Below are 54,771 nucleotides of genomic sequence, written 5' to 3'. Positions count from 1 at the left end.
GGGGTAGAACGGGGCGCGGAACCGGGTCAGCGTGCCAGAGGCGTCGAAACGCTGACGAAACTTCAGGTGCGACAGGGCGATGCTGCCCCAGGTGATCAGCTCCGCGCCGGAGATGATGCCCAGCAGGACGGCGAAGATCCGGCCCTCGAAGAAGTAGTTGAGCACGGAGGCGACGACGACCATGATGATCACGTTGAGTGCGGTCGCGGCACCCTCGACGCCCACGGTGGCGAGCACGCGGACGAAGGGGCTGGCGCTCTGGTCCAGCTGGTCCCACGGGGAGAGCAGCACGATCACCCCGATGCCGCCGGTGTAGAACACCAGGATTCGCCACACCACCGAGTTGATCGCCTTCGGGATAGCCTTTTCCGGCTCCGACGTCTCACCGGCCGCGGTGCCGAGCGACATGATGCCGCCGAAGGTGAAGGTCACCGCCACGAGGGAGAAGAGGATCCCGCTCACCCCGTTCGGGGCGAAACCGCCGTGGGACCACAGGTTGCCGAACCCCACCGCGGGCTCGGGTGTCAGGCCGAGCACCAGGGCGAGGCCGCCGACGATCATCACCACCAGCGCGGACACCTTGACCAGGGAAAGCCAGTACTCGGCCTCGGCGGCGACCCCGACGTGCAGCAGATTCAACCCGAGCACCGCCACGAGCGTGACCTGGGCCGTCACCCAGTGGGGCACGGAGGGGTGCCAGAAGTCGAGGAACGTGCCCATCGCGGTCAGCTCCAGCATGCCGACGACCAGGGTGGTGAACCACCAGTTCCAGCCCTTGATGAAGCCCGCTCGGTGCCCGAGGTACTTTCGGGCGTAGGAGGCGAAGGTCCCCGACACGGGGTGCTCGACCGCCATCTCGCCCAGCATGCGCATGAGGAAATAGATCACGAAGCCGACGCCCGCGTACGCGAGCAGGACGGCGGGCCCGGCGTAGGAGATCGAGGAGGCGGAGCGGAGGAAGAGCCCGGTTCCGATGGCGGAGCCGAAGGCGATCATCTGCGGCTGGCGGTCCTTGACGCGGCGCTGTAGGCCCCCGTCGGAGGCGGGGGAGGGGGTGGGGTCGGGCATGGGGAACTTTCCATCGTCAACGCCCCCTCGCCGCGCCGTGGTGGCGGGCCGAGGGGGCGTCGAGAAGCGGTTTTCTAGGCCTGGCCCTCGAAGAGGGTGGTCACGGAGCCGTTCTCGAAGATCTCGTGGATCGTCTTGGCCAGCAGCGGGGCGATGGACAGGACGGTCAGGTTGTCCCAGCCCTCGGTGTCCTGCGGCAGGGTGTCGGTGGTGATGACCTCCTCGGCGCCGCACTGGCTCAGGCGCTGGCGGGCCGGGCCGGAGAAGACGCCGTGGGTGGTGGCGATGAGCACGGACTTCGCGCCGGCGTCCTTGAGCACGCCGACGGCGCCGGCGATGGTGCCGCCGGTGTCGATCATGTCGTCCATGAGGATGCAGTCCTTGCCCAGCACGTCGCCGACGACGCGGTTGGAGACGACCTTGTTGGCGGCGTCGATGTCGCGGGTCTTGTGGACGAAGGCCATGGGGGCGTCGCCAAGCGTGTTGGCCCACTTCTCGGCGGACTTGACGCGGCCGGCGTCGGGGGAGACCACGCACAGGTTGTCCAGGGAGTACTTCGTCTTGATGTAGTCCGTCAGGATCGGCATGGCGTGCATGTGGTCGACGGGGCCGTCGAAGAAGCCCTGGATCTGGTCCGTGTGCAGGTCGACGGAGACGATGCGGTCCGCGCCCGCGGCGGAGAGCAGGTCGGCGACCAGGCGGGCGGAGATCGGCTCGCGGCCGCGGTGCTTCTTGTCCTGGCGGGCGTAGGGGTAGAAGGGCAGGATCGCCGTGATGCGCTTGGCGGAGCCGCGCTTCAGGGCGTCGATCATGATGAGCTGCTCCATCAGCCACTTGTTCAGCGGCTGGGCGTGCGACTGCATGACGAAGCAGTCGGAGCCGCGGACGGATTCCTCGAAGCGGATGAAGATCTCGCCGTTGGCGAAGTCTCGCGCCGTGGTCGGCACAAGCTCGATACCGAGCTCCTTGGCAACCTCCTCCGCCAGCGCGGGGTGGGCGCGCCCGGTGAAGAGCTTGAGGTTCTTGTGGCTCTCGGTGGAATATCCGGTCATGGTTATCCTTACTTCTCGCGTGCTTTCTTCGCGGCCTCGGCCGCGTCAGTGCCAGGACGGTTCTTCTCCACCCAGCCCTCGATGTTGCGCTGGCGACCCTCCTTGATGGCGAGCGCTCCCGCGGGCACATCTTCGGTCACTACTGTACCCGCGCCCGTGTACGCGCCATCACCGATGTGCACCGGGGCGACGAACATGGTGTCCGAGCCGGTGCGGCAGTAGTCGCCGATGGTGGTGTGGTGCTTGGAAACGCCGTCGTAGTTGGCGAAGACGCTTGAGGCGCCGATGTTGGACTCCCGGCCCACGGTGGCGTCGCCGATGTAGGTCAGGTGGGGGACCTTCGAGCCGGGGCCGATTTTCGCGTTCTTCGACTCCACGAAGCCGCCCAGCTTGCCGTCCTCGCCCAGCTCGGTGCCCGGGCGGATGTAGGTGAACGGGCCGACCGAGGCGCGCGCGCCGATCACGCCGAGCTCGCCCTGCGTGCGCACGACCTTCGCCTCCTCGCCGACCTCCATGTCGGTCAGTGTGGTGTCGGGGCCGATCTCGGCGCGGTCGCCGACGGCGGTCGAGCCCCACAGCTGCGTGTTCGGGTGGATGACCACGTCGCGGCCGATCTCGACCTCCACGCCGATCCAGGTGGTGGCGGGGTCGATGACCGTGGCGCCGGCGCGCATGGCGGCCTCCACGGTGCGGCGGTTGAGCTCGCGGCCGGCGGCGGCGAGCTGGACGCGGTCGTTGACCCCGGCGAGCTCGCGGGCGTCCGGGGCGGTGAAGGCGGCGACGGTGCGGCCGTCGGCGCGCGCGATGCCGAGCACGTCGGTGATGTAGAGCTCGCCCTGGGCGTTGTTGGTGTCGATGCGCGTGAGCGCCTCGCGCAGCACGGCGCCGTCGAAGGCAAAGACGCCCGAGTTGACCTCGGTGACGCGCTTCTGGTCGGCGTCGGCGTCCTTTTCCTCCACGATCTCCTGGACGGCCCCGGCGTCGTCGCGGATGATGCGCCCGTAGCCGGTCGGGTCGTCGAACTCGAGAGAGAGCACGGTCACTGCCGCCGAGGCGGCCTCGTGGGCGTCGATGAGCGCCTGGATCGTCTCGCCGCGCAGCAGCGGCACGTCGCCGTTGGTCACCACGACGGTGCCGGTGAACTCCGGCAGGACCTCGAGGCCGACCTGGACGGCGTGGCCGGTGCCGTTCTGCTCCTCCTGCACCGCCTGGAGGATCTCGGTGCCCATCTGCTCGGCGATCGCCTCAACCGCGGGGGCGACCTGCTCGCGCTGGTGGCCGACCACGGCCACGAGGTGGGCGGGGGAGACGGAGGCGGCGGCGTGCAGCGAGTGCGAGAGCAGACTGCGCCCCCCGATCTCGTGCAGCGTCTTCTGCTTGTCCGATTTCATTCGGGTTCCCGCCCCGGCGGCGAGGACGACGACGGCGCATTCGGAGTGGTTGGGCACTCGGGGTTTCTCCTTCTCGTGAGGGCGGCACAGCGTGATCCTGAGACAGCTTAACGCCTACCCGGCGCGTTGGGAGACGTCCTCGAGGTCTGACGCGCCGAACACCCCGACAAAGCCCATCGCGGCGAGGAAGAGGAGGGTCACTTCGGGCCCGAAGGCCGACAGTGCAGAGGTGACGCTGCCCATGACCAGCAGGACGATCCCCATGACGGTGTTCGACGCACCCGTGATCATGGTGCGCCGCGCCCCGTCGGCCATGTCGACGAGGTAGGTCTTGCGCGCCACGCGCACCGTCGTGTGCGCGAGGTTGACCAGGAAGAAGCCCGCAGGCATCACCCACGCATTCACGCTTGACGACGCCCACTGGGCGCTCGCCACCAAGGCCACCAGCACCACGGACGCGGCGGCGGCGCTGACGGCCATGGCGTTCTTGGAGGACTTGTCCGACCAGATCCCGGAGACGCGCCCGCCCAGCAGCGCGGCGCCGCCCGAGGCGATGACAAACGCGCCCAGACCCGTGAGGTCCTGGCCCTCTTTCTGGGCCAGGACGACGATGAAGGGGGTGGACAGGGCCGTGACCAGCATGAGGGAGCGCACGAGGAGGAAGCGGCGCAGGGGCTTGTCGTCGCGAAGCAGGTCCACCGTGGCTCGGACCCAGCCCTTTTCCTTCTCCTCCACGGTGTGCCCGCCCGGGGGCTCCTGGATGCGCGCGAAGACGAGGGTGGCCAGCACCCAGGTCGCGGCACCGCCGCCGAGCAGGGCCACGATCATCCACCTGGGGAGCTCGTTGGGCAGCAACGTCAGCCCCAGGCCGATGGCCAGGGTGAACGCGCCGGACAGGGCCGTCGCCCGGCCGGTGATGAGGCCGCGGCGGCCCTTCTCGATGGTGCGCCCCTGCACGTCCTTGCCGGTGATCGAGCAGATCGCGCGGAACACCGAGAGCACGGCGAGTAACGCGATGACCGTGAGGCCCAGCGCGACGCCGTGGAGGAACATGGCGGCCACCGCGATGCCCGCCGCGGCTGCGGCCTGGCCGAGGGAGCCGAAGAGCCAGATCCGCTTGCGCTGCTCCTTCGAGCTGATCCAGGGGCTCAGCGCGGCCTGGGGCAGCATGGAGCCCGATTCGCGGATCGGCACGAGCATGGCCGTGAAGGCGGCGGGCACGCCCGCGACGGTGAACAGCCAGGGCAGAACCGTCTTGGCGGCGACGATCTGGTCGCCGATGCCCTGCAGCCCGTTCGCCCAGATGAAGCGGCGCGCGTTGGCCTCCTGGTGCTGTGGCTCGTGCTGCGGCGTGTTTTCGCTCATACGGGATAATCGTAGGGTCGCGCCCGGACACCCGCCGGGTAAGTCTCGGCTAAAAAGCGGGGAAGGTGGCCCGACCATACCCGCGCAGCAAAAAGCTTCCCCACCAGGACTCGAACCTAGAATGACGGTACCAAAAACCGTAGTGTTGCCAATTACACCATGGGGAAAGGCAGTTGCTCATTCTAGCCGACGGGGCGGAAAACCCTAATCATGGGGGATGTCCGGCTCGTCCGTAGAGTGGTGGGCATGGCACGTCAGCGAATGACACGCGCGCAGCGCCGCGCGCAACTGATCTCCATCGGCCGCTCCGCCTTCGCGGAACGCGGCCTCGACGGCGTGTCGGTGGAGGAGATCGCGGCGCGGGCCGGGGTGTCCAAGCCGGTGATCTACGAGCACTTCGGGGGCAAGGACGGGCTGTACAAGGCCATCATCGAGGAGGACACGGCGGAGCTGGAGGTGATGATCCTCGAGGCGATCTCCCACGGCCGGTGGCGCGAGCGCATCGAGGGAAGCATTCTCGCGCTGCTGACGTTTGTGGAGGAGAACACCGACGGCTTCATCATCCTCGTCCACGGCCAGGTGCCGGGGGAGGAGCGGACCTTCTCCACGCTGCTGAACCGCTCGATCGCGCAGGTGTCCTCCTTCCTCGGGGTGGCCTTCAAGCACCGCGGGCTGGACCCCTCGATCGCCCCGCTCTACGCGCAGGCGCTGGTGGGCACCGCCTCGAACACGGCGCTGTGGTGGCTGGACCAGCGCTCGCCGGACAAGTACGCGGTGGCCGCGCACATCGCCAACCTGGCGTGGAACGGGTTGAGCGGGATGGAGGCGACGCCGAAGATAGAGCCCGCCCGAGGGAACACGACGGACAACCAGACAACGGAGGACGAATGACCGACACCACCCCCGCCCTCGGCGGGCTGCTCACCACCGCGCTGACGGACCCGAAGCTCAAGGGGCTGGTGAGCAACGTCGGCGAGGAGCACCTGCACGTCACCGGGATCGACCAGGTGCGCAGCTGGGCGACGGCGGCGCTGGCCCGCGAGGTGCCGGTGCTGCTGGTCACGGCCACGGGGCACGAGGCCGAGGACCTCACCGCGGAGCTCAAGGCGCTGCTCGGGGAGGGCGAGGTCGCGCAGTTTCCGGCGCTGGAGACCCTGCCCCACGAGCGTTTGTCGCCGGCGGCGGATGTCGTCGGCAAGCGTGCGAAGGTGCTGTGGGAGATGCCGCGCGTGATCGTGGCGGCCGCGCGCGCGGCGTGCCAGCCGGCGCTCCCCGCGGTGGAGCCGATCGCCGTGGGGCGCGACGAGGAGCACGACTTCTCCGCGCTGACGGAGCGGATCGCGGGCTTCGCCTACGAGCACGTGGACATGGTGGCCAAGCGCGGGGAGTTCGCCACCCGCGGCGGCATCATCGACGTCTTCCCCACGACCGCCGACAACCCCGTGCGCATCGAGTTCTGGGGCGACGAGGTCACCGACATCCGCAGCTTCGCCGTCGCGGATCAGCGCACCATCGACGACATCGCCCGCGTCGAGCTGTTCCCCGCCCGCCAGTTGCTTATCGACGACACCGTCGCCGCCCGGGCCGACCAGCTCGCGCGCGACTTCCCCTCGAACCCGACCCTGGTGCAGCTTCTCACCCGGGTGTCCGAGCGCATCCACGCCGACGGGATGGAGGCGCTCATCCCGGCGCTGACAGACCAGCCTTACCGGGCGCTGCCGGAGCTGCTGCCGGAGGGGTCGATCGTGCTAGTGACGTCGCCGGAGAAGGTGAAGTCGCGCATCGCCGACCTGGAGGCCACTGACCGGGAGTTCCTGGAGGCCGGCTGGGAGGCCGCCGCGATGGGGGCGGAGGGCCCGGTGGCAGTCGAGGGGCTGGACGTCTCCGCGAGCTCCTACCGCTCCTTCGAGTCCCTGGAGGTCTCGGCCCGCAAGGCGGGTGCCGCGTGGTGGACGTTCGCCCCGCCCGGCATGTTCACCGCCGACGACGAGAAGACGCTGCCGCTCGAGTTCGAGGCCGCGCCCGCGCCGAAGGGGGAGCCGACAGCGATCGAGCAGCTCTACGCCACGCTAAAGCTGCACGTGGCGAAAAACGGCGGTTCCGCGGCCTTCATCGCGCCGGCGAAGGGCACGGTGGAGCGCATGGCGGAGCGGCTGCGCGAGCACGGCATCTCCGCGCGCCTGGCATCGCCGGGGATGCAGCCGGTCGAGGGCGCCGTGACCCTCTACCAGGCGCTGTCCCACGCCGGCCTGGTGTTCCCGGGGCCCGAGCTGGTCGTGTTCACGGAAACGGATGTGACGGGCAACCGCGTCGGCGACATCGCCGGGGCGAAGCGCCGCGCCCCGCGGCGGCGCAACCGGGTCGACCCGCTGGCGCTCAAACCCGGGGACTTCGTGGTGCACGACACCCACGGCATCGGCAGGTTCGTCAAGATGGCGGAGCGCACCGTGAAGGCGGGCGACGAGGACTCGCGCCGCGAGTACATCGTGCTGGAGTACCAGCCGGCCAAGCGCGGCCAGCCGAACGACCAGCTCTGGGTGCCCATGGAATCGCTGGACCTGCTGAGCAAGTACTCTGGCGGTGAGCAGCCCTCGCTGTCGAAGATGGGCGGGTCCGACTGGAAGAAGACGAAGAGCAAGGCGCGCGCGGCGGTGCGGGAGATCGCCGGCGAGCTCATCGAGCTCTACGCCAAGCGCCAGGCCGCCCCCGGCCATGCCTTCGCCCCAGACACGCCGTGGCAGAGCGAGATGGAGGACAACTTCCCCTTCGTCGAGACGGAGGACCAGCTGGCCGCCATCGAGGCCGTCAAGGACGACATGGAAAAGCCCGTGCCCATGGACCGCGTGATCGTGGGCGACGTTGGCTTCGGCAAGACGGAGGTGGCGGTGCGCGCCGCGTTCAAGGCGGTGCAGGACGGCAAGCAGGTGGCGGTGCTCGTGCCCACCACGCTGCTGGCCCAGCAGCACTTCTCCACCTTCAGCCAGCGCATGGACGGCTTCGGTGTGACGGTGCGCGAGCTGTCGCGCTTCACCACGGCCAAGAAATCGAAGGAGATCTACGCCGGGCTTGCCGACGGCTCCATCGACGTCATCATCGGCACCCACCGCCTGCTGCAGACGGGCGTGCACTGGAAAAACCTCGGCCTCATCGTCGTGGATGAGGAGCAGCGCTTCGGCGTGGAGCACAAGGAGCACATCAAGGCGCTCAAATCCCACGTCGACGTGCTGACCATGACCGCCACCCCGATCCCGCGCACCCTCGAGATGTCTCTGACCGGCATCCGCGAAATGACCTCGATCACCACCCCGCCCGAGGACCGCCACCCCGTCCTGACATACGTGGGCCCGCAGGAGGACAAGCAGATCACCGCGGCGGTGCGCCGCGAGCTGCTGCGCGACGGCCAGGTGTTCTACATCCACAACCGGGTCTCCGACATCGAGAAGACGGCGCGCCGGCTGCGCGAGCTCGTCCCCGAGGCCCGCGTGGTCGTCGCCCACGGGCAGATGTCCGAGCAGGTCCTGGAGCAGACGGTGCAGGGGTTCTGGAACCGCGAGTACGACATCCTCGTGTGCACCACCATCGTGGAGACGGGCCTGGACATCGCCAACGCGAACACCCTCATTGTGGAGAACGCGCAGAACATGGGCCTTTCCCAGCTCCACCAGCTGCGCGGGCGCGTCGGCCGCTCCCGCGACCGCGCCTACGCCTACTTCCTCTACCCGAAGGACAAGACGCTCACCGAGACTTCCTACGACCGGCTGGCCACGATCGCCCAGAACAACGAGCTGGGCTCGGGCATCGCCGTGGCGCAGAAGGACCTGGAGATGCGCGGCGCCGGCAACGTGCTCGGTGCGGAGCAGTCGGGCCACATCGCCGGGGTCGGCTTCGACATGTACGTCCGACTCGTCGGTGAGGCCGTAGAGACCTTCAAGGCCCTCATGACGGGCGAGACTGTCGACGCCACCGACAAGGGGCCGAAGGAAATCAGGATCGACCTGCCCGTCGACGCCCACATCCCCGACACCTACATCAACTCGGAACGCCTGCGCCTCGAGGTCTACCGCAAGCTCGCTGAGGCGCGCGACGACGCCGACCTGGCGAAGGTCGCCGACGAGATGACCGACCGCTTCGGGCCCATGCCCACCGAGGTCGGCCGCCTCATGGCCGTCGCCCGCCTGCGCCACCAGGCGCGCCGGGCGGGCGTGGCCGACATCCTGGTCCAGGGCACCCGCATCAAGTTCCAGCCCGTCGAGCTCCCCGACTCGAAGCAGGTCCGCCTCAAGCGCCTCTACCCGGGGGCGAACTACCGAGCCGCCGCGAAGGCCCTCCAGGTTCCCTTCCCGCGCGCGGCCAAGGGGATCAACCAGCCCACGCTTCGCGACGTCCAACTCCTGCAATGGGTCGCTGACTTCATCTCCGACATGTTCGACGTGGAGAAGATCTCGGTGGCGGGCGAGGGGACCACAGCCGAAAAGAAGAAGGTCTTCTCCGTCAGCGAGTAGCCGATTGATACGTGCGTTGCCCGCGCACGTAAAATGTTCGGGCACGCCCCCATAGCCCAATCGGCAGAGGCAGTCGACTTAAAATCGATTCAGTGTGGGTTCGAGTCCCACTGGGGGTACCACCTGCCCGGCGGCGCGGCTAGCTGTTGCGCACGGGCCCCGCAGCACCGACAATCGCTGAGAGGCCGAATTTGTGGGGGTGCGGACATGAAAAACTGGCGGGCGATAATCCTGCTCATCCCTGTCGGGGCGGCGGGCCTGGCGGGGTGCGGCTCCGTTGAGGGGGAGGCGGCCGGTGGGGCGTCGACAAGCGTGGCCGCGGAGCCTGCGGCCTTCCACTTTGAAAGCGGCGATCTCGCGCTCGGGGAGTTCGACCCCCACGCGATCGGCGACGGCCTGTTCGATCCGTGCGCGGAGATCAGCGACGAGGAGTTCGCGGCAGCGGGGTTCTCCGGCAAGCACAGTCTGGGGTATGACGCGGTCACCCAAAGGTCTGGGTGCTACTTCGAAAGCGCGGATGACAGGGTGATGGTCGGATTCGTTTCCACTGCGGCAAACAAAGACGTTGCGATGCAGCAAGCTGAGGTCGTTACCGATGCGAACCTAGGCACTGTACCTGGCATCTACGTTGTCATTCCCCGGCAGGGAGGGGGAGACTGCTATGCAATCGTGGACACTGTGCGAGGCGCTCTTGCAGCCGCGGCCTCCTCGGTGGACGTGAACGAGGATTCTGCGCATTTATGTGCTGAGGCTCGCCACGGGTTAGAAGCTCTGTACTCATTGGGCAAATAGGCAATCGCGGCACTGCGCACACCAAAATGTGATTCGGCCGCGAGAATCCGAGAAGAGGCGCTGGTATCGTGCTCGTGTGTACCCGTAAACGGGCATAGGGGGAGTACTTGATCTTGGGGGGAGCCGAATGAGCATCGGTCTTTTTGTCGACGTTGCATCGATTCAACGTGCGGTCGCGCAAATGAAGCACGCGGGAGACGGGCTAAGAGGCCTGAAGCTGGTCGGAGGAGCCCCGACCCTCGCCACCTTCTCCCCGGTCTCGGGCCTGGACATGGCAGGGCGCACCCACGCCACGATCGCGGGGAATTACGAGCCTATATCCACCAAGGCGCTGGCATCGCACATGCTGGATGCCGCGGCTCTGCTGAAATCGAACCTGGACAACACAGTGCGGGCTGACTTCGACTTCTCCAAGGTCGTCTCGCACATCGGTCTGGCCAAGGCGGTGGGCCTCGCCGCTCCGGCCCGGGCTCTGCAGGCCCCGCTGGCGGCCCCGGCACTGGTCAACGCGAAGACGGGCCGGTTCGCCAACGCTGCTCCCGTCGCGGGCCCGCAGTTTTCCCTTCCCGCACTGAACAGCATGTTCAGCGCCACGAACCCGGCTCAAGCGGGGGCAGCCGCCGCGCAGTGGTCCACCACCGCCTCGACGATCACCGAGGCCGTCACCGCCCTGGAAGCCGCCAAGGTCTCGCTCGGGACCTCCGCGACGACGAGTTGGGTGCGGGCGGCGCTCGACAGGATCAACCGCATCCAGTGGGCCGGCGGAACCTACGCCGCGCACGCCGGTGCGATGGCGGCGCACACCACGAACCTCGCCACCGTGGCCGCCGCGAACCAGGTCGCGACCGCCGTGGCTCACGGCACGTGGCTGGCGCTGCCGTCCCCGGACCAGAAAGTTCTTTTCGAGCAGGCCTACCTCGCGCCGTTTGCGGCTTCGCTCACCACGGGCCTTGTCCCCACCAACCCGCTGTTCAACCAGCTCCTGCCACCGTTGTCAGACATGCCGGGGGACCGCTACGACCCGGGCGGGGTCTCGGCGCCAACGGTCGCGGAGTTCGACAAGACACCGCTGCCGAGGGTGGTCGCGGACGCGCTGGCGCAGCGCGGCTTCCACGACCTTGCCAACGCCTCCACGCCCGCCGAGATGCTCGACCAATTCGATGCGGTTAACCCCGATACCCTCGAGGCCCTGTCTGCTGGTGCGACCCCCACGCAGGCGGCTGCTGTCACGGCGCCGCACATGCCGCCCAGTCTCGCCCCTGGCGCGGGGATGGCGCCGGGCGGCGCAGCGCTTTTGGGAACTTCGGGCGCCGCCTCACCTGTCATGGGAGCGGTGCCCGCAGGAGGGGGAGCGCCCCTTAGTAGCCACGCGGCGGGAGGGACGCGCTCCGCCCCGGTCGCGGAAAACGCCTTCGTCGGAGGGGTTCCGGGTGGCGCCGCAGCGGGTGCGCGACCGGGCGTCGGCCGCGCCCCGGGCGTTCTCGGCGCGACGCCCCTCGGTGTAGGCGGGACCAGCGGAGGCGCCGGGCGCGGCGCCCTCGCTCCCTCTGGCCCGGGGATGGGCTCCGCGAGCTCCTCGACCTCCCAGCGGGTCGTGCCCCTCGGCGGTCCCGCAGCGGGACACGGCTCGCGGCGGCCGTCGCGCGACCGCACCGCCGCGAGGGTCAAGGCCGTTACCAGCGCCGTGGAGCGGGAGGGTAACCTGCGGGCTCTTCTGGGCCAGTCGCCCGCCGTGCTGCCGCAGGTCATCGGTTACAACGTGACGCAGCCCCGCCCGGCGAGCTAGGAGGCCGGGCCCGCGCCGAAGAGCCCCCGGAGGAACGGAGCCGAGTCGGCGGTGGACAGGTTCACGGTCCCGCTGTGGTCGGTGGGATACCAGCGCACGACCACGTTGGCGTTGCGCCCTCCGCCCTCGGGAGCGAACTGGCGCAGCCACATCTCGCTGCCCAGGGCGAGGCCGATGGGGGAGGGGACGTCGATGTCGCGGATGCCGTGGCCGAGGAAGACGGGCTTGTCGTAACCGGTGGTCGGGGTGGACATGAACGCGCGGGTTGCCTGGGCGAACCCCGGGACGTCGGCAAGCGGCGCGGCGAAGGCGCGGGAAAGGCTCGTCCCGGTCGAGGCGTCGGCGACCTCTCGGAAACACGACTTGGTGGCCTCGGAAACCATGAAGCGGCCCTCCTCGGTGAGCGCGGAGTCGATGTTGAGCTCGGGGTGCGCCTCTCTGACTGCGGCGAGGATGTACAGGCCGTAGGTGGTCAGGCCCGCGGGGAGCGGCACCGGCGGAAACGACGGCCCGGCGTTGATGACGATCTCCTCGATGTAGGCGGGCGCCCCCGTCGCCACCGCGCCGCGGTAGTCCAGGCCGGCCTGCTCGCTCAGCTCCGTCGCGCGGTGGGCGACGTGCAGCGCGACGCCCCCGCCCTGGGACTGGCCGATCACAGCCCACTGCGGCGACAAGGCCGCGCCCGCGCTCGTCTCCCGGGCCGAGCGCACCGCGTCGACCACGTTGACCGCGGCGACCGCGCCGTTGAGGTAACTGTGGAAACCCGGGGTGCCAAGCCCGGCGTAGTCGGGCGCGACAATCGCGTAGCCCTGGGATAGCCACCGGTTGAGGTACTCCGCGTCGCGGGCAGAGGGGGCGTTGACGGAGGGAGCGCACTCGTCCGCCAGGCCGACGGTGCCGTGCGCCCACGCCAGCACCGGCCAGCCCCCGGCGGGTGCCTCGCCAGGCGGGAGGAAGACGGTGCCCGTGCTCACCGCCGGCTGCCCGTGCTGGTCAACGGTAGTGAAGGCGACCCGCAGCTGCCGCGCGGCCCCCGCCAGTCCCACGCGGGGGTCCAACGGAACCTCGGCGAGCAGGGTGCCGGCCGGGCCGGAGGGTGCGACCTCGGGCAGCCCGCTGTCGAAGGTCGGCACCTCGCGCGCGGCGACCGGACGCATCGGCTGGCCGGGCTGGGCCGACGACAAAGCCTGGGCGGTGGCAGCGGTGGCGGGGGTTAACAACAGAGCCGCGACGAGGGCGGCGGTGCGAAGGAGCGGGCGCATGGATCCTCCTGGTGGGCGCGATTAGTTTCGTTGTGGAAAGTTAATCACGGCCGCTCCAGGCCCCGCGCCGGAATCGCGGGGAAAGAGGCCGGCCTCAGGAAAGCGGGCCCGGGCTGCGGTCGCCGCGCAGGCGCTTGACCACGTTCTCAGCGGAGATGAGGCACATCGGCACCCCCACGCCCGGCACGGTCGTCGCCCCGGCGTAGTACAGGTTGCGCAGCTTGGCCGAGCGGTTCGAGCCGCGCAGGAACGCCGACTGCCTCAGCGTGTGGGCGGGGCCGATCGACCCGCCCGACCAGGCGTTGTAGCGCTCGGCGAAGTCTGCCGGGCCGAGTGTGCGCCGCACCACGACGCGCTCGCGCAGGTCCGCGATGGCGCACCAGCGCCCGATCTGCTCCAGCGCCGCGTCCGCGATCGCGTCGACGCGCGGGGAGGCGACCCCGCGGTAGAGGTCGACGTGCCCGATCTCCTCGGCGGCGGGTGTCGGCACGAGCACGAACAGGTTCTCCGCCCCCTCCGGGGCCGTCGACGGGTCGGTCGCGGAGGGCTTGGACACGTAGATCGAGCGGGAGGCCTGCAGCGGGCGCCGGGCGACGGGCACGTCGAAGCAGGCGTCGAAGTCCGGCGTCCAATCGCTGCTGAACAGCAGGTTGTGGTGGCTCAACTGCGGCAGCGCGCCCTCGACGCCCAGCATGAGCAGCACCGTGCCCAGGCCGGGGTCGCGCGAGGCGAACCACTTCTCGTCGTAAGTGCGCGCCCGCTTCGGCAGCAGCCGGGTCTCGGTGAAGCGCAGGTCTGCGGCGGAGACGACGATCTCCGCTGGCAGCTCGGTGCCGTCGACAAGCCGAACGCCCGTCGCGAGCCTCCCCGCGAGAGTGATGGAGGCGACCTCGCGGCCGAGCAGCAGCCGGGCACCGTTGTCCTCCGCGAGCCCGCGCAGCGCCCCGATCACCGCCGCGAACCCGCCCTGCGGGTAGCGCACTCCCTGGGTCAGGTCGGTGTGGCTCATCAGGTGGTAGAGCGAGGGCGTGCGCGAGGGGCGCGTGGAGAGGAAGGCCGCCGGGTAGAGGAGCATCTGCCGCAGGCGCGTGTCGGTGAAGCGCCGCTCCACGCACCTGTCCAGCGGCACGGCGAGGCAGCGCAGGAGCTCCAGGTAGTCCGAGCGCAGGTCGCGGCCCACGTAGGGGCGCGGCGAGCTGAAGGTGGTGTAGAGGAACTTCTCGACGGCCAACGAGTACGCCTCAGCCCCCGAATCGAGGTAGCGCTCCAGCTGCGCCCCGCCGCGCCGGCCCCGATGACGACGGCCCTCTACTCAGCCACGACGGTCCCCCTTCCCGGCGCGCCGGGCGGCGCGGGCGGTGACCAGCACCTTTGTGCCCGTCGGCACGCTGATCCGGGTCACCGCCAGGTCGGCGGCGGGGCGGGCTCGGGAGAGCTCAGGGTAGCACCCGCTCAGGCGTGATCGGCCACCCAGTCTCGGGCAATCTGGGCGGGCTCGGCGCGCTCTGGGCCCACGTTGCGCAGGTTCATCGCCACCAGGTCCTCGGTGGTCAGCTTGGCGTCCACCGCGTTGATGACGTCGAGCGCGCCGGCGGGCAGCGCGCCCGCCTTCACCACGGGCAGGACGTTCTGCGGCGGGATCAGGTTCTCCGTGTCCTCGAGGGTGACCAGGTCGGCCTCGGAGCCGTCGCTGAGCAGGGCGGGCGAGGTGGTGAAGATGTTGGCGGCGTCCGCCGCGCCCTCCACCAGTGCCTGCACGGTCAGCGGGCCGCCGCCGTCCGAGATCGGGTTGACCGAGACCTTGGCCGCGTCGATGCCGTAGGTCGAGGTCAGGCCCTTCGGCCCGTAGGGCCGCTCCGCGAACTCCGGCGGCGCGGCGATGGTGATCTTATCCAGCTTGCCCAGGTCGGCGATGGTCGCCAGCCCGTGCTGCTCGGCCACCTCGCGGGTCACGCGGTAGGCGTCCTTCGACTCGGCCGGGCTGAAGGCGCCCACCTCCAGGCCGTCGGGGAGGGCTTCGGCAAGCGCCTTTTCGACGCCCTTCTCGTCCGCCCCTGCGGGCAGCTCTCCGTAGAACTGGGTGAGGTTGCCGGAGTACTCCGGCACGACGTTGATGTTGCCCTCCTCGAGCGCCCCGAGGTAGACCTCGCGGGAGCCGATGCCGGAGGTGACGGTGACGTCGAAGCCCTCCTTGCGCAGCGCCTCCGCCCAAATCTGGCCGATGATCTCGGACTCCGGGAAGTTGGCGGTGCCGATGACCACGGTGCCCGCCGCGGCCTGGGAGGAGGGGGCGGAGCTCTCCTTGGCGAAGGGGTCGGAGGACCCGCAGGCGGTCAGGGTGAGGGTGGCCAGGGCGAGTGCGCCGGTGGTTGTGACGTGTTTCATGCCCGCCCAGCCTAACCGCTTTTGGCCACACCGGGCGGGCGCACCATCCGCTGCACCCCCGCGAGAGCCAGATCCACGGCGAGCGCCAGCGCGGTCACCAGCACCGCCCCGGCCACCATGCGCGGGTAGTCCTGCACCGCGAGGCCGTCGATGAGGTAGCGCCCGAGCCCACCCAGTCCGATGTAGGAGACCACCGTGGCGGTGGCGATGACCTGCACGACGCAGGAGCGCAGCCCGCCGACGATCACCGGCGCGGCCAGCGGCAGCTCCACCCGCGTCAAAATCTGGGCCTCGCTGTAGCCGGCCGCGCGGGCGGAGTAGATCACGTCGCGCTCCACGGAGTCGAAGCCGGCGACGATGCCCGCCAGAAGCGGTGCGACACCCAGCAGGACCAGCACGAGCGTCGCCGGGATGAGCGGCACCGTCACGCCCTTGGGCAGGGCGATGGCCAGCCAGGTCAGCAGCCCCAGCACCGGCAGCGCGCGCAGCGCGCCCGCGGCGGCCATGATGGCGGTGGCGCCGCGGCGCGTGTGGCCCACCGCCACCCCCAGCGGCACCGCGATCACGGCGGCGAAAGTGACGGCCAGCGCGGTGTAGCCGAGGTGCTGGGCCAGCCGGGCGGCGAAGCCCGCCGGCCCGGCCCAGTTCGCGGACGAGGTGAGGTAGGCGAGGGCCTGGGAGAGCTGGTTCATCGCAGGCCCGCCTTCCGCGTCCAGGGCATGGTGAGGCGCCCGAGGGCGACGAGGAGGGCGTCGATAAGCACGGCGAGGGCGACCGTGCCCACGAGCCCCGCGATGATCTGGGTGGGGAAGGAACGCTGGAACCCCTCAGTGAACAGGGTGCCCAGCGACTGCACCCCGATGAGCGCGCCGACCGAGACGAGGCTGACCGTCGACGCGGCCACCACGCGCACCCCCGCGAGCAGACCGGGGCCCGCCAGCGGCAGCTCGACGCGCAGCACCCGGCCGAGCCGCGTGTACCCGGCGGCCGTGGCGGACTGCAGCACGGCGGCGGGCACGGCGTCGAAGGAATCGGCCGCGGAGCGCACCATCAGCGCGACGCCGTAGATGGTCATGGCCACCACGACGTTGACCGGCGAGAGCACCGAGGTGCCCAGCACCAGCGGCAGCAGCACGAACATCGCCAGGGAGGGGACGACGTAGATGAGGCCGGTGGCCGCCACGATGGCCTCGCGGGCCCGCCCGGAGGCGTGGGCGAGCCAGCCGAGCGGCACGGCGAGGGCGAACGCGAGGGCGACCGCGGGCAGGGAGAGCAGCAGGTGGTCGAGGGCGAGGGAGCCGATGCGGCCGGCGTTGGCCGCGAGCCAGGTCCAGTTCACTTCAGCACCCCCTTGATGTTGCCGGCGCCGTCCACGACGACGTCCTCGCCGCCGCGGCGCACCACGCTCAGCTCGCGCTCGTCGGCGCCGATGAACTCGCGCACCGCCGCGTTGGCGGGGCGGGCCACGATGTCGGCCGGGGCACCCTCCTGCTCGATGCGCGCCGCCCGACCGAGGATGACCACGTCGTCGCCCAGCAGGAAGGCCTCGTCGACGTCGTGGGTGACCATCAGCACGGTCGTCTCCATCCGCTCCTTGAGCGCCAGGACCTCGCGCTGCAGCCCGCGGCGCACGACGGGGTCGACGGCCCCGAAGGGCTCGTCCATGATGAGGATGTCGGGCCGCGTCACCAGCCCCCGCGCCACGCCCACGCGTTGCGCCTGCCCGCCCGACAGCTCCGCCGGGTAGCGCCGGTGCAGGTTCGCCTCGAGGTTGACCAGCTCGAGCATCTCCGCCGCGCGCGTGCGCGCCTCGCTTTTCGACGCCCCACCCAACGCCGCGATATCCGCCACGTTGTCCAGCACCGTGCGGTGCGGCATGAGCCCGGAGTGCTGCATGACGTAGCCGATGCTGCGCCGCAGCTCGACCGGGTCGACCCCGGCCACGTCCCTGCCGCGGACGAGGACCTGGCCCCCGTCCGGCGCGACCATGCGGTTGACCATGCGAAGCAGCGTGGTCTTGCCGCAGCCGGAGGGCCCGACGAAGACCGTCGTCGCCCCCCGCCCGACGGCGTGGGTGAAATTCTCCACGGCAGGCGCGGTGGATCCGGGGTAGGTCTTGCTCACGCCGCGAAATTCAATCATGGGCTACCAATCTATTGGGTGTGTCGTGTGGTCAGTGCGGTTGACGGGGCCGGAGGGTTAGAAGAACAAGGGAAGCACGAGGAGCATGGAGGTGCTCCACGCCAGGTGCGCGCCGACGGGGGCCCAGAGACGCCCGGTGCGGCAGGCGAGCCACTGGCACAGGGCGCCCAGCGCCGCCGCGCCGACCAGGAGCAGCGGCACGCCCATCGCGACGGTCATCAGGACGTAGATGCCCACGGACGCCGCTGCAGCGGGCAGCCCCGCCCGGACGAAGCCGCCCCGAGCGAGCTGGCGCGGGACGACGTCGCGGTACTCCAGCTCCTCACCGATGCCGTTGAGCACGAGAACGGCGAGCGTCGGCGCGAGGCCTCCGCGCTGCGTGGTGGACAGCAGCACCGAGACGGGCTCTGCAAACGCGGGGATGCGGCTGGCCACGAGCGCCCCGGCGAAGAAGACCACGGCGAGCGCCAGCCCCGCGCCGACCCCGCCAGCGAGCTGCGCCGCGGCGCCCCTGCCGGAGAGGGCCGAGCGGTCGCCCCACGCTGCCCACGCGGCGGCGTATACCGCGGCCACGGCAAGGGTGAGCGCGTAGTACTCGGGGGTGCCGTCGCCGGCGCGCCGGGCCGCGTAGAGTCCGGCCGCGCCGGCTGCGCAGGGCAGCAGGAACGCAAGGCTGCGGGTCATGGGTGCCCTCCCTCACTGCGCCGGGTGTCTCGTCCACCGTGAAGTATAGGGACTCGCGCATGCGAGGGGGTCAGCTTTCGGTGTCGATGACCCGGATCTCCAGCGGCGCCGTGCGCAGGGGGTACGTGCCCGGGGCGGTGTCGAGCACAGCAAGGATCTCGTCGGCGAGCGGCCCCGCCGCCCCGACATCCAGGAACCCCTCGCCCGCCTGCGTCGGCCTGTCAGGGGAGAAGCGCAGCCACGTCGCGCCACCCCCGGATTTCACCAGGGCGAAGGCGCGCCCGAACGTGAGCCGCCCGCGCATCGCCCGCAGCAGGGCGCGCGCTCCGGCGGGGTCCATGTCCACCCTCCCCGGCGCCACATCCAGGTACTTCACTTCGACAGCGCTTATCGACGACCCCTCAGCTGCCACCCCGGCCTCCACCCGCGCCCGCGCCGCGGCGTTGTCGCGCACGGACGGACGGCCCGGGTCGGTGAGCCCGAGCGGGAAGACCTCCCCGAGCTCGCCGGTGAACTTGAGCGGGTCCCATGCCAGCGCGTCCTGCAGGTCCCGGGCGGTGAGGCCGACGGCGTAGGTGTAGCGCACGGTGCCGGTGGCGGTGTCCACGTCGCCGAGGACGGGGTCGGCGACGAAGCTGAACCCCGCCACTGCCCCGTCTCTCGTCCGGGGCAGCTCCATGTAGTGCCCCGGCTCGATGGCCCGGCCGGTGCGGCGGACGTGGGCGCTCATGTGGGCGAGGGCGTCGGCGGGCCACTGGAGCGGCAGGGGAGACGTCGCGGGGGTGCGCAGGCTGAGCTCGTACTGCAGTCCGGCCACCGGCACGGTCGAGGCGACGCGGGACAGGCCGAAGGTGGTGTAGAGGACGTGGGGGAGGGGCTCGTAGCAGAAGTGGGCAAGCACCTCCACCTCGGCGCGGCCCGGATAGGAGAAGGTGAAGGGGTCGGTGTGCGTCGCTTGCTCGGCGAGGCGGGCGAGGAGCGCGTCGCCCCCGACGCGAGGGCCGCGGCGGCGTTGCGGCCCGGCGGCAAAGATACCCATAGGTGCATGGTAGATCCCCGCCGCCGCGCGGCAGGGACGTTTCGCCGCCGACTTATGTGTGCCACTGGAAACTAAGCGGGAACTATTCTCGGATCCGCGGCGTTGTACCCAGTGTCTGAGTTTGATGGGGAGTGACGTCCCCGGCGCGAGCCGGCGTCACCCCCGGAAGATGTGAACCCATGATGAAAGGAAACGGGCACAGTGAAAACCAATAACCCCGTGCTGAACTCTCTCCCCGGGGCGCAGGATCGCGGCGGCTACGGCTACGCGCCCGCCCCCTCGGCTGGCCTCGACGCGGAGCGTCCGATGACCATCGACGACGTGGTCACCAAGTCCGGCATCACCCTCGGCGTCATCGTCCTGTTTGCGGTGCTCAACTTCGGCCTCGCCGCCGCGGGCAACGAGGGCCTGGCGATGATTCTCACCTTCGTCGGCGCGATCGGCGGCTTTATTACGGTGCTGGTCCACTCCTTCGGCCGGAAGTTCGGCAGCAAGGCCGTCACGCTCACCTACGCGGTTTTCGAGGGCCTCTTCGTCGGCGGCTTCTCCCTGATCCTGAGCGGCTACATGATCGGTGGGGCGAACGCCGGCGCGATGATCTTCCAGGCGATCCTGGGCACCCTGGGTGTGTTCTTCGGCATGCTCTTCGTCTACAAGACGGGCGCGATCCGCGTCACCCCGCGTTTCAACCGCATCCTCACCGGCGCGATCATCGGCGTTGCCGTGATGGCCCTGGGCAACTTCCTGCTCGCCATCTTCACGCCGCTCAACCCGCTTCGCGACGGCGGAACGCTGTCCATCATCTTCGGCCTGGTCTGCATTGTTCTTGCGGCGCTTAGCTTCCTCCAGGACTTCGATGTGGCCGACCGCCTGGTGCGCACGGGCGCGCCGGCGAACATGGCCTGGGGCGTCGCCCTCGGCCTCGCGGTGACCGTGGTGTGGCTCTACACCGAGATCCTGCGCCTGCTGTCCTACTTCAACCGCGACTAGGGCGTGTCTCATATTGGGGGTGGCGAGTGTGTGGGACGCCGTGTCGTATGTCGCGTTTCCAGATGCTCACGGATTCCTAGTTCGACTTGTTTGCTGACCTGTTGCCCAAACCCACCGGAAGGCCAGGTTGTCCTTTCTCGGACCCTCGCCGCACCGTTGAAGGCATTCTCCTCCCGGCTGCGCGCCGGTATTCCCTGGCGGGACCTGCCGGAATGATTCGGCTCCTGGCAAACCGTCCACCGGTGGCACCACCGCCTGGCCTGCGACGGGACGTGGGATGTGATTGTGACCCGGCTCCTGGCGCAGGCCGACGCCGAAGGCAAAATCGACTGGTCGGTCAGCGTGGACTCCACGATCAACCGCGCCCACCAGCACGCGACGAACATCACCCGCCACACAGCAGGCTGGGTCGAATTACAGCAATGCGCCTAACGAGCCCGCCGACCATGCCTTTGGGCGATCACGCGGCGGGCTGTCGACAAAAATTCACGCCCTCGTCGACGGCAACGGCATGCCGCTGGTGGTGCTCATCGGGCCCGGCCAGGGTGGGGGAAACCCGATGTGCGTCCCCCTGCTGGAAAACCTGCGCGTGCCGCGTACCTGCGGGCGACGGCGAACGCGCCTGGATGAACTTCGCGCCGACAAAGCCTAGTCATCCCGTCAGGTACGCGACTATCTGTGCAAATGCCGTATCACCGCGACGATCCCCGAGCCTGCAGACCGCATCGCCAACCGCAAACGCAAAGGATCCCGCGGCGGCAGACCACCGGCATTCGACACCGTCTCGTGCAAAGGCCGCAATGTCGTCGAGCGCCGGTTCTGTAACTTCAAGCAGTGGCGCGGCCTGGCAACCCGATACGACAAACACGCACTCGTCTACCGGGCAGGCGTCGTCATCGCTGCCGCCGTCGCATGGCTCAAAATTTTATGAAACACGCCCTAGGCGACCTACCGGGGCTACGCGAGATTCAACACACCACACGCCTGCTGGATATCACACGCCTTGCCGGTATTGATACCGCCATTGCGGAGCTGGGCCCCGACGTTGACGCTGAGGTGTATGCCCGTCTTGACGCGTACTTGGTGGAGGTGTTTGCCGCCGCGAAACCCAACCAACCGTTGTTGACACCAAAAGCCATCACGCACCGGCTGAGACGGTTGATTGCCGAGCTGGACACGACCGTGAGGTACGACGCGGCTAAACGCACCCGCCGCACCCGCCCACAGGATGCGTTCGTGGCCCACGACTATGAACTCGGTGCGCGCTCGGGCACCACGATTGAGTGCGACAACACCACCCACGCGTTGATCCGGCACTACCGCGCACAGGTTGCACAAGAGAACAACATCTCCGAAGACGGGGCAGCACGCCTGATCCTGACCGGTGAACTCACTACACCACCGGACTTGACCTACCGCGGGGCACGAAGATCATCCCAGTGGACACGGCGGGCGCATCGTGCTGGTTGGTGGTGGTGTAGGCGAAGCGATACTGCGCCGCCGCGCTGCCCAGCCCCACGTTCGGGTCAAGCGGGGTGGTCGCGAGCAGCGTCCCGGCAGCGCCCTGGGGTGCGGGGACAATAAGCTCCGAATCGTAGATCGGCGAGGCCTGGGCGAGGGGCGCGCACGCGAGGGCGGCGCACAGGTTAAGGGCTATCGTGTGGGCACGCATACTATGTTTGCGCCCCAAGCTATCCTAAAACGAGGGCGGAAACAGGAAAAAGAGCACGGCAATGGTGATCACACCGCCAGTGGCGAAGTTCAGCCACAGAAACACTCGCCATGCCCGGTTCACATCGGCCGACGTCTCATCGGTGACGTTGGCAAAGCGCAGCGCATTCGCGGCGTAGCCGAGCCCGAGCACACCCACGACCCAGCCCGGGACGGGCAGGGCGAAGCACAGTAGGGCAGCGATGGCGTACCCGCCGCAGGCCAGCCGAGTGGTCAGCCGGGCACCGAGCCCTGTCGCAATCGAGCTCAGGCCCCCCTCGCGATCGGCGACGACGTCTTGGACGGCGCCAAGCGCGTGGCTCGCCATCCCCCACAAGAGAAACGCGGCCGTGGCCAGCCAGAACCCACGGGAAACCGCGGGGTCGGCTATCGTGGCGCCAACCAGCGCTGGCACTGTGAAGTGGGCCGAGGACGTCACCGAGTCGAGGACGGGAGTTTCCTTGAACCGAAACGGCGGGGCCGAGTAGGCGTAGACCGCGAACAGCGCGAGCGTGAGCCAGAGCGCTGAGGCCCAGGTGCCTGCGGCGTAGAGGACGAGCGCGAAGGGGAGCGTCGTCACGCCCGCTGCGATGAGTAACGGGCAGTGCAGGCTTTTCGGCAGCACGGCGCCCTCGATCCCGCCCTTGCGCGGGTTGCGAATGTCGGACTCGTAATCGAACACGTCGTTGATGCCGTACATCGCGATGTTGTACGGGATGAGGAAGAACACGAAGCCGACGAGCAGGAGCCAGTCGAAACGGCTGGTGTCCAGCAGGTAGGCCAGGGCGAAAGGCACCGCGGTATTGACCCAGCTAATCGGCCGCGATGCGGCAAGGATGGCGCGGATCATGAGGCCTTCCCCGGCCACAGGGCGGTGACCACGAGGCAGACGAACACGGTGTAGAACAGGTCCTCGACGGGGATAAGGCCCAGGTAAATGCCGAGGTTGTTCGCGCCGTCGTACTCCACCAGGCCTGCGGCGACCATCAGGTTGTCGAACACGATCGTCAGCGTCAGCAACACCGCAGCCACGATCGCGGTCACCTTGAACTGGGAGGCATACGCGTGACGACGCCCCACCCACAGCACCGCTGCCCCCAGCAGAAACGGGAGGCTGATCAACAGGTACGTCACGGGCCAACCACCTTTCGCGCGCCGGAGGTCACGTTCAGCGTGAGGTAGGTCAGGAAGAACAAAAAGATCGGCTCCTCAAGAGGCATTTCGGGCGCGAGCTCGACGCCGATCATGAACGGGGAGTCGCCGCGGAAGAAGGTGCCCGTGGCGATGCCGAGCGCGTCCCACAGCAGAAGCAGCGCGACCACCGCAGCCGACAGCAGCGCGGCGCGGCGTGCGTCGGCGAAGAACGCGAGCGTGAACCGCCAGTCGCACAGCACCATGCAGACGATGCTGAGCAGCAGAAACGTCAGGTACGCGAAGGCCATTAGAACTCCTCCGGCAGGGGGCCAGGGGAGCGGTCGCCGCGCAGACGCTTGATCACGTTCTCGGCCGAGATCAGGCACATCGGCACGCCGACGCCCGGCACGGTTGTTGCCCCCGCGTAGTAGAGGTTGTCCAGCTTGGCGGAGACGTTCTTGCCGCGCAGGAACGCGGACTGGCGCAGGGTATGCGCCGGGCCGATGGAGCCGCCCGACCAGGCGTGGTAGCGCTGCGCGAAGTCGCTCGGGCCGAGGCTCCGGCGGACACGAATGTGCTTGCGCAAGTCGGGGGTGTCGCACCACTCGGCGATCTGCTCGATCGCGGCGTCAGCAATCGCGTCGACGGCAGCGGAGGCGCGGTCGTTGTACATGTCGCCGTGGCCGAACTCCGAAGCGGCGGGCACCGGCACGAGGACGAACAGGTTCTCGCCACCCGGCGGGGCGGTGGACGGGTCCGTCGCGGAAGGCATGGAGACATAAATCGAGCGCGAGGAGTTCAGAGGCCGCGTGGCGACGGGCCCGTCAAACACCGCGTCGAAGTCGTCGTCCCAGTGCTCGCTGAACAAAAGGTTGTGGTGGGCCAGCTGAGGCAGTTTCACGTCGGTGCCCAGCATGAGGAGCACCGTACCCAGGCCCGGATCGCGGGAGCCGAACCATTTTTCCGGGTAGGTGCGCTTCGCCGGCGGCAGCAGGCGCGTCTCGGTGAAGTGCAGGTCCGCGGCGGAGACGACTATATCCGCCTCGATGGTCTCGCCGCTGGCCAGGCGCACCCCGGTCGCGCGCGAGCCAGCGTAGGAGATAGCGGTGACATCCGAGTTCAGGCGGATTGAGGCGCCGTTGTCGCGCGCCAGGGCTTCAAGCGCATCGACGACGGCCGCGAACCCGCCCTGCGGGTACTTCACCCCCTGGACCAAATCCGTGTGGCTCATCAGGTGGTACATCGACGGGGTGCGCGCCGGGTGCGAGGACAAAAACACCGCCGGATACGTCAGGATCTGGCGCAGGCGCGTGTTGTGAAAGCGCGCGGCGACGTACTTGTCTAGCGGCACCGTCAGCAAGCGAGCGAGGTCGGTGAGCCGGCGCGAGAAAAACGGGCGCAGAGAGCTAAACGTGGTGTACAGGAAGCGCTCGACCGCCATCTCGTAGGTGTCGCGGGCAGAATCCAGGTAGTCGCCTAAGGCGGGGCCGGCGCCGGGCGACAGGGCGTCGAAAAGCGCGATGGCCTCCTCGCGGCCAGAGATGACGTCGACGGGCTCGGCGTTTTCCGGGAACAGGCGGTAGGCCGGGGTCAGCTCGACCAGGTCGAGAAGGTCAGCGGTGCGCTTGCCAAACAGCGCGAAGAAGTGGTCGAAGGCGTCGGGCATCAGGTACCAGGACGGGCCGGTGTCGAAGCGGTAGCCCTCGACGGTCTCTTCGCCCGAGCGGCCCCCGCAGGAGCCGAGGCGCTCGACGACGGTGACGTCGTAGCCTTCGCGGCCGAGCAGGGCGGCGGTGGCAAGGCCGGCGACGCCGGCCCCGATCACGATAGCGGTGCGGTTAGCCACGGTTTCTCCTTACGGCGCGGGCGGTCAGGTACAACTTGCGGTGGCGCGGGACGGACACGCGCGTGGTGGCCAGGGCGGCGGCAGGGGTGGCGTCGATACGCTCGGTGAGCTCGCTAAACAGTGCTTCCGCGGCGGCGACGGCCCCGCGCGCTGAGGAGGGGATGAGCGGGATGGCGCGGCGGGCACGTGCGAGGTCGGCGCGGATGTCGTCGACAAGCTCGGCCTTGACCGCGTCGTCGATTCCGCGGCCGCGCAGCTGGGGGAAGTAGGTGCGGCCCAGGTCGTCGCGGTCCTCGGCGAGGTCGCGCAGGAAGTTGACCTTCTGAAACGCTGAGCCCAGCGCGCGAGCGCCGTTATCCAGCTCGGCGCGCTGCGTGGCGGTGACGGGCTCGTCCGCCACGAACGCGGCCACACACATCAGCCCGATGACCTCGGCAGAGCCGTAGACGTAGGCGTCGAAGTCGGCTGGGTCGTAGGTGGATTGGTTCAGGTCGCGGCGCATCGACGCGAAGAACGCGCGCACGTGGTCCTCGGAGAAGCGGCAGCGCCGGGCACTCAACGCCCAGGCGTGGATCACCGGGTCGGTGTGGAAGCGCGCGTGCGGGGCGGCGACGACCTGGGCCTCGTAGGCGTCGAGGAGCTCGGCGGCGTGGTCATCGGCCGCGCCGTCGACGATCTCGTCGGCGATGCGCACCATCGCGTACAGGTTCCGCACGTCCGCGCGGACCTGGGGGCCCAAGAACCGCGTCGCCAGCGAAAAGCTCGTGGAGTAGTGCGCGATGACGTCTCCGGCGACGCGTTCGCACATGGCGTCGTAACGCCTCAGCATTGAGGGGGAATGCATAATAGTGACCCTATACGCGCTCGAGGAGACGACGCTGCGGGGGTGAGGTGGAAAAGCCCTTGCGCATTGAGTACATCCCGCGCGCGAAGCGGCGCGCGAGCTGGCGGGCACCGCGCAGCGCCCGCGCGTCCATCGCCACGGAAATGTCCGGGCGGTACAGTACGGTTTCGTTCGCGCGCACCGCAAAGGAAAGCAGCATATCGTCGTGCGCGAACGTGTCGCTCGAATCGATCGAGTCGCGGATTTGATCCCACCAGCTTGCTGAGAACGCGCAGTTAGTGCCGAAAAACGGCGCGTGGCCGAGCGCCGAGCCGACACTGTATCTGTATGCGCGCAGGTACGCGGCGCTGAGCAGCCGCCCGCGCAAGCCGGGGATGTCGAAGCGCGCCGCGCCGGTAAGCCCCACGACTAGTTTTGACGCCGACGCGTCGGCCCAGGCGTGCAGCCAGCGGGCGCAGAAATTGGGAGCGAGCTCGACGTCCGCGTCGACGCGCACGATGAGGTCGGCCCCGCGCGCGGCAGCCGCGTCATAACCCGCGCGCGCCGCCCACGTCACCCCGCGCCGCGGCTCGGCCACCACAATCGCGCCGTGGGCGCGCGCCACCGCGGCAGAGTCGTCACTCGAGCCGTTGTCCACCACAATGACGTGGTCAAAGGGCCGCTTTTGCTTATCGACGCTCGCCAGACAGCGCGCCAGGAGGGGGGCGTCGTCAAGGCACGGGATGACGAGCGCGACGGTGGTCGGCGAAGGGGGCATGGCTTTCCTAGCGGAAGAACAACGGCAGGATAAACAGCATACCGATGCTCCAGGTGAGGTGGAGCGCGATGGATGAGTAGAGGCGCTTACTGCGCGCGGCCTCGTAGTAGGAGACGGCGCCGATCACCGCGGCGGCGAGGATCAGCAGCCACACGCCCATCGCGGCGGTGACCAGACAGTACAGTGCGATGGACACGACTGCGCGGCGGTCGGGGGGCAGCTGGCGCGGCACCGCGTCGCGGTAGACCAGCTCCTCGCCAATGCCGTTGATGAGCAGGACGAACAGGGTGGGCACGATGCCGCCGCGCTCCGTGGTGGAGAGCAACTGGCTCACGGGCTCCGCCAGCGCCGGGATCCGGCTGACAATCACCGCGCCGGCCACGAACACGACGGCAAGGACGGCGCCGATGGCGACGCCGCGTGCGATCTCCGAAGCCACGTGGGGGCCGGCGAAGGCGCGGCGCGAGCCCATGTACCACCACGTCAGCGCGTACACGATCGCGGTGATCACCGTGGCGACGTAGAAGCCGGGGGTGCCGTCGCCGGCAAGGCGCGCGGTGAACAACCCTGCCGCGCCGAGCAGACAGGGGACCACGAAAGCGTACTTGGGAAGTGGCATCGCTAAAAATTATAAACTCAACAGCATGAAACTTGCTCTCGTTACCGGCGCAACCGGCTTTATTGGCCAGCGCGTCGTCGAAGCCCTTGTTGAACGCGGCTGGAAGGTGCGCTGCCTGTGCCGCAGCCGCGACAAGGCCCTGACCATGGATTGGGCACGCTACCTCGACACTGGGGAGGTCGAGATCGTCGAGGGCGACGCCGCCGAAAAGGTTGACGTCGACCGCGCGCTCAACGGCGTCGATTGCGCCTGGTACCTGCTGCACTCGATGTCGTCGGGCAGCGGCTTCGCCGAGGAAGAGGCGAAGATGGCGCGCCAGTTCGGCGAAGTAGCCGCGGCGCAAGGCGTCGGCAGGATCGTCTACCTCGGCGGGCTCCACCCGGACAACGAGGACATGTCCGAGCACCTGAAGTCGCGCGTGCGCGTCGGCGAGGAGCTGCGCGCCGCTGGCGTGCCCACGGCGGCCCTCCAGGCGGGCGTGGTCATCGGCGACGGTTCGCTGTCGTTCGCGCTGTTGCGCCACGTTTCCGAGCGCGTGCCCACTTTTGCGGCGCCGAAGTGGATCACCAACCGCATCACCCCGATCTCTGTGCGCGACGTCGTTCACTACCTCGTCGCTGCGGCCGATCTGACTGCTGAGCAGGACCGCACGTTCGACATCGGCGGGCCCGACACCATGCCGTACGTGGATATGATGCAGCGCTACACCCAGGTCGTCGGCGTGCGTCGCAGGCCGTTCCTCTCGGCGCCCATCATGACCCGTCGCCTCGCGTCCTTCGGCCTGTCCGTGCTCACGCCGCTGTCGATGAAGGAGATCCTGCCGATTTTCGACTCCGTGTCCTCGGACACCGTGCTCAAGGAGCGCGACTTGGAAAAGCTGGTGGGCACGCCCGAGGGCGGAAACCAGTCCTTCGAGGAGGCCGTCGAGATCGCGGCGCGCGGCACCCACCCCGCGCGCTACGGGCGCATCGCCAACGCGGTGCACCTCGGCGTGCTGGCCACGGCCGTCGCCGGCTCACTTCTGACCAACCCGAAATCCGCCCGCTACGCGCGGCTGAAGAAGCCCTCCTGGCAGCCCCCGGCGGCGGCGTTTCCCATCGTGTGGACTCTGCTCTACATCGACATCGCCGTGATCGCCACCACCACCATCGCCGATTCGCTGGAGGAGGGCGAGCCCCGCGCCGCGCGTAACGACGCCCTCGCGCTCGCGGGGAATCTCGTCCTCAACGCCGGCTGGAGCGGTGTGTTCTTCCGCTCGCGAGCCCGCCGCTTGTCGACGCTCTGGGCAGGCGCCCTCGCAGCCTCCTCAGCCGACCTGGTGCGCCGCGCGCACCGCCGCTCGCCGACGCGCGGGCTGCTGCTCGCCCCCTACCCGCTGTGGTGCGCCTTCGCGACCGTGCTGACCGGCGAAATCGCGCGCCTTAACCGTTCTTAATGTCGTCGTAGGCCGCTAGAGCCCGCAGCCGCGACTGCTTCACGTCCGCCATCGGCTCTGGGTAGTCGGCGGTATCGGGCAGCCAGCGCGCGACGTAGGAGCCGTGCGGGTCGAACTTCTCCGCCTGCGTCAGCGGGTTAAAGATGCGGAAGTACGGCGCGGCGTCGTCACCGGAGCCCGCGACCCACTGCCAGTTGAACGCGTTGGAGGCGGCGTCGGCGTCGACAAGCGTGTCCCAGAACCACTCCTCGCCGTGGCGCCAGTGGATGCCAAGGTTCTTTGTCAGCCAGGAGCCGGTGACCATGCGCACCCGGTTGTGCATACGCCCGGTCGCCCAGAGCTCGCGCATCCCGGCGTCGACAAGCGGGATGCCCGTGCGCCCCGATTGCCACGCCGCGAGCTCTATCAGGTGCTGGGCGCCGGGGTCCATTTCGGGTTGCGCGAACGCCGCGGCCGTGGTGCCGGGCACAGCGTTGGGTGTCCACTCCCAGTCGAAGCGGTCGAACTTCTCGCGGACGTTCTTCGTCTCCATCTTGGGCACGTGGTAGTAGCGGTGCCAGGCGAAGTCGCGCCACAGAAGCTGCCGCGCGAACGCCCACGCCCCCGCGTCGACGGCTGCGAGCCACACCTCGGCGGGGCTGATCTCGCCGAAGCGCAGGTGCGGTGACAAGCCCGAGGTGAGACCGTCGAGGGCGTTGTTGTCGTAGTCGGCGCTGGAGGCGATGAACTCGGCGAGGCGTGCGCGGGCCGCGTCTTCGCCGGGCGTGTTGTGCTGCGCAAGCGTAGCGGCCCACGCGGGCTCGCCGGGTGCGTCCACCGTGGCGGGGTCAATGTCGGCCGGGGTGATGTCGGGGACGGGAAGGGGCGTGGGAGGGGCGTCGAGAAGCAAACTGCGCGCGGCGTTGAAGAACGGCGTGAAGACGCGGTACGGGTTTGCGCGCACCTCCCAGGGCTCTGTGAGCAGGTAGCCGGGGTGCGAGACGGCGCCGGTGGCCTCCTTAACCGCGGCATCGACGTCCGTGAGGTAGTAGCGGCGGTTCCACGTCACCGCCGCGCCGAGCTCGCGGGCGAAGCGGGGGACGATCTCGCGCGGGTCGCCCTCGAGCTCAATGAGCGGGGCGGGCAAGGCTTCGCGCAGAGCATCGAGGCTGCGGCGCAGCCACCACGCTGCCGCCCGGCCGAGGCTCCGGCCCACCGTTTCGTGGACGTAGAGCCCCACGACGGGGCCGCGCTCGGCCGCCCAGGTCAAGGCGGCGTTATCGGCCAGCCGCAGGTCGTCGCGGAACCACACAATCGTTGGGGTGCTCATCGCGACAGAGTATAGAACCGCGACGGACGCGAAACGCCCAGCGGGGCCAGCCACTTCTCACCCGTGTGCGTAAACCGGAACCCGAGTTTGAGCAGAACCCGCTGCGAACCGACGTTGCCTTCCGCGTGCGAGGCGACGATGAGGGGGTAATCGGTGTGCTCGACCAACGCGGCCGCCGCCTCGGTGGCGATGCCACGGCCCCAGTACGGCGCGGCCACCCAATAGCCCAGCTCCGGGACCTCCCCCTCGTGCAGCGCAACGCACCCGATCGGCCCGCCGCCGAGCGTGATCGCGTAGGTGTCGGGTCCGGATAAGACGTCGGTGATGGAGCGCCGACTCTCCTCCAAGCTCGTGTGCGCGGGACAGCCGGCGCGGGGTCCGACGTCCGGGTGCGAGGCGTGGGCGAACAGCGCCGGGGCGTCGCCCTCGGCCCCGCGGTGACCGTGGTCTGGCTCTACACCGAGATCCTGCGCCTGCTGTCCTACTTCAACCGCGACTAGTCTCGCCGACACGAAGCACAAAAAGAACCCCGCCTCCGAACAGAGAGGCGGGGTTCTTTGTCTGCCGGTTAGCGGTAGTTGCTCTCCGGGTTGATCTTGGCGCCGTCGACGGTGACGGTGGTGAACTGCAGCTCGCCGTCCACGAGCTGCGGGTTGCCCAGGATGACCTCGATGTCGGTCTCGCGGCGGTCCGGGTCCACGGTGACGCGGGTGCCGGTGCCGGTGGCCAGGTCAGTGCCCCAGTCGGACCACGTGATGTTCTCCAGGTAGTCGTTCTGGTCCGCGCAGGACAGCACGATGCGCGCCGGCTGGGTCTGCGACGCCTCGCCGCAGTTGCGCAGCACCGGCAGCGTCCCGGCCGGGACGGCCGACGGGTTGGCGGAGGCGCTGGCGGAGGAGGCGCCCGCGACGTTGGTGGACTGGGCGCCGGAGGTCTGCTCGGTGCCGCCGTTCAGGGAGCCGGGGTTCTGGCTGGTCGCGGTGTCCACCTTTTGCGCCGAATCAACCTGGCCGGGAGGGGAGCAGGCGGCCAGGCCGAGGGCTGCAACTGCGAAGAAACCGGCAGCCGCTGCTGTGCGGGAGGAAGTGAAGTTCACGGATCAGTCCTTAAGCTTTGTGAAGTTCCGGATATGAAATGACAGCTGCGCGCTGAGGCGCGGGGAACTACTGCGCGCGGGGCGTGGAGGCCTTAACCGAATCATACGGCGCGGCGCTGACGATGGTGACCGAAATCTCCCGCCCGTTCGGGGCGGTGTAGGTGCGGGTCTCGCCCTCGGAGGCGCCGACGACCGCGGCGCCGAGGGGGGAGTTCTCCGAGTAGGTCTCCAGGTCCTTGTTGCCCGTGGAGGCGGCGCGGGTGCCGATGAGGAAGGTTTCCTTGTCGTTCTCGTCGCCATTGTAGTACACGTGCACCACGGAGCCGACGAGGGCGACGCCCTCTACAATGCCCGCGCGCTCGGTGGTGGAGTTGGCCAGGATCTCGGAGATCTGCTTGATGCGGGCCTCTTCCTGGTCCTGCTGCTCGCGGGCGGCGTCGTAGCCCGCGTTCTCCTTCAGGTCGCCCTCCTCGCGGCGCTCGTTGATCTCGGCCGCGATGTTCGGGCGGTTATCGATGAGCGCCTGCAGCTCGTTTTCGAGCTTGGCCTTCATCTCCGGGGTGATGTACTGCTGCTGAGTTTCAGCCATGAGGTGTGGGCCTTCCCTAGAAAATACGTCGCGCGGGTACGCGCCGGTCGGGGCGGTCACCGCGGAGGAAACGTGCAAATATACAGGCGAATCGTACCACGGGCGGGGGTGCGGCCTCAGCGGGCCTCGTAATGCGTGGCGGAGGTGTCCAGGTAGAAGGGGATGTCCTCGGAGCAGCCGTAGACACGCCCGGACACGCCCGGCTCGCGCACCGGGAGGTCCACCCCGATGCGGGTGAGTTCCTCGCCGCCGGCGGGCACGGCCACCTCGCGGCGCCCCACCTCAGCGAAGTCGTAGCTCAGCGCGGTGACGATGCAGTAGGAGGGGACGGAGGGGTCCTTGCGCGTCACGTCGATCCACAGGCGGGTCGTTGCGTCGTCGACCGCCTCCTGGGAGATGAAATCGGCCTTGACGGGGATGGCGCGCCGCTCCATCACGTTGCGCCCGTAGGCGACGGCGATGAGCAGGACCACCACGACGATGGCCACGGCGAGGATCTTCCCCCCGATGCCGCTGGTCGCGGGCGCGGCGGAGGCGCCGCCGTAGCGGGCGGAGGTGCGTCGGCTGGCGGCGGGTTTGGATGCCCCGCGGGGTGTGTGGGGAGAGCTCGGTGTGGACACGGGCGGTGCAATCCTCCGGGTGAACGCGCCGCAGGCGGTGCGCGAGTAGGGAAAATGACTTCAGTTGCGATGGTACTAAGATGAATCGGGTTAATGAAAAGCCCCTACGAAAGCCTAGAAAGTTGGAGGACATTGTGAGCGGCAAGCGCCTCCTGGCCATCCACGCGCACCCGGACGACGAGTCTTCGAAGGGCGCGGCGACGATGGCGAAGTACGTCGCGGAGGGAAACCGCGTCAAGGTGCTCACCTGCACGGACGGCCAGCGCGGGGACATCCTCAACCCGGCCATGGACCGACCGGGCGTGCTGGAGAACATCATGAAGGTCCGCGAGGAGGAGATGGCCCGCGCCGCCGCCGCGCTCGGCGTCGAGCACGAGTGGCTGGGCTACGCCGACTCCGGGCTGCCGCAGGGCGACCCGCTGCCGCCCCTGCCGGAGGGCTGCTTCGCGCTGGAGGACAGTGACACGGTGTGCCGCGACGTGGTCCGTGTGATCCGGGAGTTCCGCCCCCACGTCATCATCACCTACGACGAGAACGGCGGCTACCCGCACCCGGACCACCTCAAGGTGCACGAGGTGTCCATGCTCGCCTGGGAGCGGGCGGGCGACCCGGACTACGCGCCCGAGCTCGGCGAGGCGTGGACCCCGCTGAAGCTGTACTACTCGCACGGCTTCATCCTGCAGCGCATGAAGCTGCTCCACGGCATGCTCCTTGAGCGCGGCGTGAAGAGCCCCTACGGCATGATGATCCAGCGCTGGGAGGGCAACCAGGCCGACATCATGGGCCGCGTGACCACCCGGATCGAGTGCAGCGCCTACTTCGGCCAGCGTGCCGCCGCGCTCACCGCCCACGCCACCCAGATCGACCCGGCGGGCGCCTTCCTGGCCAGCCCGGTGGAGGACCAGCAGCGCGCGTGGCCGACCGAGGAGTTCGAGCTGGCGGCCTCGCGCGTGCCCGCCGACACGCCGGAGACGGACCTGTTCGCCGGCATCGACGGCGCGGAGAAGACCGCGCCCGCAAAGGAGAAGTAAATGGTCAACCCCGTCATCAGCCCCGCGCTCGCGAACGCCTCCGGCTGGATCGTGGCGCAGGCGCCGCCGCAGACCCCGGTCGGCCCGGAGTTCGGTAAGGCGTCCCCGATCGGCCTGCTCATCCTCGTGGTCCTGCTCGTGGTGGTGCTCTTCATCGGCTTCGCCTTCCACCGCCGCTACTCGCGCTTCAATCGGAGACGCATGTTCGCCGAGGCGCACGGCATAGACCCCTTCGACGAGGAGGCCCTGGACCAGGCGATGGCTGAGGCCGGGGTGCTCGACAGGCGCCGCAAGACCATCCTCTAAAGCACCCGCCGCGACAGGCTAGGGTAGAGGAGTGACTGCGCTAGCGAAGATCCTGTACCCCCTCTACGAGGCCCGCCTGAGGCGCGAGCTTCGCGGGAAGGCGCGTCCCAAGCACATCGCCGTCATGGCCGACGGCAACCGCCGGTGGGCGCGCGAATCGGGGTTCACGGACATCTCGCACGGCCACCGTGCCGGGGCGGCGAAGATTGGCGAGCTGGTCCGCTGGTCGGCGGAGATGGGCGTCGACGTCGTGACCATCTACCTGCTGTCCACCGAGAACCTGCAGCGGACCACCGAGGAGGTGGAGCTGCTCTTCGACATCATCTCGGAGGTGGTCGATGACCTCGCCACCGAGAACTACACCTGCCGCGTCAAGCTCGTCGGCCACCTCGACCTGCTCCCCGCGCACGTCGCCGAGCGGATGCGCAGATCCGCCGCGACGACCACCGGCAAGCCCGGCCTCAGCGTCAACATCGCGGTTGGCTACGGCGGGCGCCAGGAGATCGTCGACGCGGTGCGCTCGCTTCTCGACGCCAACATCGCCGCCGGGGTCCCCGCCGCCGAGCTGGCCCGGAAGGTCACCATCGAGTCGGTCTCCGAGCACCTCTACACCTCCGGGCAGCCCGACCCCGACTTGGTCATCCGCACGTCGGGGGAGCAGCGGCTCAGCGGCTTCCTGCTCTGGCAGGCGGCCTACTCGGAGATCTGGTTCACCGACACGTACTGGCCGGCGTTCCGCAAGATCGACTTCCTGCGCGCGCTGCGGGACTACTCGCAGCGCTCCCGGCGCTTCGGCAAGTGAGGGCGTCGACAAGCTAGAGCTTGCGCATGCGGACCCGCTCGACGGAGTGGTCCGGACCCTTGCGCAGCACGAGCGAGGCGCGCACTCGGGTGGGGAGGATGTTCTCCACGAGGTTCGGCAGGTTGATCGACTGCCAGATCTCGCGGGCCTCGCGCGTGGCCTGCTCCTCGCTTAGGTCCGCGAAGCGGGCGAAGTGCGCGCCCGGCTGGCGGAAGGCGGTGGTGCGCAGTTTTAGGAAGCGGTCGATGTACCACTGCTCGATGTGAGCGGTGGCGGCGTCGACGTAGACGGAGAAGTCGAACAGGTCGGAGACCATCAGCGTCGGCCCGGTCTGCAGCACGTTCAGGCCCTCGAGGATGAGGATGTCCGGCTGGCGCACCACCTGCTGTTCCTCGGGAACGATGTCGTAGGCATTGTGCGAGTACACGGGCGCGACGACCTCGGGGTTGCCCGACTTGACCTCCGTGACAAACCGCATGAGCTTGCGCCGGTTGTAGGACTCGGGGAAGCCCTTGCGCCCCATGAGCTTGCGCTCCTTGAGCACCTCGTTGGGCCAGAGGAACCCGTCGGTGGTGACCAGGTCCACCCGGGGGTGGGACTCCCAGCGCTGCAGGAGCACCTGCAGCACGCGGGCGGTGGTGGACTTGCCCACGGCGACGGAGCCCGCCACCCCGATCACGTAGGGGACGTGCATGGGGCTGCCCACGAAGGTCTCCGTGGCGGCGGTGAGCTTCTGCCGCGCCAGCACCTGCAGGTGGATCAGGCGGGAGATGGGCAGGTAGATCTCGGCGACCTCGTTCAGGTCGAGGCTTTCGCCGATGCCGCTGAGCTGGGTGACCTCCTCTTCGGTGAGCACCTGGGGCCACGCGGCGCGGCGCTGGCGCCACGACTCGCGGGTGAAGTCGAGGTACGGGCTGGATTCGACAGCGCGGGACATGGCCCCCATTGTCGCACCCGGCGGGCTTCGGCGGGAGACTGGGTGCCCGCGCCGGGGACGGTGAATATACTGCAAGGTACTGCCCTTATTTTCGGGCGCAGCCAATGTCACGAACCCACGGAAAGGACCCGGTGCACGTGTCTGAAGACCTCCGCTACCAGGATCTCGCCTCCTTCGACCCCGAAGTCCACGAGGCCATCGTCAACGAGCTCGGCCGCCAGCGCAACACGCTGGAGATGATCGCCTCCGAGAACTTCGTCCCGCGCTCCGTCCTGCAGGCGCAGGGCTCTGTGTTCACGAACAAGTACGCGGAGGGCTACCCGGGCCGTCGCTACTACGGCGGGTGCGAGTTCGCCGACGTGGTGGAGGACCTGGCCCGCGAGCGCGCCAAGGAGGTCTTCGGCGCGCAGTACGCCAACGTGCAGCCGCACTCGGGCGCCCAGGCCAACGCCGCCGTCCTCATGGCGCTGGCGGAGCCGGGTGACACCATCCTCGGCCTCGACCTGGCCCACGGCGGCCACCTGACGCACGGCATGAAGATCAACTTCTCCGGCAAGCTCTACAACGTCGCCGCCTACCAGGTGGAGAAGGACACCCACACCATCGACATGGCCAAGCTGCGCGAGCAGGCCCGCGAGGTCAAGCCGAAGGTGATCATCGCCGGCTGGTCCGCCTACCCGCGCCAGGAGGACTTCGCCGAGTTCCGCTCCATCGCGGACGAGGTCGGCGCCTACCTGTGGGTCGACATGGCGCACTTCGCGGGCCTCGTCGCCGCGGGGCTGCACCCCTCCCCGGTGCCGCACGCTCACGTCGTGTCCTCCACCGTGCACAAGACGATCGGCGGGCCGCGCTCCGGCTTCATCCTCACCAACGACCTCGAGCTGCACAAGAAGCTCAACTCCGCGGTCTTCCCGGGCCAGCAGGGCGGCCCGCTCATGCACGTCATCGCGGCGAAGGCCACCGCCTTCAAGATCGCCGGCACCCCCGAGTTCAAGGATCGCCAGCAGCGCACCCTCGAGGGCGCGCGCATCCTCGCCGAGCGCCTCACCCAGGAGGATGCGAAGGCGGCGGGCATCGACGTCGTCTCCGGCGGCACCGACGTCCATCTCGTGCTCGTAGACCTGCGCGACTCCGACATGGACGGACAGCAGGCCGAGGACCTGCTGCACCGCGCGGGCATCACCGTCAACCGCAACGCCGTGCCCTTCGACCCGCGCCCGCCGAAGGTCACCTCCGGCCTGCGCATCGGCACCCCGGCCCTGGCTACCCGCGGTTTCGGCGCCGAGGACTTCCGCGAGGTCGCCGAGATCATCGCGGAGCTGCTGATCAAGGGCGAGGCCGCGGACGTCGAGGCGCTGCACGGGCGCGTCGACAAGCTCGCCGAGAAGTACCCCCTCTACCCCGACCTCGAAGACTGGAAGATGCTCTAGGCTTCGTCCCCGTCGACGGGCCCGCGCTCCTGAGCCAGGGTGGTGCGGGCCGTTCGCAGCCACTCGGGCTGGTCCGCCAGCAGCCCCCGGATCTCCTCCGTGGTCAGCGGCGCATCCATCCCGTTGGCCTTGAGCGCCGTGATGCTGATGCCCAGCTTCCGCGCGACCTCGGGGCGCGGGTGGGGCCCGTTGAGGCGCAGCTCCTGCAGCCACTGCGGCGGGTTCGCCTGCAGCTCGCGCAGCTCGGCGTGGGTGACGGCGCCCGCCTGGAACTCGGGCGGGGTGGCCGGGAGGTAGATGCCGAGCTTCTTCGCCGCGGTGGCGGGCTTCATTGCGGTGCCTGAGGGCTGCTGATCAGTCATGGCCATGACGGTAGCATTAACCCATGCTCAGGCTCTCCTTCGTCACAGGCACCGAACCCGGCAAGTGGCTGCGCCGCTACGAGGCGGGCACCTCGCACGGGCTCGCGGCGAGCGGCTCCGATGACCCCCTCGCCGAGCTCGCCGCCGGGGAGGCCGACCTCGCGCTCGCCCGCCTCCCCGACGACAGGGTGGGAAGCGGCCACCACGTCGTGAGGCTTTATGACGAAAGCCCCGGCGTCGCCGTGCCCAAGAATTCCGTCTACGCCGAGGTTGGGGAGGCGGTGCGCCGCGACGACCTGGAGGGGGAGATCGTCAACTTCACCTACACACCGGGCATGACCGCCGAGAAGGCGGAGCAGCTGCGCGGCGCCCTGCAGGTCGTCGCCGCGAACGTCGGTGTCGCCTACGCGCCCCGGCCGCTGCTGAAGGTGCTGTCCAAGAAGCAGGTGGTTCCCCTCGAGCTGCTCGACGCAGAGGCAGCGCCGACCACGATCGCGCTCGTGTGGGACAAGTCGGCCGATTCGGAGGCTATCCAGGACTTCGTCGGGGTGGCCAAGGGGCGCACCCTCAACTCCTCGCGCGTGGCCCGGCCCGCGGGGAAGGAGGCCGGGAAGAAAAGGCGCCGGAAGCGCCGCTAGGGAGTTTCCCGTAGGGTTGGGGGAAAGTGAAAGCTACATGAAAGGTGTAATCATGAACCTCAACAAGAAGCTCGCCGGCGCAGCCGCGGCCCTCGCTCTCGCCACCGGCCTTGTAGCCTGCTCCTCCGACGAGGGGTCCTCCTCTTCCTCCTCGACCTCGACGGTGGAGGACACCGCCACGGAGACGAGCGTGTCCACCACGACCTCCGCCAAGGAGTCCGACACGGCGGCTACCTCCACCGAGACCAGCGCCAAGGAGGGCGAGGGCGAGACCGTGGAGGTCACCACCGCCGACGGCGCCACCACGTTGGTCCCGCAGGGCGTCTCCGACGCGATGGAGGAGTACGGCGCCGACTGGGGCGAGCCCGTCTCCGTTGAGGAGACCGCCAACGGCTGGATCGTCGCCTACGACGCCGAGCACTACGTCACCTGGAACGAGAACACGGGTGGCGCGCCGACGTGGGGCGAGATCTCCAACAACTGGCTGACCAACGTCCGCGCGGACTCCTCGCTCGGCTTCCCGACGGCCCCCGAGGAGGAGCTCGCCGACGGCACCGGCTGGACCCAGGAGTTCGAGCACGGCACCATCGAGTGGGTTCGCGGGGCGGACGGCATCTTCACCGCCAACGTCACCCAGAAGTAACCCTCCACGCAGCTGATTCAGGGCCCCGAAAGGGGCCCTGAATTGCTCTGTTGCACGCCGTGGCGCGGGTGTGAAAAATAGGCCCCATGCCTCAGAACGGTTTCATGCTCCGTCCCATCCGCCCCGACGACTATCCGCAGGTCCGGGCTATTTACGAAATGGGCCTGAACTCCGGCCACGCCACCTACGAGACGGCCGGCCCGACCTGGGAAGAATTCACCGCGAAGAAGATCATGGAAACCGTCTTCGTCGCCGCCGACGCAGACGACGACGCGAAGATCCTCGGCTGGGTTTCCGCCGCAAAGGCATCCTCCCGCTCCGTTTTCCACGGGGTGGTCGAGGACTCCATCTACACCCACCCCGACGCCCGCGGCCGCGGCGTGTCCGGGGCGCTCCTGGACAAGCTCATCGAAACCTGTATCGAGCTGGACAAGTGGTCCATCCACTCGTGGATCTTCCCGGAGAACGAGGGCTCTGCGGGTCTGCACATCTCCCGCGGCTTCCAGAAGGTGGGCACCTTCCACCACATGGCGAAGATGACCTACGGCGACATGGAGGGGGAGTGGCGCGACACCGACATTTACGAGCTGCTGCTGCCCAAGCCGGAGGAGAAGCGCCAGCGCCCCTAGCGCCCCGGGTTGGCGCGGAGATCAGCCCACGGTCTCCTGCAGCGGATCCTCCTGCACCGGCAGGAGGAGGACCAGCGCCACGATCGCCAGCGGCAGGATCAGCAGGAAGATCGGGGTCAGCCCGTCGTTGTAGCTGGACAGCACGACCTCACGCAGGGAGTCGGGAAGCTGGCTCACGGCCGCCGGGGTGAGCGACTGGCGCGCGGAGCCCGAGGTGAAGGCCTCCGCGTAGGGCGCGGCCTGCGGGCCCATCGCGGCGAGCGCCGCGGGGAGGCGATCCTGCAGGTTCTGCGTCATGTTGTGCACGAACAGCGAGCCGATGAGCGAGGCGCCCACGGCGCCGCCGATCTGGCGGAAGAAGTTGTTCGCCGCGGTCGCCGTGCCGACGACGGAGAGCGGGAAGGAGTTCTGGACGATGAGCACGAGTACCTGCATGACCAGGCCCAGCCCGAAGCCGAAGACGAACATGTAGAGGCCGAGGGTGGTCAGCGGGGTGGTCACCTCCAGGCCGGAGAAGAGCCACAGCGCGAAGGCGGTGATGGCCATGCCGACGATGGGGAAGACCTTGTAGCGCCCGCTGCGGGAGATGAGGAAGCCGACGCCGACGCCGGTGCCCAGCATGCCGATGACCATGGGCAGCATCATCAGGCCCGCCTCGGTGGGGGTGAGCTCGTGGACCATCTGCAGGTAGGTGGGCAGGTAGCCGAGGCTGCCCATCATCGCGATGCCCAGCACGAGGCCCGCGACCGTGGTGAGCGCCATGTTCCGGTTGCGGAACAGCGTCATCGGGATGAGCGGGTTGGTGGCGCGCAGCTCGACCACGACGAAGAGGGCGGCGGAGGTGACGGCCGCGGCGATCAGCGCGAGGATCGTGGGGGAGGTCCACTCGTACTGGGTGCCGCCCCACGTCGTGGTGAGGATGAGCGTCGAGGTGGAGATCACCATGAACAGGGTGCCCAGCCAGTCGAAGTTCAGGCCCTCGGTCGAGCCCCTGCGCAGCTTCAGGACGGCCGCGGAGATCGACATGGCGATAAGCGCGAGCGGGATGTTCATCCACAGCCCCCAGCGCCAGCCCGGTCCGTCGGTGAACCAGCCGCCGAGCACGGGGCCGAGCACGGAGGAGACGCCGAAGACGGCACCCATTGCTCCCATGTACTTGCCGCGTTCGCGGGCGGGCACCACCTCGGCGATGATCGCCTGGGAGGTGACCATCATGCCGCCGGCGCCGAAGCCCTGGATCGCGCGGCCGATGATGAGCAGCGTCATGGTGTGCGCGAACCCGCCCATCGTCGAGCCGACGAGGAAGAAGGCGATGCCCGTGATGTAGAGCCACTTGCGGCCGAGCCCGTCGCCGAGCTTGCCGAAGATCGGCAGGGCGATGGTCATGGTGACCAGGAAGGATGAGATGACCCAGCTCATGTGGTCGACGCCGCCGAGCTCGCCGACGATGGTGGGCAGGGCGGTGGAGAAGATCATCTGCCCGAGCGAGCTCATGAGCATGGTGGTCATGAGTGCGGTGAAGATGAGGCCGATGTGCGGCCCCTGCGAGGTCTTGGTTTCTACCACTTAAGCTCCTTTGCCAGGTCGGTGTGAAGCTGCGCGGCGGTACGCAGCGGTTCGATTCCGGGTCCCCCGTGAGCGGGGAAGTCCGGGTTGCTGAGGTACATGGCCACGGAGACGTAGAAGAAGTTGACGATGGCGTTGACCTCGAGGCTCACGGGGGCGTCGGCAAGCTTGCGGTCCTCGGGGAAGAGGGTCAGGTGCTTCTCGACGGCCCGCCCGAGCCGCGTCAGTGTCTCGCTCTTCCTCTCGTAGGCCGCCCCGGCGAGCTGGGGGTGCTGCCGGAGGATGGCGCGGCGGCGCAGCAGGAGCTCCCTGCTGAGCACGTCAGGCACGACCTCGATGTTGGAGAACACGAGGTCGAGGACGTTGTCTGAGGGGGTGGTGGCGATCGCCTCGAGGGCGGTGTCGGTCAGTTCGAAGGGGAAGGACCCCAGGACGGCCTCGTCCTTGGAGTCCATGTAGTTGAAAAAGGTGCGCCGGGAGATGTCGGCGGCTTCGCAGATGTCCTCGACGGTGACGTTTTCGAAGCCCTTGGCCTCGACGAGCTCCATCGCCTTGTCAACTATGCGCCGCCGCGTCTCGCGCCGCTTTCGTTCGCGTGATCCGCAGCATTCGTTTTGCACAGAGTGCGAGATTACACCCAGTGCAACAATTTGCCAATCGGGCCTCTACTGCTGCCCTTCGTCCAGCGAGAGCGACCCCTCCACCAGCGCGTTTCCGCCGTCCTCGCGACGCAGCTCGACGACGCCCGGCTCCGCTTCCTCCAGGGTCCACGCGCCCCCGGCGGCGGGGCATTTCTTCTGCAGCGGCTGCGCCGACCACTGCCCGTCTTCTCCGCGGCGCAGCAGCTCGGTACAGCCGTCGTTGAGGTGGGTCAGCGTCGCGCTGCGCGGGGCCAGCGTGAGCACAGCGTTCCAGCCGGACTCGCCCGCCCGGCCCGCCGAGAACAGCCAGCCGGTGTAGGTGCCCGGCGTCGGCCCCGCCCCGCCGTCCGCCGGGGTGCCGGGCTGGGCGGTGACCGTGACCACCTGGGGGATGGCGCTGCGCTGATCGGCGGGGCGCGACAGGGTCCAGACGGCCGCGGCCAGCGCGGCGAGGGAGGCGACGACGAGGACGGCGACGGCACCGACGGTCCACGGGCGCGTGGAGCCGCCCGCGGCGCGCAGCTCGGTAAAGGAATCGGCCATGAGAAAACCCCCAGTCGGTGAAGAATTGGGGGCTTATCTTAGCGAGGCCGCTTAGTTGCGGTCGGTGTTGGCCATGCTCAGGACGTCGAGGCGGCGGTCCAGCTCCTCCTCGGTGAGCTTCTCGCCGTCGACGAAGCCGAGGTCGATGACCGTCTGGCGGATCGTCTTGCCCTCGGCGAGCGCGGTCTTGGCCACCTTGGCCGCGGCCTCGTAGCCGATCGCGGAGTTCAGCGGGGTCACGATGGACGGGGAGGACTCGGCCAGCTCCTTCATGCGCTCGACGTTCGGCTCGATGCCGTCGACGAGGCGGGTGGCGAACTGGCGGGCGGTGTTGGCCAGCAGGCGGGAGGACTCGAGCACGTTGCGGGCCATCACGGGGATGAACACGTTCAGCTCGAACTGGCCCTGGGTGCCAGCGAACGCCACGGCGGCGTCGTTGCCGATGACCTGGGCGGAGACCTGGGTGGCGGTCTCGCACAGCACCGGGTTGACCTTGCCCGGCATGATGGAGGAGCCCGGCTGCAGGTCCGGCAGGTGGATCTCGCCGAAGCCGGCGAGCGGGCCGGAGCCCATGAGGCGGATGTCGTTGGCGATCTTGTACAGGGACACCGCCACGGAGCGCATCGCGCCGGAGAACTCGACCAGGCCGTCGCGGTTGGCCTGCGCCTCGAAGTGGTTCGCCGCCTCGGAAAGGTGCTCGATGCCGGTGAGCTTGACCAGCTCCTCGGTCACCTTGCCGCCGAACTCGGCCGGGGTGTTGATGCCGGTGCCCACGGCGGTGCCGCCGATGGGCAGCTCGCCCAGGCGGGCCAGCACGCCCTCGACGCGCTGGATGCCCAGCTCGATCTGGCGGGCGTAGCCGGAGAACTCCTGGCCGAGGGTGACCGGGGTGGCGTCCATCAGGTGGGTGCGGCCGGACTTGACCACCTCGTGCCACTCGGTGGCCTTCTTGGACAGGGACTCGTGCAGGACCTTCAGGGCCGGGATGAGGTCGGTGGCGGCGGCCTCGGTGGCGGCGACGTGGGTGGCCGTCGGGAAGGTGTCGTTGGAGGACTGGCCCATGTTGACGTCGTCGTTCGGGTGGACCTCGACGCCGTTGGCCTTCGCGATGGACGCGATGACCTCGTTGGTGTTCATGTTGGAGGAGGTGCCGGAGCCGGTCTGGAAGACGTCGATGGGGAACTGGTCGTCGTGCTTGCCGTCGGCGATCTCCTTCGCCGCGGCGATGATGGCGTCCGCCTTCTCGGCGTCGAGCTTGCCCAGATCCTTGTTCACCTGCGCGCAGGCAGCCTTGAGCAGACCGAGGGCGCGGATTTGCTGGGACTCCAGGGGGCGGAAGGAGATGGGGAAGTTCTCCACCGCGCGCTGGGTCTGGGCGCGCCACAGGGCGTCGACGGGCACCTTGACCTCGCCCATCGTGTCGTGCTCGATGCGGTATTCCTGATCAGCCATGAATGTCTTTCCTTTGCGTGTAAATGTCCGGAAGCGGTTCGGGTATTGATTATGCCCCGTCGCGGTGCGGCGGGGCAGCGGGGCCGACAGAGTGGCGCCCTCGGTTCCTAGTCCGTCGGGTCGGAGTAGTCGATCACCGAGTAGGACTGCAGCTTGGCCAGCTGGTGGATGGACTCGATGTAGCGGACGGTGCCGGAGCGGGCGCGCATGACCAGCGAGCGGGTGGTGGCCCCGGTCTTGCGGTAGGACACACCGCGCAGCATGTCGCCGTTGGTCACGCCGGTGGCGGCGAAGTAGCAGTTGTCGGAGGAGACGAGGTCGTTGAGCCCGAGGACACGGTCGAGGTCGTGGCCGGCGGCGAGGACGGCCTCGCGCTCGGCGTCGGACTGGGGGGCGAGCTGGCCCTGGATCTCGCCGCCGAGGCACTTCATGGCGCAGGCGGTGATGACGCCCTCGGGGGTGCCGCCGATGCCCATCGCGATGTCGATGGAGTTGGTGTCCTGGGCGGCGGCGATCGCGCCGGCGACGTCGCCGTCGGCGATGAAGCGCACCTTCGCGCCGGCCTCGCGGATCTCGCGCACCAGCTGCTCGTGGCGCGGGCGGTCGAGGACGACGACGGTGACGTCGGCGGGCTTGACGCCCTTCGCCTTGGCCACGGCCTTGATGTTGTGTTCGACGGACGCGGTGATGTCGATGCTGCCGGCGGCCTCGGCGCCGACGGCGATCTTGTTCATGTAGAACGCGTCCTTCGGGTTGAACATCGTGCCGCGGTCGGCGGCGGCGATGACCGAGATGGCGTTCGGGCGGCCCTCGGCCATCAGGGTGGTGCCGTCGACGGGGTCCACGGCGATGTCGACCTGGGCGCCGGTGCCGTTGCCCACGTTCTCGCCGTTGAACAGCATCGGGGCCTCGTCCTTCTCGCCCTCGCCGATCACGATGATGCCGTCCATGTTGACGGAGTTGATCATCTTGCGCATCGCGTCGACGGCCGCGCCGTCGCCGGACTCCTTCATCCCGCGCCCGACCCAGCGGCCGGAAGCGAGCGCGGCGGCCTCTGTGACGCGCACCAGTTCCATCGCGAGGTTACGATCCGGGTACTCCGTAGACTTTTCCGTCATCGAAGGCAGCCTCCTGAGCTGTAAAAAGTTCGTTGCACGCCGCGCGGGCGGCGCGGGGGTGCCTGCGGGCACCCGCTTGACTCCATTCTTCCACCTTCGGGGACCCGGATTCGCTGGCCCCACCTACTAACGGGGGTGGGAGGCGGGGCGTGCCATACTGGTGCGCGTGGCAGGCGAGAATAAACCCCGCATTTTCCAGGACGGCCGGGACATGATGATCAACGTGGCGATCATCGTCGTCGCGATGCTCGTCGTCGTCGGTTTCACCGGCATGTGCTCCTTCAACCCCGGCGCCCCCGAGGACGGACCGGTGCAGAAGGTCGACGCGAAGGCCTTCCTCGACCTCGAGGCCCGCGCCGTCGACTTCCCGGTGCGCTACCCGGAGATGCCCGAGGGGTGGACGACGAACTCCGCGCGCCGCTCGGTGATCGGCGGCGCGCCCGCCCCCGTCGTCGGGTGGGTCACCCCGGAGCAGGGCTACATCCAGCTCACGCAGACGGGGGCAGCGCTTGACGACGCCATCGCGGGCGCCGACTCCTCACCCCGCTCCTTCGAGCGCTCCGTCGACGTCGGCGGCACCGAGGCCCGCGTCTACAGTTCCGGGGACGCCGAGGTGCGCGACGTCTGGGCCGTCGACGCCGGCGACGTCCGCTTGCTAATCACCGGGGCTGGCTCGGACGAGGAGCACAGCGCCGTGATCGCCCGCACGCTGGAGACGGCGCCGATCGCCCGCGGCTAGTCCGCGGCGGTGTCCGACTCCGGCGCGGCCTCGCCGATGGTCTCTTCGACGCGCTTGGCGGCGCCGTCGAGAAGCACCTCGCAGCGCTTGGCCAGCGCCTCGCCGCGCTCCCAGTAGGCGAGGGACTCGTCCAGGCTCATCTGGCCCAGCTCGAGGATCTTGACCGTCTCTACGAGCTCGTCGCGGGCCTGCTCGTAGGTCAGGGTGGACGGATCCGGCAGGGCGCTGTCGCCGCCGCGTCCGCTTCCGAAGGTGTTCTCGCTCATGCTTTTCGCTCCCGTTGGGTGTCGTCTGGTGGGTTAGTCGGCGGGCGTGGTGCCCATCGCGGCCGCGGTGATCGATCCGTCGCCCACGCGGACGCGCAGCTGCGAGCCGGGCGGGGACTGCTCGATGGACGTGACCACCTCGGGTCCGCTGCCGTCGCGCGGCAGCACCTGGACCACCGCGTAGCCGCGCGCGAGCGTGGCCGAGGGACCGAGCGCGGAGACGCGGGCGCGCAGCCCGTCGACGGCGGAGCGCTCCCGGCCCAGCAGGTAGGTCACGTCGCGGCGGATCATGGAGGCGGCCCGCTGGATCTCCTCCCGGCGCCTCTCGATCGGGGTCAGGGGGTTGGCCAGCACCGGGCGCGAGCGCACCGCGCGGACGGCGGCGCGTTCGCGCTCCACCCAGCCGCGCAAGGCCGCGTTCATGCGCGAGCGGGCCTCCTCCACGAGCGCGTACTCCTGGGCCACGTCGGGCACGACGCGCTTGGCGGCGTCGGTGGGGGTCGCGGCGCGCAGGTCCGCCACATTGTCCAACACCGGGTTGTCCGGCTCGTGGCCGATCGCCGAAACGACGGGAGTGGTGGCCGCCGCGACGGCGCGCTGCAGGGCCTCCTCCGAGAAGGGCAGGAGGTCTTCGACGCTGCCGCCGCCCCGCGCGATAATGATGACGTCGACAAGCGGGTCGGAGTCCAGCTCCTGGAGCGCGGCGATGACCTCGGGCACCGCGTTCGCGCCCTGCACCGCGGTGTTGCGCACCGCGAAGCGCACCGCAGGCCAGCGCTGCTGCGCCACCGAGAGCACGTCGCGCTCGGCGGCGGAGCCCTTGCCGGTGATGAGACCGACGGTGCGGGGAAGGTAGGGCAGGGGCTTCTTGCGGGAGGGGTCGAACAGCCCCTCCGCCGCGAGCTGCGCGCGCAGCCGCTCGATGCGGGCGAGCAGCTCGCCGACGCCGACGTGGCGGATGTCGGTCACCCACATGGAAAACGTCCCGCGGCCGGCGTAGAAGGCGGGCTTGCCGTGGATGACCACTCGGTCGCCGTCCTTGAGCGGCGTCGGCATCGAGCGCAGCAGGGAGGTGCTGGCGGTGAGCTGGACGCTGACCTGCTCCTGCGTGTCGCGCAGCGTGAGGTAGGACAACTTCCACGTCGGCTTCATGTTGACCTGCGTGAGCTGGCCCTCCACCCAGAGCCAGCCCAGCTTCTCGATCCAGCTCTTGACCGACTGGTTGAGTTTCGACACCGCCCACGGCGCCTCCGGGGTGCTGGCCGGCGCGGAGCCCTGCGATTGAGTCACGGAATAATGCCTGCCCTTTCTGAAACAGCCGGGGTTGCCGCAGCAAACATCCCCAGCATAGTGCTGCCTATCCTTTTAGACGGCGATTCGATACCCTTGGTTCCATGACTGATCAGGGTAAAAAAGTTCTTCTCGCCGCCCCGCGCGGCTACTGCGCCGGGGTGGATCGCGCGGTCGAGACCGTGGAAAAAGCCCTGGAGAAATACGGCGCGCCCGTCTACGTGCGCAAGGAGATCGTGCACAACAAGTACGTCGTGGAGACGCTGAAGGAACGCGGCGTCATCTTCGTCGAGGAGACCGACGAGGTCCCGGAGGGTGCCCACCTCGTGTTCTCCGCGCACGGCATCTCGCCGGCGGTGCGCGACTCCGCCGTGCAGCGCAACCTGCTCACCCTCGACGCGACGTGCCCCCTGGTGACCAAGGTGCACAACGAGGCGAAGCGCTTCGCCCGCGACGGCTACCACATCCTGCTCGTCGGCCATGAGGGCCACGAGGAGGTCGAGGGCACCGCGGGCGAGGCCCCCGAGGTGACCCACCTCGTCGACGGGGTGGACGGCGTGGACCGCCTGCCCGATTTCCCCGTGGACCAGAAGCTGGTCTGGCTCTCGCAGACGACGCTGTCGGTGGACGAGACCATGGAGATCGTCAACAAGCTGCACAAGCGCTACCCGAACCTGGAGAACCCGCCCAGCGACGACATCTGCTACGCCACCCAGAACCGCCAGGTGGCGGTCAAGGCGATCGCGCCGCAGGTGGAGCTGATGATCGTGGTCGGCTCCCAGAACTCCTCCAACTCCAAGCGCCTCGTCGAGGTCGCCCTGGAGGCGGGCGCGGATGACGCCCACCTGATCGACTACGCCCACCAGATCGACGAGGCGTGGCTCGAGGGCGTGAGCACCGTGGGCATCACCTCGGGCGCCTCGGTTCCCGAGATCCTCGTGCGCGAGGTGGTGGAGGCGCTCGCGGAGCGCGGCTTCACCGATGTCGACGAGGTGACCACCACGACCGAGACGATCACCTTCGCCCTGCCGCGCGACCTGCGTCCGGCGCGCACCTAGGGCGGCGGCCGCCCGGCCTATTCGCTGTACAGGTCGTCGCCGAGCGAGCGGCGGGGGCGGCGCGTGCGCTGCGCGCCCGTTTCGTTGCGGCGCCGCAGCAGCTCCTCCACCGTGACGGTGTTGGTGCGCTCGCGGGCCCGCCTGCTCTGGCGGTTCGTCCGCCGGTTGCTCGCCGCGGCGCGGGTGCGCTCGCGACGGTCCCTTCGCTCGAGTGCGGCGTTCTGCCGCTTGATCAGCGCGATGCGCAGGAAAGCGATCGCCAGGGAACCCGCCGTCACGGCCGCGAGGACGGGGAAGTACTCCACCGTGGGGTAAATGATGGCCAGCACCGAGGCCTTGGACACGCCCGGGCCCTCTGTTGTCGCGTTGCCGCGCGCGATGAACCAGCCCGCGACGAGGAGGCCGAGGACGAAGAGGATCGGCGCGCTCGCCACTGTGAGGTAGAGGCCCTTGGGGTTGACCAGGGTGGTCACCAGGAGCGTCGCCGCGGCGAAGAGTGCGAGGAAGGGCCAGCCGATCAGCCCGCCGTAGACGGAGAGCAGCACTCCCGTGAAGAGGGCGGCGAAGATGATGGCGATACCGGATCCGGTGGGAAGCCCGACGAACGTCGCGCGCTGAGCGTGGGAGGATCGGGGGGACAGGTGTGACACGGAGGGTCATTCTACCTTTCCGGGTCCGCGGCGTGGCGCGGCGCCGCGGTAACGCGGGGTGTTTCCGGCAGGCGCCCGCGGGTGGTGCGGGCGGGCACGCCCATCTCGTCGAGCCGGCGGGCGGTGACCATCACGCGCGAGTCCAGCGACGCGAGGGTGGCGTTGAAGGATTCGACCGCCTTCTCCAGCGAGGCGCCGAGGCGGTTGTAGTGCTCGCCCATGGTGGCCAGGCGCTGGTAGAGCTCCGCGCCGAGGCGCTGGATTTCCTTCGCTTTGTCGTTCATCGCCTCGTGGCGCCAGCCGAGGGCGACGGTGCGCAGCAGGGCGAACAGGCTGGTGGGCGTGGCGAGGACGACGTCGCGGGAGAAGGCGTAGTCGAGCAGCTCGGGGTCCAGCGCCAGGCCGGCGTCGAGGAAGGGGTCGGCGGGGACGAACATGACCACGAACTCGGGCGTGGGCTGGAAGGCCTCCACGTAGGGTTTGGCGGAGAGCGTGTCGACGTGCTGGCGCAGCAGGTGGGCGTGGCGGCGCAGGTAGGCCTGCTTCTCCTCCGGGTCGTCGGTGTTGAGGGCTTCCAGGTAGGAGGAGAACGGTACCTTCGCGTCGACGACGATGGCGCGGCCGCCGGAGAGGCGGATGACCATGTCCGGGCGGACGCGTGTGCCGTCGATAAGCGTGGTGGCCTGCGTGTCGAAGTCGCAGTGCTCGACCATGCCCCCGAGCTCGACCACGCGCTGCAGCTGGATCTCGCCCCAGCGGCCGCGCGTCTGCGGCGAGCGCAGGGCCGAGATGAGCTGGTCGGTGCGGTCCGTCAGCCGCGCCGAGGTGCGGGTGATGGCCTGGACCTGGCTGGCCAGGGCGGAGTAGGCGACGGCGCGGTCCTCGTCCATGTCATCGAGCTGGCCGGCGAGGCGCTCCAGGGCCCGGGTGATCGGGGCGGTGTCCGGCGGGGGAGCCGCCGCGGGCCGGCCGCGCAGCGCCAGCCAGGCAGCGGCGGCCCCCAGCGCGAGGCCGAGGATGAACACGGTGAGAGTGGCGACGGTGGACATGGCCAGCAGTGTGCCACACCCGCCGGACATCACGCGTCGAGGCCGTCCCGTTTATCGAACATGCGCACGATGCGCTGCGGGCGGGCCAGCCGGCGCAGCCTCTCGCTCTCCTTGAGGCGCTGCCACCCGCGGCTCGCCCCGGACGTGCGGGAGGGGGGAGTGTCGTCGCTGGGGACGGGCGCCGGGGCCCAGTCGCGGTCGCCGCGCCACTCCTTGCGCTCGTAGACCGACTCGCGCTCCTCCAGCTCCGCGATCGCCCGGCCCTCCGGCGTGGAAAAGGTCAGCTCCGCCGCCTTCTTCTCGCCCGCGTGCAGCCGGACCATGTCCAGCAGGTAGCGGTAGGTGACGGCGACCATCGCCGCGGCGGGGACCGCGAGGAACGCGCCGACCAGGCCGAACAGGCCGCCGCCGACGGTGACCGAGACGAGCACCACCACGGGGTGCAGGTTCATCGCGCGCGACTGCAGGATCGGGGAGAGCACGTTGCCCTCCAGCTGCTGCACGGCGATGACGATGGCGAAGACGATCAGCGCCTTGGTGAAGCCGAGGGAGACGAGCGCGACCAGCACCGCCAGGGTGCCGGCGACGACCGCGCCGACGATGGGGATGAAGCCGGCGAAGAAGGTAATCACGGCGAGGGTGAACGCCATGGGCACCCCGACGATGGCGATGCCCAGGCCGATGAAGATGGCGTCGACAAGCGAAACGAGCGCCTGGGCGCGGATGAAGCCGGACAGGGTGTTCCACGCGCGGGTGAGCAGCTCCGTGGCGTGCAGACCCGTGCGCCCGCCGGTGGCCGAGCGCAGCCAGGGAAGGAAGCGATGGCCGTCCTTGAGGAAGAAAAACGTCAGCACCAGCACCACCGTCAGCGTGACCGCGAGGCCCGCGGCGGTGCCGATCCCGGCGAACACGCCGCCGGCGATCGCGCCCGCCTGGTTCTGCAGCCACTGGGCGATCTCGTTGACGGCGTCGCTGAGGTCGTCCGGGTTGACGTTGAGCGGCGGGCCCTGCAGCCAGAGCTGCAGGCGCTGGATGCCCTCGAGCGCCTGCAGGTAGAGGATGTGCGAGTGGGCCGCGATGTCGGGGGCGATCAGCGAGCCCATGAAGCCCGCGAGCCCGAAGAAGGCGAGGATGGCGGTGATCGCGGCCAGCCCCGACGGGACGTGGTAGCGGCGCAGGGTGGTCGCGATGGGGGCGAGCACCGTGCACACGATGATGGCCAGCACCACCGGCAGGACGCCCGCCCAGAAGGCGCCGACGACCCGGCTCAGCCCGTAGAGGAAACCGGCGATGATGAGCACGCGCAGCGCGAACATGGCGGCCGACTTCAGCCACGTATTGATGACGACTCCGCGGTCGACCTGATCCTCGGCCGCCGGGGTGCGCGGTTGCTCGGGAGTGCTCACCCGCACCATCTTGCCCGATTCGGGCAGGCTTTGCGACGACCCCCTGACGCTGTCCCGCGTCCCGCCGGTGGGATAGGATTAGCGCCCGTGAGCCTTACTCTTGGAATCGTCGGTCTGCCCAACGTGGGGAAATCCACCCTCTTCAACGCCCTGACGCGCAACGACGTCCTGGCCGCGAACTACCCCTTCGCCACCATCGAGCCCAACGTGGGCCTCGTCGAGCTGCCGGACCCGCGGCTGTCCCGCCTGGCGGAGATCTTCAGCTCCGAGCGTATCCTGCCCGCCACGGTGTCCTTCGTGGACATCGCCGGAATCGTGAAGGGCGCGTCCGAGGGTGAGGGCATGGGCAACGCCTTCTTGGCCAACATCCGCGAGGCCGACGCGATCTGCCAGGTCGTGCGCGCCTTCTCCGATGACAACGTCATCCACGTCGACGGCAAGGTCGACCCGGCCAGCGACATCTCCGTGATCAACACCGAGCTGATCCTCGCGGACCTGCAGACGATCGAGAAGGCCCTGCCGCGCCTGGAGAAGGAGGCACGCAAGGACAAGGACATCGCCGCCACCGTCGCCGAGGCGAAGAAGGCCCAGGCCGTCCTGGAATCGGACCGCACCCTCTTCGCCGCCGCCAAGGCTGGAGACGTCGACCTCGCGCTGCTTCGCGAGCTGCACCTCATGACCGCCAAGCCCTTCCTCTACGTGTTCAACTCGGACGAGTCCGTGCTCACCGACGACGCCAAAAAGGACGAGCTGCGCGCCCTCGTCGCGCCGGCCGAGGCCGTGTTCCTCGACGCGCAGAGCGAGACCGACCTGCTCGAACTCGACGAGGAGGACGCAGCCGAGCTCCTCGCCGCCGTCGGCCAGGACGAGCCGGGCCTGCAGACCCTCGCCAAGGCCGGCTTCGAGACCCTCGGCCTGCAGACCTACCTCACCGCCGGACCCAAGGAGGCCCGCGCCTGGACGATCCACCAGGGCGACACCGCGCCCAAGGCCGCGAGGGTGATCCACTCCGACTTCGAGAAGGGCTTCATCAAGGCCGAGATCGTCGGCTTCTCCGACCTCGACGAGCTCGGCTCCATGGCCGAGGCGCGCGCCCACGGCAAGGTCCGCCAGGAGGGCAAGGACTACGTCATGGCGGACGGCGACGTGGTCGAGTTCAAGTTCAACGTAACCTAAGGCGAGCAAGTGCTAGTCGTGTGACAACATGTGCTGCTATTTACCTTCGCATCTCGCTCGATGCTGCCATGAACGGTCTTGCCATCGAGCGTCAGCGAGAAGACTGTAAAGCCATTGCAAAGCAGCGTGGCTGGACGGTCGTACACACCTATGTGGATCAGTCGATCTCGGTCTCTAAGAAAGACGTGGAACGTCCCGACTACGACGCGATGGTCGCTAGTCTTAAGCGAGGCGAGCTAGACGCGATTATTTGCTAGGACTTGGATCGTCTAACACGACAGCCCTCGCAGCTCCATCACCGGTGACAGGTAGACCCTCCTCCATCAGCGACGGGTCGGAGAAATCCAGCAGCGGGGCACGTTCCTTCTCGGCGTAGATAATTTCGGTTTGGCCTCCTGGTGAGTGGAACTGGAAGGTGCCCCCCGACGGCGACGGCGTTTCGCCGTCGCCTGAGGAACAGGCCCCCAGGGTCACGGCGGTGAGCACCGCGGCAACCGCGATGGCGGCTCTGCGGGGGTGTGCTCGGCATGGATTAGATCTCCATATTCCGGGGCGGTGGGGAAGAAGACGGTGTTCTGGTTGTCCCGGAAGACCACAACACCGAGGAAGGTCATCGTGCTGCCCGGTGGGTGGTCTGCAGCGACTCTGCCCACCTCGGCACTCAACCCTGCTGTGGGGGTTACTCGTAGCGAAGCGAGCTGAGCATCCCGGTTTCCATGTGATAGGCGTTATGGCAGTGAAATGCCCACTCACCGGGGTTGTCAGCAATCAGGTCGGCGATCATGGTTTCACCGTGGCGGAGAAGGACGGTGTCCTTGCGTAGCCCGCCGCTGCCGGGCAGCGCCCACGTGTGGCCGTGGATGTGCATTGGATGGGGCATCATGGTCCTGTTGCGTATGACCATCCGCAGGCGCTGGCTCTCCTGCACGGTCGCGGAGGAGGATTGGCCGTCGGTGAGAATGCTCCATTCATACGGCATCATCTGCCCGCCCAGGTCGATGCTGACTTCTCGGTCTGGTGTGCCCTCGGGCAGGAGTGCACGGTCTGCTGGCTTTAGGGAGGACAGAAGCAGTCCGGTGGACGACAACTCGGGGAAGTCGACATCGGGGCGGGGGGCCTGGCCGCCGGCGGTGCGGATGACGGCGAAGGCGCGGTCGTCCTTACCCACCGCCAAAGCCGTGAGCGGGAAGATGCCGTCGCCGAGGATGACCTCGACGTCGACACGCTCGCCCATCGACAGGTAGATCGATTCGGTCTCCCAGGGCTGGACAGGGAAGCCGTCGGTGTGGGTGACGGTCATGCGGTGACCACCGAGGGCCACCTTGAAGATGGTGTCACCGCCGGAGTTGATAAACCGCAGGCGGGCCTTGTCGCCCGGTCGAGCCTCGAAGGTCCGATGAGCACGGGGGATACGTCCGTTGATGAGGTAGTGCGGATACATCACATCGCCGGCATCCCCGCCCAGTACCCGGTCCGGGGTGCCGTGCATCATCTGGCCGTGACCTCCCATTCCCATCCTCCCGTTATGGTCGCCCGAACCCATTCCGGTGAGCTTGTCGAGCTCATCGTCGGGAGTGCCCTGAATGCCATCGACCCAGTCGTCGAGCACGATGGTCCACTCGACGTCCTGATCCTCAGCGTCGTCCGGGTCGCGGACGATCAGAGGGGCGTGCAGACCCCGGTCGAGTTGTAGGCCGCTGTGGGAGTGGTAGAAGTAGGTGCCACCGTGGGGGACTTCAAAAACATAGGAGAAAGACTCGCCAGGTTCAATGGGGTCCTGGGTCATGCCGGGCACACCGTCGGCTGCGTTGTGGAGTGCGATGCCATGCCAGTGGATGGAGGTGCTCTCAGGCAGTTCATTGGTGATATCGACCTGGAGGACGTCGCCGGCGGTGGTTTCGATGGCAGGCTCACCGGTCTCGGCACTGTACCCCCAGGTTTTCGCCTCGATACCGCCGATATCGATCGACATGGGCCGCGCGGTCAGCGTCTTGCGGACGGAAGGCGCGGGAAGATTCGGGGGAGTCGGGTAGGAGGATGACGACGAGGAGGACGCGGCAGGGGCCGAGGTGCTGTTGCCCTGTCCGCAGGCGGCCAGGGCGCCGGTGCCGGCGAGGACGAGCCCGCCGAGCAGAAACTGTCGTCGGGAAAACGCGTTCGTCATGATTTAACCTTTCTTGGTGCAAGATTTCAGTGACACGGGAGACAGGTGCAGGTGAGGATCCTGCTGAGCCATCACGTCAGGCGCAGGTCTGTGACACAGGTGGCACCGTCGTCGGTGGTGGAAAACTCGGTGACACCGGTGCGCCCCTGATGGGTGATCTCGATGGTGCCGGTGGCATCATCGGGAAGCCAGAAGCCAATAAACCCGTTGTCGAAGGTGGTTGTCGCCTCGTCCACCAGCACCTCACCGGTCGCCTCATCGGTAATCGTGACCTGGATATCCTCATTGTCGAGTTCCCCCAGGCAGGTCGTGAGGCTGTGGTAGAAGCAGTCGTGGGTGGAGGTGAGATAGGGTGCGATCGAGACATACGTCTGATTGTCGGGAAGATCAACCACGACTTCCTGGTCATCGCTCGAGAGCAGCAGTTCATTGGCACGCACGGAGGCGATCAGATCCGT

General features: G+C 68.7%; 57 protein-coding genes, 1 tRNA gene and 1 pseudogene (2 of these 59 cut by a window edge). 20 read left to right on the top strand and 39 right to left on the bottom strand.

Annotation, left to right across the window (positions count from 1 at the left end):
• From DYZ02_RS03395 to DYZ02_RS03380, 4 genes are all read right to left on the bottom strand, one after another.
• On the bottom strand, positions 1-1,068 hold the 5' portion of the coding sequence (locus DYZ02_RS03395) for an amino acid permease (protein WP_115684985.1). The gene continues 150 nt to the left of window position 1, outside the view; the window shows 1,068 of its 1,218 coding nt (coding positions 1-1,068); it begins with the start codon at positions 1,066-1,068; its stop codon lies off the left edge, out of view.
• A 74-nt stretch (positions 1,069-1,142) separates the two neighbouring features.
• Entirely contained in the window at positions 1,143-2,120 is a 978-nt protein-coding gene (locus DYZ02_RS03390; protein ID WP_115684984.1) for a ribose-phosphate diphosphokinase, read from the bottom strand.
• A gap of 8 nt (positions 2,121-2,128) precedes the next feature.
• Positions 2,129-3,568: a bifunctional UDP-N-acetylglucosamine diphosphorylase/glucosamine-1-phosphate N-acetyltransferase GlmU gene (gene glmU / locus DYZ02_RS03385; RefSeq protein WP_115684983.1), complete on the bottom strand. Its 1,440-nt coding sequence runs from the start codon at positions 3,566-3,568 to the stop codon at positions 2,129-2,131.
• A 57-nt stretch (positions 3,569-3,625) separates the two neighbouring features.
• The gene (locus DYZ02_RS03380) at positions 3,626-4,876 is read right to left on the bottom strand and encodes an MFS transporter (protein WP_115684982.1); all 1,251 of its coding nucleotides are present in this window, start codon (positions 4,874-4,876) and stop codon (positions 3,626-3,628) included.
• A gap of 246 nt (positions 4,877-5,122) precedes the next feature.
• Here DYZ02_RS03380 and DYZ02_RS03370 point away from each other — a divergent pair, with 246 nt between their 5' ends.
• The 5 genes from DYZ02_RS03370 to DYZ02_RS03350 all read left to right on the top strand — a co-directional run bounded on the left by DYZ02_RS03370 (position 5,123) and on the right by DYZ02_RS03350 (position 11,956).
• Positions 5,123-5,767 carry a TetR/AcrR family transcriptional regulator gene (locus DYZ02_RS03370; RefSeq protein ID WP_115684981.1) on the top strand — a complete coding sequence of 215 codons (645 nt, stop codon included), beginning with the start codon at positions 5,123-5,125 and terminating at the stop codon, positions 5,765-5,767.
• Positions 5,764-9,378: a transcription-repair coupling factor gene (gene mfd, locus DYZ02_RS03365; RefSeq protein ID WP_115684980.1), complete on the top strand. Its 3,615-nt coding sequence runs from the start codon at positions 5,764-5,766 to the stop codon at positions 9,376-9,378. Before DYZ02_RS03370 ends, mfd begins: the two co-directional genes overlap by 4 nt.
• Before the next feature lie 45 nt (positions 9,379-9,423).
• Positions 9,424-9,500: transfer RNA gene (locus DYZ02_RS03360), tRNA-Leu, on the top strand.
• Between the two features lie 85 nt (positions 9,501-9,585).
• Entirely contained in the window at positions 9,586-10,170 is a 585-nt protein-coding gene (locus DYZ02_RS03355; RefSeq protein WP_115684979.1) for a DUF3558 family protein, read from the top strand.
• 181 nt (positions 10,171-10,351) lie between these two features.
• Positions 10,352-11,956, top strand: a complete 1,605-nt coding sequence (locus tag DYZ02_RS03350; RefSeq protein WP_147291472.1) for a hypothetical protein — start codon at positions 10,352-10,354, stop codon at positions 11,954-11,956.
• Here the strand turns inward: DYZ02_RS03350 and DYZ02_RS03345 are convergent.
• The 8 genes from DYZ02_RS03345 to DYZ02_RS03310 all read right to left on the bottom strand — a co-directional run bounded on the left by DYZ02_RS03345 (position 11,953) and on the right by DYZ02_RS03310 (position 19,468).
• Entirely contained in the window at positions 11,953-13,218 is a 1,266-nt protein-coding gene (locus DYZ02_RS03345; RefSeq protein WP_115684977.1) for a lipase family protein, read from the bottom strand. The two genes, DYZ02_RS03350 and DYZ02_RS03345, sit on opposite strands and share 4 nt — an antisense overlap.
• A 94-nt stretch (positions 13,219-13,312) precedes the next feature.
• Complete coding sequence (crtI, locus tag DYZ02_RS03340; protein WP_115684976.1) at positions 13,313-14,488, bottom strand: phytoene desaturase family protein; 1,176 nt, start codon at positions 14,486-14,488, stop codon at positions 13,313-13,315.
• Positions 14,489-14,670: 182 nt separating this feature from the next.
• On the bottom strand, positions 14,671-15,603 hold the full coding sequence (locus tag DYZ02_RS03335; RefSeq protein WP_115684975.1) for an ABC transporter substrate-binding protein: 933 nt from the start codon (positions 15,601-15,603) through the stop codon (positions 14,671-14,673).
• Between the two features lie 11 nt (positions 15,604-15,614).
• On the bottom strand, positions 15,615-16,295 hold the full coding sequence (locus DYZ02_RS03330; protein ID WP_115684974.1) for an ABC transporter permease: 681 nt from the start codon (positions 16,293-16,295) through the stop codon (positions 15,615-15,617).
• Complete coding sequence (locus DYZ02_RS03325; protein ID WP_115684973.1) at positions 16,292-16,942, bottom strand: ABC transporter permease; 651 nt, start codon at positions 16,940-16,942, stop codon at positions 16,292-16,294. Before DYZ02_RS03325 ends, DYZ02_RS03330 begins: the two co-directional genes overlap by 4 nt.
• Positions 16,939-17,745: an ATP-binding cassette domain-containing protein gene (locus DYZ02_RS03320; protein ID WP_115684972.1), complete on the bottom strand. Its 807-nt coding sequence runs from the start codon at positions 17,743-17,745 to the stop codon at positions 16,939-16,941. The genes DYZ02_RS03325 and DYZ02_RS03320 overlap by 4 nt, the downstream gene beginning before the upstream one ends.
• A 57-nt stretch (positions 17,746-17,802) precedes the next feature.
• Positions 17,803-18,429, bottom strand: a complete 627-nt coding sequence (locus DYZ02_RS03315; protein ID WP_115684971.1) for a CPBP family intramembrane glutamic endopeptidase — start codon at positions 18,427-18,429, stop codon at positions 17,803-17,805.
• Positions 18,430-18,499: 70 nt separating this feature from the next.
• Complete coding sequence (locus tag DYZ02_RS03310) at positions 18,500-19,468, bottom strand: suppressor of fused domain protein (protein WP_115684970.1); 969 nt, start codon at positions 19,466-19,468, stop codon at positions 18,500-18,502.
• A gap of 201 nt (positions 19,469-19,669) precedes the next feature.
• On the opposite strand from DYZ02_RS03310, the gene DYZ02_RS03305 reads away from it, so the two are divergent.
• The gene (locus DYZ02_RS03305) at positions 19,670-20,458 is read left to right on the top strand and encodes a Bax inhibitor-1/YccA family protein (RefSeq protein WP_115684969.1); all 789 of its coding nucleotides are present in this window, start codon (positions 19,670-19,672) and stop codon (positions 20,456-20,458) included.
• 285 nt (positions 20,459-20,743) lie between these two features.
• Positions 20,744-20,890 carry a hypothetical protein gene (locus DYZ02_RS11465; protein WP_220272198.1) on the top strand — a complete coding sequence of 49 codons (147 nt, stop codon included), beginning with the start codon at positions 20,744-20,746 and terminating at the stop codon, positions 20,888-20,890.
• A gap of 961 nt (positions 20,891-21,851) precedes the next feature.
• On the opposite strand, the gene DYZ02_RS11310 is transcribed toward DYZ02_RS11465, so the two are convergent.
• Genes DYZ02_RS11310 through DYZ02_RS03260 form a run of 8 tightly spaced genes read right to left on the bottom strand, consistent with a single transcriptional unit; the run spans position 21,852 to position 27,368 of the window.
• Complete coding sequence (locus DYZ02_RS11310) at positions 21,852-22,130, bottom strand: hypothetical protein (protein ID WP_181896881.1); 279 nt, start codon at positions 22,128-22,130, stop codon at positions 21,852-21,854.
• 24 nt (positions 22,131-22,154) lie between these two features.
• The gene (locus DYZ02_RS03290; RefSeq protein WP_115684968.1) at positions 22,155-23,018 is read right to left on the bottom strand and encodes a prenyltransferase; all 864 of its coding nucleotides are present in this window, start codon (positions 23,016-23,018) and stop codon (positions 22,155-22,157) included.
• Positions 23,015-23,302 carry a lycopene cyclase domain-containing protein gene (locus DYZ02_RS03285; RefSeq protein ID WP_115684967.1) on the bottom strand — a complete coding sequence of 96 codons (288 nt, stop codon included), beginning with the start codon at positions 23,300-23,302 and terminating at the stop codon, positions 23,015-23,017. Before DYZ02_RS03285 ends, DYZ02_RS03290 begins: the two co-directional genes overlap by 4 nt.
• A complete protein-coding gene (locus DYZ02_RS03280) occupies positions 23,299-23,610 on the bottom strand; it encodes a lycopene cyclase domain-containing protein (RefSeq protein ID WP_115684966.1) in 312 nt (103 codons plus the stop codon). Before DYZ02_RS03280 ends, DYZ02_RS03285 begins: the two co-directional genes overlap by 4 nt.
• Positions 23,610-25,148, bottom strand: coding sequence for a phytoene desaturase family protein (crtI, locus tag DYZ02_RS03275; RefSeq protein WP_115684965.1), 1,539 nt, complete (start codon positions 25,146-25,148; stop codon positions 23,610-23,612). Before crtI (DYZ02_RS03275) ends, DYZ02_RS03280 begins: the two co-directional genes overlap by 1 nt.
• A complete protein-coding gene (locus tag DYZ02_RS03270) occupies positions 25,141-25,995 on the bottom strand; it encodes a phytoene/squalene synthase family protein (RefSeq protein ID WP_425451033.1) in 855 nt (284 codons plus the stop codon). Before DYZ02_RS03270 ends, crtI (DYZ02_RS03275) begins: the two co-directional genes overlap by 8 nt.
• Positions 25,996-26,002: 7 nt before the next feature.
• The gene (locus DYZ02_RS03265; protein WP_115684963.1) at positions 26,003-26,749 is read right to left on the bottom strand and encodes a glycosyltransferase family 2 protein; all 747 of its coding nucleotides are present in this window, start codon (positions 26,747-26,749) and stop codon (positions 26,003-26,005) included.
• 7 nt (positions 26,750-26,756) lie between these two features.
• Positions 26,757-27,368 carry a CPBP family intramembrane glutamic endopeptidase gene (locus DYZ02_RS03260; protein ID WP_115684962.1) on the bottom strand — a complete coding sequence of 204 codons (612 nt, stop codon included), beginning with the start codon at positions 27,366-27,368 and terminating at the stop codon, positions 26,757-26,759.
• 25 nt (positions 27,369-27,393) lie between these two features.
• On the opposite strand from DYZ02_RS03260, the gene DYZ02_RS03255 reads away from it, so the two are divergent.
• Positions 27,394-28,803 carry an SDR family NAD(P)-dependent oxidoreductase gene (locus DYZ02_RS03255; RefSeq protein WP_115684961.1) on the top strand — a complete coding sequence of 470 codons (1,410 nt, stop codon included), beginning with the start codon at positions 27,394-27,396 and terminating at the stop codon, positions 28,801-28,803.
• Here DYZ02_RS03255 and DYZ02_RS03250 read toward each other — a convergent pair.
• Positions 28,790-30,112: a cryptochrome/photolyase family protein gene (locus tag DYZ02_RS03250; protein WP_115684960.1), complete on the bottom strand. Its 1,323-nt coding sequence runs from the start codon at positions 30,110-30,112 to the stop codon at positions 28,790-28,792. The two genes, DYZ02_RS03255 and DYZ02_RS03250, sit on opposite strands and share 14 nt — an antisense overlap.
• Positions 30,109-30,522, bottom strand: a complete 414-nt coding sequence (locus tag DYZ02_RS03245; protein ID WP_245945837.1) for a GNAT family N-acetyltransferase — start codon at positions 30,520-30,522, stop codon at positions 30,109-30,111. Before DYZ02_RS03245 ends, DYZ02_RS03250 begins: the two co-directional genes overlap by 4 nt.
• A gap of 6 nt (positions 30,523-30,528) precedes the next feature.
• Here DYZ02_RS03245 and DYZ02_RS11520 point away from each other — a divergent pair.
• Positions 30,529-30,612 (top strand): annotated as a pseudogene (locus tag DYZ02_RS11520) (Bax inhibitor-1/YccA family membrane protein); the annotation flags it as partial.
• Positions 30,613-30,680: 68 nt separating this feature from the next.
• Here the strand turns inward: DYZ02_RS11520 and DYZ02_RS03240 are convergent.
• The 3 genes from DYZ02_RS03240 to DYZ02_RS03230 form a co-directional block, all read right to left on the bottom strand.
• Positions 30,681-31,208 carry a hypothetical protein gene (locus DYZ02_RS03240; RefSeq protein WP_115684958.1) on the bottom strand — a complete coding sequence of 176 codons (528 nt, stop codon included), beginning with the start codon at positions 31,206-31,208 and terminating at the stop codon, positions 30,681-30,683.
• Positions 31,209-31,275: 67 nt separating this feature from the next.
• Complete coding sequence (greA, locus tag DYZ02_RS03235) at positions 31,276-31,797, bottom strand: transcription elongation factor GreA (RefSeq protein WP_115684957.1); 522 nt, start codon at positions 31,795-31,797, stop codon at positions 31,276-31,278.
• Positions 31,798-31,913: 116 nt separating this feature from the next.
• A complete protein-coding gene (locus tag DYZ02_RS03230; RefSeq protein ID WP_245945605.1) occupies positions 31,914-32,417 on the bottom strand; it encodes a DUF4307 domain-containing protein in 504 nt (167 codons plus the stop codon).
• A 134-nt stretch (positions 32,418-32,551) separates the two neighbouring features.
• Here DYZ02_RS03230 and mca point away from each other — a divergent pair, with 134 nt between their 5' ends.
• Genes mca through DYZ02_RS03215 form a run of 3 tightly spaced genes read left to right on the top strand, consistent with a single transcriptional unit; the run spans position 32,552 to position 34,556 of the window.
• Positions 32,552-33,448 carry a mycothiol conjugate amidase Mca gene (mca, locus tag DYZ02_RS03225; protein WP_115686352.1) on the top strand — a complete coding sequence of 299 codons (897 nt, stop codon included), beginning with the start codon at positions 32,552-32,554 and terminating at the stop codon, positions 33,446-33,448.
• The gene (locus DYZ02_RS03220) at positions 33,449-33,754 is read left to right on the top strand and encodes a hypothetical protein (protein WP_245945603.1); all 306 of its coding nucleotides are present in this window, start codon (positions 33,449-33,451) and stop codon (positions 33,752-33,754) included.
• 31 nt (positions 33,755-33,785) lie between these two features.
• Positions 33,786-34,556, top strand: a complete 771-nt coding sequence (locus DYZ02_RS03215; protein WP_115684956.1) for an isoprenyl transferase — start codon at positions 33,786-33,788, stop codon at positions 34,554-34,556.
• Positions 34,557-34,569: 13 nt separating this feature from the next.
• Here the strand turns inward: DYZ02_RS03215 and coaA are convergent, their stop codons facing one another.
• A complete protein-coding gene (gene coaA, locus DYZ02_RS03210; RefSeq protein ID WP_115684955.1) occupies positions 34,570-35,493 on the bottom strand; it encodes a type I pantothenate kinase in 924 nt (307 codons plus the stop codon).
• A 137-nt stretch (positions 35,494-35,630) separates the two neighbouring features.
• On the opposite strand from coaA, the gene glyA reads away from it, so the two are divergent.
• Complete coding sequence (gene glyA, locus DYZ02_RS03205; protein ID WP_115686350.1) at positions 35,631-36,923, top strand: serine hydroxymethyltransferase; 1,293 nt, start codon at positions 35,631-35,633, stop codon at positions 36,921-36,923.
• Here the strand turns inward: glyA and DYZ02_RS03200 are convergent.
• Positions 36,920-37,285: a DUF5997 family protein gene (locus DYZ02_RS03200; RefSeq protein WP_115686349.1), complete on the bottom strand. Its 366-nt coding sequence runs from the start codon at positions 37,283-37,285 to the stop codon at positions 36,920-36,922. The two genes, glyA and DYZ02_RS03200, sit on opposite strands and share 4 nt — an antisense overlap.
• Before the next feature lie 23 nt (positions 37,286-37,308).
• On the opposite strand from DYZ02_RS03200, the gene DYZ02_RS03195 reads away from it, so the two are divergent.
• The 3 genes from DYZ02_RS03195 to DYZ02_RS03185 all read left to right on the top strand — a co-directional run bounded on the left by DYZ02_RS03195 (position 37,309) and on the right by DYZ02_RS03185 (position 39,195).
• The gene (locus DYZ02_RS03195) at positions 37,309-37,923 is read left to right on the top strand and encodes a LysR substrate-binding domain-containing protein (protein WP_115684954.1); all 615 of its coding nucleotides are present in this window, start codon (positions 37,309-37,311) and stop codon (positions 37,921-37,923) included.
• A 52-nt stretch (positions 37,924-37,975) separates the two neighbouring features.
• On the top strand, positions 37,976-38,566 hold the full coding sequence (locus DYZ02_RS03190) for an LGFP repeat-containing protein (protein ID WP_115684953.1): 591 nt from the start codon (positions 37,976-37,978) through the stop codon (positions 38,564-38,566).
• 86 nt (positions 38,567-38,652) lie between these two features.
• Entirely contained in the window at positions 38,653-39,195 is a 543-nt protein-coding gene (locus DYZ02_RS03185) for a GNAT family N-acetyltransferase (RefSeq protein ID WP_115684952.1), read from the top strand.
• Positions 39,196-39,216: 21 nt separating this feature from the next.
• Here DYZ02_RS03185 and DYZ02_RS03180 read toward each other — a convergent pair whose 3' ends face one another.
• The 5 genes from DYZ02_RS03180 to glpX all read right to left on the bottom strand — a co-directional run bounded on the left by DYZ02_RS03180 (position 39,217) and on the right by glpX (position 44,515).
• Positions 39,217-40,704, bottom strand: a complete 1,488-nt coding sequence (locus DYZ02_RS03180) for an MDR family MFS transporter (protein ID WP_115686348.1) — start codon at positions 40,702-40,704, stop codon at positions 39,217-39,219.
• Between the two features lie 50 nt (positions 40,705-40,754).
• The gene (locus DYZ02_RS03175; protein ID WP_281268962.1) at positions 40,755-41,381 is read right to left on the bottom strand and encodes a TetR/AcrR family transcriptional regulator; all 627 of its coding nucleotides are present in this window, start codon (positions 41,379-41,381) and stop codon (positions 40,755-40,757) included.
• 45 nt (positions 41,382-41,426) lie between these two features.
• Complete coding sequence (locus DYZ02_RS03170; RefSeq protein ID WP_115684950.1) at positions 41,427-41,945, bottom strand: hypothetical protein; 519 nt, start codon at positions 41,943-41,945, stop codon at positions 41,427-41,429.
• A 51-nt stretch (positions 41,946-41,996) separates the two neighbouring features.
• Positions 41,997-43,397: a class II fumarate hydratase gene (locus tag DYZ02_RS03165; RefSeq protein ID WP_115684949.1), complete on the bottom strand. Its 1,401-nt coding sequence runs from the start codon at positions 43,395-43,397 to the stop codon at positions 41,997-41,999.
• 107 nt (positions 43,398-43,504) lie between these two features.
• Positions 43,505-44,515: a class II fructose-bisphosphatase gene (glpX, locus tag DYZ02_RS03160; protein ID WP_115684948.1), complete on the bottom strand. Its 1,011-nt coding sequence runs from the start codon at positions 44,513-44,515 to the stop codon at positions 43,505-43,507.
• Positions 44,516-44,681: 166 nt separating this feature from the next.
• On the opposite strand from glpX, the gene DYZ02_RS03155 reads away from it, so the two are divergent.
• On the top strand, positions 44,682-45,254 hold the full coding sequence (locus DYZ02_RS03155; protein WP_115684947.1) for a DUF4245 domain-containing protein: 573 nt from the start codon (positions 44,682-44,684) through the stop codon (positions 45,252-45,254).
• Here DYZ02_RS03155 and DYZ02_RS03150 read toward each other — a convergent pair.
• Positions 45,251-45,520, bottom strand: coding sequence for an exodeoxyribonuclease VII small subunit (locus DYZ02_RS03150; RefSeq protein WP_115684946.1), 270 nt, complete (start codon positions 45,518-45,520; stop codon positions 45,251-45,253). The two genes, DYZ02_RS03155 and DYZ02_RS03150, sit on opposite strands and share 4 nt — an antisense overlap.
• Positions 45,521-45,553: 33 nt before the next feature.
• Positions 45,554-46,810 (bottom strand): exodeoxyribonuclease VII large subunit, encoded by a 1,257-nt coding sequence (xseA, locus tag DYZ02_RS03145; protein ID WP_115684945.1) that lies wholly within the window; start codon positions 46,808-46,810, stop codon positions 45,554-45,556.
• 104 nt (positions 46,811-46,914) lie between these two features.
• Between xseA and DYZ02_RS03140 the strand changes: the two genes are divergently transcribed.
• A complete protein-coding gene (locus tag DYZ02_RS03140) occupies positions 46,915-47,868 on the top strand; it encodes a 4-hydroxy-3-methylbut-2-enyl diphosphate reductase (RefSeq protein WP_115684944.1) in 954 nt (317 codons plus the stop codon).
• A gap of 17 nt (positions 47,869-47,885) precedes the next feature.
• Here DYZ02_RS03140 and DYZ02_RS03135 read toward each other — a convergent pair whose 3' ends face one another.
• From DYZ02_RS03135 to DYZ02_RS03125, 3 genes are read right to left on the bottom strand one after another with little or no spacing between them, the layout of a single operon-like run.
• Complete coding sequence (locus DYZ02_RS03135; RefSeq protein ID WP_181896879.1) at positions 47,886-48,518, bottom strand: DUF6542 domain-containing protein; 633 nt, start codon at positions 48,516-48,518, stop codon at positions 47,886-47,888.
• An 11-nt stretch (positions 48,519-48,529) separates the two neighbouring features.
• Complete coding sequence (locus tag DYZ02_RS03130; protein ID WP_115686347.1) at positions 48,530-49,567, bottom strand: DNA recombination protein RmuC; 1,038 nt, start codon at positions 49,565-49,567, stop codon at positions 48,530-48,532.
• Positions 49,568-49,596: 29 nt separating this feature from the next.
• Positions 49,597-50,982, bottom strand: coding sequence for an AI-2E family transporter (locus DYZ02_RS03125; protein WP_115684943.1), 1,386 nt, complete (start codon positions 50,980-50,982; stop codon positions 49,597-49,599).
• Positions 50,983-51,060: 78 nt separating this feature from the next.
• On the opposite strand from DYZ02_RS03125, the gene ychF reads away from it, so the two are divergent.
• The gene (gene ychF, locus DYZ02_RS03120) at positions 51,061-52,149 is read left to right on the top strand and encodes a redox-regulated ATPase YchF (protein ID WP_115684942.1); all 1,089 of its coding nucleotides are present in this window, start codon (positions 51,061-51,063) and stop codon (positions 52,147-52,149) included.
• 20 nt (positions 52,150-52,169) lie between these two features.
• Positions 52,170-52,406: a recombinase family protein gene (locus tag DYZ02_RS03115; protein ID WP_484027123.1), complete on the top strand. Its 237-nt coding sequence runs from the start codon at positions 52,170-52,172 to the stop codon at positions 52,404-52,406.
• Between the two features lie 422 nt (positions 52,407-52,828).
• Here the strand turns inward: DYZ02_RS03115 and DYZ02_RS03100 are convergent, their stop codons facing one another.
• Both DYZ02_RS03100 and DYZ02_RS03095 read right to left on the bottom strand, forming a co-directional pair.
• Entirely contained in the window at positions 52,829-54,313 is a 1,485-nt protein-coding gene (locus tag DYZ02_RS03100; protein ID WP_115684940.1) for a multicopper oxidase family protein, read from the bottom strand.
• Positions 54,314-54,384: 71 nt separating this feature from the next.
• Positions 54,385-54,771 carry the 3' portion of a CueP family metal-binding protein gene (locus DYZ02_RS03095; protein ID WP_115684939.1) on the bottom strand. 189 nt of this gene lie beyond the right edge of the window, so 387 of the gene's 576 nt are visible here — the last part of the coding sequence; the start codon falls outside the window, past its right edge; the stop codon is at positions 54,385-54,387.

The organism is Corynebacterium senegalense, assembly GCF_900411315.1.
In the GTDB taxonomy this organism is placed as follows: domain Bacteria; phylum Actinomycetota; class Actinomycetes; order Mycobacteriales; family Mycobacteriaceae; genus Corynebacterium; species Corynebacterium senegalense.
This window is presented reverse-complemented; position numbering and strand designations above follow the sequence as displayed.

What these genes read in the sequence shown, in the direction of transcription:
- DYZ02_RS03165 (WP_115684949.1), bottom strand. Translation starts at nt 43,397, where the DNA reads ATGGCTGATCAGGAATACCGCATCGAGCACGACACGATGGGCGAGGTC.
- DYZ02_RS03315 (WP_115684971.1), bottom strand. Translation starts at nt 18,429, where the DNA reads ATGACCCGCAGCCTTGCGTTCCTGCTGCCCTGCGCAGCCGGCGCGGCC.
- DYZ02_RS03195 (WP_115684954.1), top strand. Translation starts at nt 37,309, where the DNA reads ATGCTCAGGCTCTCCTTCGTCACAGGCACCGAACCCGGCAAGTGGCTG.
- DYZ02_RS03100 (WP_115684940.1), bottom strand. Translation starts at nt 54,313, where the DNA reads ATGACGAACGCGTTTTCCCGACGACAGTTTCTGCTCGGCGGGCTCGTC.
- DYZ02_RS03185 (WP_115684952.1), top strand. Translation starts at nt 38,653, where the DNA reads ATGCCTCAGAACGGTTTCATGCTCCGTCCCATCCGCCCCGACGACTAT.
- DYZ02_RS03150 (WP_115684946.1), bottom strand. Translation starts at nt 45,520, where the DNA reads ATGAGCGAGAACACCTTCGGAAGCGGACGCGGCGGCGACAGCGCCCTG.
- DYZ02_RS03280 (WP_115684966.1), bottom strand. Translation starts at nt 23,610, where the DNA reads ATGGCCTTCGCGTACCTGACGTTTCTGCTGCTCAGCATCGTCTGCATG.
- DYZ02_RS03350 (WP_147291472.1), top strand. Translation starts at nt 10,352, where the DNA reads ATGAAGCACGCGGGAGACGGGCTAAGAGGCCTGAAGCTGGTCGGAGGA.
- DYZ02_RS03380 (WP_115684982.1), bottom strand. Translation starts at nt 4,876, where the DNA reads ATGAGCGAAAACACGCCGCAGCACGAGCCACAGCACCAGGAGGCCAAC.
- DYZ02_RS03290 (WP_115684968.1), bottom strand. Translation starts at nt 23,018, where the DNA reads ATGATCCGCGCCATCCTTGCCGCATCGCGGCCGATTAGCTGGGTCAAT.
- DYZ02_RS03125 (WP_115684943.1), bottom strand. Translation starts at nt 50,982, where the DNA reads ATGGTGCGGGTGAGCACTCCCGAGCAACCGCGCACCCCGGCGGCCGAG.
- DYZ02_RS03250 (WP_115684960.1), bottom strand. Translation starts at nt 30,112, where the DNA reads ATGAGCACCCCAACGATTGTGTGGTTCCGCGACGACCTGCGGCTGGCC.
- DYZ02_RS03200 (WP_115686349.1), bottom strand. Translation starts at nt 37,285, where the DNA reads ATGACTGATCAGCAGCCCTCAGGCACCGCAATGAAGCCCGCCACCGCG.
- DYZ02_RS03180 (WP_115686348.1), bottom strand. Translation starts at nt 40,704, where the DNA reads ATGACCACCATGCTCATGAGCTCGCTCGGGCAGATGATCTTCTCCACC.
- DYZ02_RS03345 (WP_115684977.1), bottom strand. Translation starts at nt 13,218, where the DNA reads ATGCGCCCGCTCCTTCGCACCGCCGCCCTCGTCGCGGCTCTGTTGTTA.
- glpX (WP_115684948.1), bottom strand. Translation starts at nt 44,515, where the DNA reads ATGACGGAAAAGTCTACGGAGTACCCGGATCGTAACCTCGCGATGGAA.
- DYZ02_RS03330 (WP_115684974.1), bottom strand. Translation starts at nt 16,295, where the DNA reads ATGAACCAGCTCTCCCAGGCCCTCGCCTACCTCACCTCGTCCGCGAAC.
- mfd (WP_115684980.1), top strand. Translation starts at nt 5,764, where the DNA reads ATGACCGACACCACCCCCGCCCTCGGCGGGCTGCTCACCACCGCGCTG.
- DYZ02_RS03320 (WP_115684972.1), bottom strand. Translation starts at nt 17,745, where the DNA reads ATGATTGAATTTCGCGGCGTGAGCAAGACCTACCCCGGATCCACCGCG.
- DYZ02_RS03170 (WP_115684950.1), bottom strand. Translation starts at nt 41,945, where the DNA reads ATGGCCGATTCCTTTACCGAGCTGCGCGCCGCGGGCGGCTCCACGCGC.
- DYZ02_RS03260 (WP_115684962.1), bottom strand. Translation starts at nt 27,368, where the DNA reads ATGCCACTTCCCAAGTACGCTTTCGTGGTCCCCTGTCTGCTCGGCGCG.
- DYZ02_RS03130 (WP_115686347.1), bottom strand. Translation starts at nt 49,567, where the DNA reads ATGTCCACCGTCGCCACTCTCACCGTGTTCATCCTCGGCCTCGCGCTG.
- coaA (WP_115684955.1), bottom strand. Translation starts at nt 35,493, where the DNA reads ATGTCCCGCGCTGTCGAATCCAGCCCGTACCTCGACTTCACCCGCGAG.
- DYZ02_RS03190 (WP_115684953.1), top strand. Translation starts at nt 37,976, where the DNA reads ATGAACCTCAACAAGAAGCTCGCCGGCGCAGCCGCGGCCCTCGCTCTC.
- greA (WP_115684957.1), bottom strand. Translation starts at nt 31,797, where the DNA reads ATGGCTGAAACTCAGCAGCAGTACATCACCCCGGAGATGAAGGCCAAG.
- DYZ02_RS03390 (WP_115684984.1), bottom strand. Translation starts at nt 2,120, where the DNA reads ATGACCGGATATTCCACCGAGAGCCACAAGAACCTCAAGCTCTTCACC.
- DYZ02_RS03265 (WP_115684963.1), bottom strand. Translation starts at nt 26,749, where the DNA reads ATGCCCCCTTCGCCGACCACCGTCGCGCTCGTCATCCCGTGCCTTGAC.
- DYZ02_RS03220 (WP_245945603.1), top strand. Translation starts at nt 33,449, where the DNA reads ATGGTCAACCCCGTCATCAGCCCCGCGCTCGCGAACGCCTCCGGCTGG.
- DYZ02_RS03335 (WP_115684975.1), bottom strand. Translation starts at nt 15,603, where the DNA reads ATGAAACACGTCACAACCACCGGCGCACTCGCCCTGGCCACCCTCACC.
- DYZ02_RS03255 (WP_115684961.1), top strand. Translation starts at nt 27,394, where the DNA reads ATGAAACTTGCTCTCGTTACCGGCGCAACCGGCTTTATTGGCCAGCGC.
- DYZ02_RS03310 (WP_115684970.1), bottom strand. Translation starts at nt 19,468, where the DNA reads ATGGGTATCTTTGCCGCCGGGCCGCAACGCCGCCGCGGCCCTCGCGTC.
- DYZ02_RS03140 (WP_115684944.1), top strand. Translation starts at nt 46,915, where the DNA reads ATGACTGATCAGGGTAAAAAAGTTCTTCTCGCCGCCCCGCGCGGCTAC.
- DYZ02_RS03370 (WP_115684981.1), top strand. Translation starts at nt 5,123, where the DNA reads ATGGCACGTCAGCGAATGACACGCGCGCAGCGCCGCGCGCAACTGATC.
- DYZ02_RS11310 (WP_181896881.1), bottom strand. Translation starts at nt 22,130, where the DNA reads ATGCGTGCCCACACGATAGCCCTTAACCTGTGCGCCGCCCTCGCGTGC.
- DYZ02_RS03355 (WP_115684979.1), top strand. Translation starts at nt 9,586, where the DNA reads ATGAAAAACTGGCGGGCGATAATCCTGCTCATCCCTGTCGGGGCGGCG.